Origin of the sequence: Bradyrhizobium sp. CCGUVB23 (assembly GCF_024199885.1) — a bacterium.
GTDB lineage: Bacteria > Pseudomonadota > Alphaproteobacteria > Rhizobiales > Xanthobacteraceae > Bradyrhizobium.
In genome coordinates, this window is the sequence record NZ_JANADQ010000001.1 from 2746421 (window position 1) to 2804091 (window position 57671).

45 protein-coding genes, 1 tRNA gene and 2 pseudogenes (2 of these 48 running past the window's edge) are annotated in these 57671 nt (G+C 61.4%); 20 read left to right on the plus strand and 28 right to left on the minus strand.

What is annotated here, in order from left to right; genetic code table 11:
* Together NLN62_RS12525 and NLN62_RS12530 are read right to left on the minus strand one after the other, a co-directional pair.
* Positions 1–64, minus strand: partial view of a site-specific integrase gene (locus tag NLN62_RS12525; RefSeq protein WP_254113471.1) — the 5' portion only. The gene continues 1358 nt to the left of window position 1, outside the view; only the first 64 of its 1422 coding nucleotides appear in the window; its start codon is at positions 62–64; its stop codon lies off the left edge, out of view.
* A 260-nt stretch (positions 65–324) separates the two neighbouring features.
* Positions 325–1062, minus strand: a pseudogene (locus NLN62_RS12530) (ArdC family protein); the annotation flags it as partial.
* A gap of 974 nt (positions 1063–2036) precedes the next feature.
* Here NLN62_RS12530 and NLN62_RS12535 point away from each other — a divergent pair.
* The 3 genes from NLN62_RS12535 (at position 2037) to NLN62_RS12545 (ending at position 7125) form a co-directional block, all read left to right on the plus strand.
* Entirely contained in the window at positions 2037–3899 is a 1863-nt protein-coding gene (locus NLN62_RS12535) for a reverse transcriptase domain-containing protein (RefSeq protein ID WP_254108997.1), read from the plus strand.
* 164 nt (positions 3900–4063) lie between these two features.
* A complete protein-coding gene (locus NLN62_RS12540) occupies positions 4064–4924 on the plus strand; it encodes a hypothetical protein (protein ID WP_254108998.1) in 861 nt (286 codons plus the stop codon).
* 272 nt (positions 4925–5196) lie between these two features.
* Positions 5197–7125, plus strand: coding sequence for a S41 family peptidase (locus NLN62_RS12545; RefSeq protein WP_254108999.1), 1929 nt, complete (start codon positions 5197–5199; stop codon positions 7123–7125).
* A 117-nt stretch (positions 7126–7242) separates the two neighbouring features.
* Here NLN62_RS12545 and NLN62_RS12550 read toward each other — a convergent pair whose 3' ends face one another.
* Positions 7243–11703, minus strand: coding sequence for a hypothetical protein (locus NLN62_RS12550; protein WP_254109000.1), 4461 nt, complete (start codon positions 11701–11703; stop codon positions 7243–7245).
* 457 nt (positions 11704–12160) lie between these two features.
* Here NLN62_RS12550 and NLN62_RS12555 point away from each other — a divergent pair, with 457 nt between their 5' ends.
* The gene (locus NLN62_RS12555; RefSeq protein WP_254109001.1) at positions 12161–12499 is read left to right on the plus strand and encodes a hypothetical protein; all 339 of its coding nucleotides are present in this window, start codon (positions 12161–12163) and stop codon (positions 12497–12499) included.
* A 231-nt stretch (positions 12500–12730) separates the two neighbouring features.
* Here the strand turns inward: NLN62_RS12555 and NLN62_RS12560 are convergent, their stop codons facing one another.
* From NLN62_RS12560 to NLN62_RS12580, 5 genes are all read right to left on the minus strand, one after another.
* Complete coding sequence (locus NLN62_RS12560; protein ID WP_254109002.1) at positions 12731–13546, minus strand: HNH endonuclease; 816 nt, start codon at positions 13544–13546, stop codon at positions 12731–12733.
* Between the two features lie 20 nt (positions 13547–13566).
* On the minus strand, positions 13567–15276 hold the full coding sequence (locus tag NLN62_RS12565; protein WP_254109003.1) for an AAA family ATPase: 1710 nt from the start codon (positions 15274–15276) through the stop codon (positions 13567–13569).
* A 149-nt stretch (positions 15277–15425) separates the two neighbouring features.
* The gene (locus NLN62_RS12570) at positions 15426–16349 is read right to left on the minus strand and encodes a hypothetical protein (protein ID WP_254109004.1); all 924 of its coding nucleotides are present in this window, start codon (positions 16347–16349) and stop codon (positions 15426–15428) included.
* A gap of 55 nt (positions 16350–16404) precedes the next feature.
* Complete coding sequence (locus NLN62_RS12575) at positions 16405–17064, minus strand: SOS response-associated peptidase (RefSeq protein WP_254109005.1); 660 nt, start codon at positions 17062–17064, stop codon at positions 16405–16407.
* A gap of 18 nt (positions 17065–17082) precedes the next feature.
* Positions 17083–17679, minus strand: coding sequence for a hypothetical protein (locus tag NLN62_RS12580; RefSeq protein ID WP_254109006.1), 597 nt, complete (start codon positions 17677–17679; stop codon positions 17083–17085).
* An 11-nt stretch (positions 17680–17690) separates the two neighbouring features.
* Here NLN62_RS12580 and NLN62_RS12585 point away from each other — a divergent pair, with 11 nt between their 5' ends.
* The 3 genes from NLN62_RS12585 to NLN62_RS12595 all read left to right on the plus strand — a co-directional run bounded on the left by NLN62_RS12585 (position 17691) and on the right by NLN62_RS12595 (position 20023).
* Positions 17691–17900, plus strand: a complete 210-nt coding sequence (locus NLN62_RS12585; RefSeq protein ID WP_254109007.1) for a hypothetical protein — start codon at positions 17691–17693, stop codon at positions 17898–17900.
* A gap of 74 nt (positions 17901–17974) precedes the next feature.
* On the plus strand, positions 17975–18757 hold the full coding sequence (locus NLN62_RS12590; RefSeq protein ID WP_254109008.1) for a phage Gp37/Gp68 family protein: 783 nt from the start codon (positions 17975–17977) through the stop codon (positions 18755–18757).
* A gap of 9 nt (positions 18758–18766) precedes the next feature.
* Complete coding sequence (locus NLN62_RS12595; protein ID WP_254109009.1) at positions 18767–20023, plus strand: three-Cys-motif partner protein TcmP; 1257 nt, start codon at positions 18767–18769, stop codon at positions 20021–20023.
* Positions 20024–20052: 29 nt separating this feature from the next.
* On the opposite strand, the gene NLN62_RS12600 is transcribed toward NLN62_RS12595, so the two are convergent.
* The 4 genes from NLN62_RS12600 to NLN62_RS12615 all read right to left on the minus strand — a co-directional run bounded on the left by NLN62_RS12600 (position 20053) and on the right by NLN62_RS12615 (position 25935).
* Positions 20053–21057, minus strand: coding sequence for a hypothetical protein (locus NLN62_RS12600; protein ID WP_254109010.1), 1005 nt, complete (start codon positions 21055–21057; stop codon positions 20053–20055).
* Between the two features lie 5 nt (positions 21058–21062).
* The gene (locus tag NLN62_RS12605; protein WP_254109011.1) at positions 21063–23174 is read right to left on the minus strand and encodes a hypothetical protein; all 2112 of its coding nucleotides are present in this window, start codon (positions 23172–23174) and stop codon (positions 21063–21065) included.
* Positions 23164–24693: a VPA1262 family N-terminal domain-containing protein gene (locus NLN62_RS12610; protein WP_254109012.1), complete on the minus strand. Its 1530-nt coding sequence runs from the start codon at positions 24691–24693 to the stop codon at positions 23164–23166. The genes NLN62_RS12605 and NLN62_RS12610 overlap by 11 nt, the downstream gene beginning before the upstream one ends.
* Before the next feature lie 228 nt (positions 24694–24921).
* Positions 24922–25935, minus strand: coding sequence for a hypothetical protein (locus NLN62_RS12615; RefSeq protein WP_254109013.1), 1014 nt, complete (start codon positions 25933–25935; stop codon positions 24922–24924).
* 243 nt (positions 25936–26178) lie between these two features.
* Between NLN62_RS12615 and NLN62_RS12620 the strand changes: the two genes are divergently transcribed.
* From NLN62_RS12620 to NLN62_RS12635, 4 genes are all read left to right on the plus strand, one after another.
* Positions 26179–26469 (plus strand): DUF1778 domain-containing protein, encoded by a 291-nt coding sequence (locus tag NLN62_RS12620; protein WP_254109014.1) that lies wholly within the window; start codon positions 26179–26181, stop codon positions 26467–26469.
* A complete protein-coding gene (locus NLN62_RS12625; protein ID WP_254109015.1) occupies positions 26466–26975 on the plus strand; it encodes a GNAT family N-acetyltransferase in 510 nt (169 codons plus the stop codon). The genes NLN62_RS12620 and NLN62_RS12625 overlap by 4 nt, the downstream gene beginning before the upstream one ends.
* Before the next feature lie 149 nt (positions 26976–27124).
* Positions 27125–27982 carry a hypothetical protein gene (locus tag NLN62_RS12630; protein WP_254109016.1) on the plus strand — a complete coding sequence of 286 codons (858 nt, stop codon included), beginning with the start codon at positions 27125–27127 and terminating at the stop codon, positions 27980–27982.
* A 111-nt stretch (positions 27983–28093) separates the two neighbouring features.
* The gene (locus tag NLN62_RS12635) at positions 28094–28795 is read left to right on the plus strand and encodes a hypothetical protein (RefSeq protein ID WP_254109017.1); all 702 of its coding nucleotides are present in this window, start codon (positions 28094–28096) and stop codon (positions 28793–28795) included.
* Positions 28796–29378: 583 nt separating this feature from the next.
* Here the strand turns inward: NLN62_RS12635 and NLN62_RS12640 are convergent.
* The 3 genes from NLN62_RS12640 to NLN62_RS12650 form a co-directional block, all read right to left on the minus strand.
* Positions 29379–29455, minus strand: a tRNA-His gene (locus NLN62_RS12640).
* A 197-nt stretch (positions 29456–29652) separates the two neighbouring features.
* Positions 29653–30087, minus strand: a complete 435-nt coding sequence (locus NLN62_RS12645; RefSeq protein WP_027525203.1) for a phasin — start codon at positions 30085–30087, stop codon at positions 29653–29655.
* A gap of 577 nt (positions 30088–30664) precedes the next feature.
* A complete protein-coding gene (locus tag NLN62_RS12650) occupies positions 30665–31048 on the minus strand; it encodes a phasin family protein (RefSeq protein ID WP_027525202.1) in 384 nt (127 codons plus the stop codon).
* A gap of 337 nt (positions 31049–31385) precedes the next feature.
* Here NLN62_RS12650 and NLN62_RS12655 point away from each other — a divergent pair, with 337 nt between their 5' ends.
* Positions 31386–34700, plus strand: coding sequence for a PAS domain-containing protein (locus NLN62_RS12655; RefSeq protein WP_254109018.1), 3315 nt, complete (start codon positions 31386–31388; stop codon positions 34698–34700).
* On the opposite strand, the gene NLN62_RS12660 is transcribed toward NLN62_RS12655, so the two are convergent.
* Positions 34697–35908, minus strand: coding sequence for an NnrS family protein (locus NLN62_RS12660; RefSeq protein WP_254109019.1), 1212 nt, complete (start codon positions 35906–35908; stop codon positions 34697–34699). The two genes, NLN62_RS12655 and NLN62_RS12660, sit on opposite strands and share 4 nt — an antisense overlap.
* A 136-nt stretch (positions 35909–36044) precedes the next feature.
* On the opposite strand from NLN62_RS12660, the gene NLN62_RS12665 reads away from it, so the two are divergent.
* Complete coding sequence (locus NLN62_RS12665) at positions 36045–36752, plus strand: Crp/Fnr family transcriptional regulator (protein ID WP_254109020.1); 708 nt, start codon at positions 36045–36047, stop codon at positions 36750–36752.
* Here the strand turns inward: NLN62_RS12665 and NLN62_RS12670 are convergent, their stop codons facing one another.
* Entirely contained in the window at positions 36753–36950 is a 198-nt protein-coding gene (locus NLN62_RS12670) for a DUF1858 domain-containing protein (protein ID WP_254109021.1), read from the minus strand.
* A 136-nt stretch (positions 36951–37086) separates the two neighbouring features.
* On the minus strand, positions 37087–38439 hold the full coding sequence (hemN, locus tag NLN62_RS12675) for an oxygen-independent coproporphyrinogen III oxidase (protein ID WP_254109022.1): 1353 nt from the start codon (positions 38437–38439) through the stop codon (positions 37087–37089).
* Between the two features lie 197 nt (positions 38440–38636).
* Between hemN and NLN62_RS12680 the strand changes: the two are divergent.
* From NLN62_RS12680 to NLN62_RS12690, 3 genes and pseudogenes are all read left to right on the plus strand, one after another.
* Positions 38637–39101, plus strand: a pseudogene (locus NLN62_RS12680) (copper chaperone PCu(A)C); the annotation flags it as partial.
* A 561-nt stretch (positions 39102–39662) separates the two neighbouring features.
* Entirely contained in the window at positions 39663–40757 is a 1095-nt protein-coding gene (gene nirK / locus NLN62_RS12685) for a copper-containing nitrite reductase (protein WP_027525196.1), read from the plus strand.
* A gap of 53 nt (positions 40758–40810) precedes the next feature.
* Positions 40811–41689, plus strand: a complete 879-nt coding sequence (locus tag NLN62_RS12690) for an SUMF1/EgtB/PvdO family nonheme iron enzyme (RefSeq protein WP_254109023.1) — start codon at positions 40811–40813, stop codon at positions 41687–41689.
* A 258-nt stretch (positions 41690–41947) separates the two neighbouring features.
* Here NLN62_RS12690 and NLN62_RS12695 read toward each other — a convergent pair whose 3' ends face one another.
* Positions 41948–42598: a CoA transferase subunit B gene (locus NLN62_RS12695; RefSeq protein ID WP_027525194.1), complete on the minus strand. Its 651-nt coding sequence runs from the start codon at positions 42596–42598 to the stop codon at positions 41948–41950.
* Between the two features lie 73 nt (positions 42599–42671).
* Entirely contained in the window at positions 42672–43379 is a 708-nt protein-coding gene (locus NLN62_RS12700; protein WP_254109024.1) for a CoA transferase subunit A, read from the minus strand.
* A gap of 282 nt (positions 43380–43661) precedes the next feature.
* On the opposite strand from NLN62_RS12700, the gene NLN62_RS12705 reads away from it, so the two are divergent.
* From NLN62_RS12705 to NLN62_RS12720, 4 genes are all read left to right on the plus strand, one after another.
* Complete coding sequence (locus NLN62_RS12705; protein WP_254113473.1) at positions 43662–45608, plus strand: AsmA family protein; 1947 nt, start codon at positions 43662–43664, stop codon at positions 45606–45608.
* 370 nt (positions 45609–45978) lie between these two features.
* The gene (locus NLN62_RS12710) at positions 45979–47364 is read left to right on the plus strand and encodes an ABC transporter substrate-binding protein (RefSeq protein WP_254109025.1); all 1386 of its coding nucleotides are present in this window, start codon (positions 45979–45981) and stop codon (positions 47362–47364) included.
* 106 nt (positions 47365–47470) lie between these two features.
* Positions 47471–48343, plus strand: a complete 873-nt coding sequence (locus NLN62_RS12715) for a carbohydrate ABC transporter permease (protein WP_027525190.1) — start codon at positions 47471–47473, stop codon at positions 48341–48343.
* Positions 48340–49191: a carbohydrate ABC transporter permease gene (locus tag NLN62_RS12720; protein WP_027525189.1), complete on the plus strand. Its 852-nt coding sequence runs from the start codon at positions 48340–48342 to the stop codon at positions 49189–49191. The genes NLN62_RS12715 and NLN62_RS12720 overlap by 4 nt, the downstream gene beginning before the upstream one ends.
* 142 nt (positions 49192–49333) lie before the next feature.
* Here the strand turns inward: NLN62_RS12720 and NLN62_RS12725 are convergent, their stop codons facing one another.
* The 8 genes from NLN62_RS12725 to NLN62_RS12760 form a co-directional block, all read right to left on the minus strand.
* Positions 49334–51361 (minus strand): methyl-accepting chemotaxis protein, encoded by a 2028-nt coding sequence (locus NLN62_RS12725; RefSeq protein WP_254109026.1) that lies wholly within the window; start codon positions 51359–51361, stop codon positions 49334–49336.
* A 16-nt stretch (positions 51362–51377) separates the two neighbouring features.
* Positions 51378–52361, minus strand: coding sequence for a TRAP transporter substrate-binding protein (locus NLN62_RS12730; protein WP_254109027.1), 984 nt, complete (start codon positions 52359–52361; stop codon positions 51378–51380).
* Between the two features lie 257 nt (positions 52362–52618).
* On the minus strand, positions 52619–53056 hold the full coding sequence (locus NLN62_RS12735) for a DUF6622 family protein (RefSeq protein ID WP_254109028.1): 438 nt from the start codon (positions 53054–53056) through the stop codon (positions 52619–52621).
* Positions 53057–53069: 13 nt separating this feature from the next.
* Positions 53070–53882 carry an ABC transporter permease gene (locus NLN62_RS12740; protein WP_027525185.1) on the minus strand — a complete coding sequence of 271 codons (813 nt, stop codon included), beginning with the start codon at positions 53880–53882 and terminating at the stop codon, positions 53070–53072.
* Position 53883: 1 nt separating this feature from the next.
* Positions 53884–54795, minus strand: coding sequence for an ABC transporter permease (locus tag NLN62_RS12745; RefSeq protein ID WP_027525184.1), 912 nt, complete (start codon positions 54793–54795; stop codon positions 53884–53886).
* The gene (locus NLN62_RS12750; RefSeq protein ID WP_027525183.1) at positions 54792–55961 is read right to left on the minus strand and encodes an ABC transporter ATP-binding protein; all 1170 of its coding nucleotides are present in this window, start codon (positions 55959–55961) and stop codon (positions 54792–54794) included. Before NLN62_RS12750 ends, NLN62_RS12745 begins: the two co-directional genes overlap by 4 nt.
* Positions 55962–56036: 75 nt before the next feature.
* On the minus strand, positions 56037–57500 hold the full coding sequence (locus NLN62_RS12755; RefSeq protein WP_254109029.1) for a glycerol-3-phosphate dehydrogenase: 1464 nt from the start codon (positions 57498–57500) through the stop codon (positions 56037–56039).
* Positions 57501–57648: 148 nt separating this feature from the next.
* Positions 57649–57671 carry the final stretch of an EAL domain-containing protein gene (locus NLN62_RS12760; protein WP_254109030.1) on the minus strand. 2662 nt of this gene lie beyond the right edge of the window, so 23 of the gene's 2685 nt are visible here — the last part of the coding sequence; its start codon lies beyond the right edge, outside the window — the gene reads right to left on this strand; it ends in the stop codon at positions 57649–57651.

Genomic DNA, 57671 nt, shown 5'->3' on the forward strand with positions numbered 1-57671 from the left:
GAATGGTGATGTTCGAAGCCGGCGTTACCTTGTCCACAAGTTCAACCTTCCCCCGGACCCCCATCCGGGGAACCAGCATCAACGAAGGCGTTCAGCTTGCCCGGCGCTATCCAGGCCGGCCGCGGCCAGCTATGTGGGAGCGCTGCGGCCGGCGGTGACCACCGCAAAGCCGTCCGCCCGCTACGGCGCTATTGGATGGCGCGCGTGCGGACGGCTTTGCTCTACCGAGCTACACACAAGTGGCGACACGACCTATCGCCTCCGTCGGTCCTGTTGCATCGACGTCAGCAAGACACTGAGAGTCGGTGCAGACTGTCAAGATAATGCGATGAGCTCCTCGAAGGCGTACTTCCTGGTACCGTAGCTGCCTGACAAGTCGCGGTTGAGACGTGACGGATGGCCGCTGGCATGCGCCAGCTCATGCAAGGCGGTTCGATGCCAGTTGATCGGCTCAAAATAGGCCTGTGGTGGAGGCACTTGCACATAGTCTTCTGCCGGCGCATAGAATGCACGGTCGCCGCCGATGCGGAAGTCGATGCCGGTCGCCTTGATGAGCTTTTCGACCTGCGGCTCGATCAGGCCTGGTGCCGGAGGTGGCGCCGTCGTCGCGATCTCCGAAGGCAGCTCGTCGCATTGATCAGTATTAAAGACAGTGAAGCGCTTGAGGAACGGGATCCCCTGCGCTTCGTCGCCCGTTTCGCTCGCACGCCGCTTTTCCTCAACCGGTACAAAGCGATCAGCATAGACCACGGTCGTCCCGCGCTCGCCCTTGCGGACGTGGCCACCGAGCGACAACGCCTGGCGGAAGGTAAGCCAGCTCTGACCCGTGAATGCATGTTCGGTGGCGGCCCCCCAGAGGATCAGAACGTTGATGCCACTGTATTGCCGGTTGGTCGACGTATTTTTCGGCATCGCCAGCGGCGCTTTCACCGCGGCCGTACCCCAGGGCTGAACCCAGGGGACGTGTCCGGCCTCGAGCTCGGCAATGATCTTGTCGGTGATTTCGTTATAGAGGTTCGCGCGGTCCTGGCCGGCGCGCGCGCGAGCAGTAGGATTTGACATCGCGGGTCTCCGCGACGGGCACCGCGAGCCTCTCTCGCAGCTTGTAACCCGTCACAGAAAAACCCAGCCTGCACTCTTACTCTCAGCCTCTTCGCAATCTGCTTCAGGGCCGCAGGCCTGATCAGGCGTGCGCCAGGGACGCATCGCCTCAACGGAAAATGGCACCCGGAGAGCGTGAGCATAGCGACCCGCAGGGGCACGCGGGTCCGAGTGCAGCGACGAGACCGGTTCAATAGCGGCACCCGGGAACGGGGCAGTGATAGCGATCGCCGCAGGCGAGCCCCTTTCCCGAGTGCCCCCGGCGAGGAGCACCAAAGCTCTGGCGCGAGGGATCGAAGCCGGAAGGCGTGCGCCGTTGAGGCGTGGAGAAGAAGGGAGTGTTCGAAAGAATGGAGCCTGCTGGTTATGGCTCTTACTTGCCCGGCTTACCGGTGTCGGAAACGACTGAGACTCCGAAAGGAGAACGGGACCAAAGCATGCCGGGAAACGTCTCGAAATCGGGCGCCGCAGCCCGGTGGAGAGCACAGAAGTAAGGTGTGCACGGTGAAAGCTATATTGCCTGAATCCCAGTTTCCAGTTGCCAAAGGGCTGGCCGTAGCGAACGCGGCTGACACGCTATGCCACGCGGGGCAGATCGCACCGGCCAGTGCGATCCGCCACCAGTCTGCGTGGGACGACCACCATCCGTGGGTCAAGGAGACGAATGGGGCACCTAAACACACCGCAACTTCCTACACACGCAACTACGGGATCGCCTGCAGCAGGCTCTTTCGAGGACCTGTATGGCGACGGAGCCGTCATAGTACCCAAATGCCCGGCGTAATGGCCGGGACAGCCGCCGCGAGGTGGACGATAAAGCGCATAAGGCCGGGTGACCGGACCGAAAGCGCCTCTGATCGGGGGAAGGACGATGCCGCTAAAAACGGCATTTGCAGTATGCGTAGAAGAGATTCTTCGACGGAGAGGTTCTGCTGATGCAGGCCGCTACCATCCAGAGAAGAATTGAATCACTGCCGACTTTGTCGCGGTCGGGTAAGCGCGTAAATGGCCTTCACCGCCTGATGAGATCTCCGCATCTCTTCGAGTGGGCCTACGAAAAGGTCTCCCGCAACAGGGGAGCCCTGACGCCCGGTGTAGATGGCAAGACCTTCGACGGCATGTCGCTGGCGAAGCTCGCTGACATCGCCAGGCGCGTAGCAGATGGCACTTATCGCTTCCGGCCAGTCCGGCGGGTCTATATCCCAAAGGACAACGGCAAAACACGACCGCTGGGTATCCCAACGGTGGAAGACCGGCTCGTTCAGGAGGCGGTCAGGATTCTGCTCGAAGCGATCTACGAACCCGTGTTCCTCGATGAGTCGCATGGGTTCCGTCCGAGACGATCCTGTCATACCGCACTCAAGTCCATCAAGAAGACCTGGACAGGCTGCAAGTGGCTAGTCGAAGTGGATGTGCGTGGGTTCTTCGACAACATCGACCATGACATTCTGCTTGGGCTTCTAAAGAAGCGGATCGATGACGATAGGTTCATCGCTCTGATCGAAGGAATGCTCAAAGCAGGTTACATGGAAGATTGGGTCTACGGACGCACTTACAGTGGCACGCCACAGGGCGGCGTTGTCTCGCCCCTGCTCGCCAACATCTATCTGCACGAGCTGGACCAGCACATGCAGACGATGAAGACGGGCTTCGACAAAGGCCGCGATCGACGTCCATTCCCGCGCTATGCGGCGCTGGAACGGCGCGTCCTCAGTCTCCGCCGCAAAATTGAACGGATCCGCGCCAGCGGCGCGGATCGGGCCGAGATCGACGCGGCACTCGCGGAGATCAAAGCCATCAATAAGGAGAGACGGAAAGTGCCCTCCGTCGATCCGATGGACCCGAACTTCAAAAGGCTCCGCTACTGCCGCTACGCCGATGACTTCCTCATCGGCATAATCGGGAGCAAGCGGGAAGCGTGTGAGATCATGGCTTGCGTCGAACAATTCCTGACGCAGACATTGAAGCTCACCGTGTCGCCCGAGAAAAGTGGGGTCTACGCCGCTTCAAAGGGAGTGACCTTCCTGAGCTATCGCATCTCGACATACACATCCTACGGGGCTGGACGCAAATCCAACCGCACGGGACCGGATGGACGGACATGGCGCGTGGTACGCCGGCCGACCACCGGCAATGTCAGTTTGCGAGTGCCGCGGAAGGAGGTTACCGCGTTCTGCAAGCGACACGGCTATGGCGATCTCGCCAGAAAAACTGGCCGTCCTCGCGAGCAGTTCTTGGTTACCAGCGACGTCGCAACCGTCCTCGCCTATAACTCAGAATTCCGTGGTTTTACGAACTACCACTCGTTTGCTGATGACTTCAAGAGCGCCTTGGGACTGCTGGAACTTGTTGTGTTCCGCAGCCTTGTGAAGACGCTGGCGATGCGACATCGGACGACGAGAGCGAGAACCATGGCACGTCTGTGGAATGGTACGGACTACGAGGTCAGCTCTGTGGTCCGTGGAAAGCTTCGCAGCATCAAGCTGTGGAGACTGAAGCATCTGACCCAAACCTACTGGACGAGTCCTGTTGTCGACAACGTCACGGCGGGTGCGTGGTGGGTCAAAAGCCCAAATGATCTGATCGATCGCCTCAACGCTCGCAGATGCGAAGCGTGCGGCGATACGACGGGACCATTTGAGATGCATCACCTCCGCCGCGTAGGAGACCTGCGAAGCGGATCGCTGACGGATTGGAAACGGTCCGGTTGGCGGCGCAAGACCATCGTCCTGTGTCCGTCATGCCGTTTAACCGTCTCCGGTCGAGAGCATGCGCGTATGGAAAGCCGTGTGCATTGAAAAGTGCCCGCACGGTTTGGGGGGAGGCGTAGGGATATCCTCGTCGAGGTATCCCGCGCCTACCCTACCGAGACGCAACGCGGCTCGGTTCACGAGAGCCCGATGCAGCGATAGCTGCACGCGCCCTCCGTGACGAACGCGCACAAAGGTGATAGGAAGCTTCCATGCTACCCTTTGTTGTTGCCCAAAAACTCGATCAAGGGGTCACGAACCCAATCGTCGCGCGGCTCACGTTGCAGAACTTCGAGCTATTGAAAAACTGCACGATCCCGAAGGAGACTGCCGAGAACATTCAGGCCATCTATTTGAACGAACTGACGCCAAAGCTGCTGCGGTGTTCCCAAATCCATGAAAAGCTCCGCACCGATGTTGAAGCGAAAGCCGCTTCCTACAAGCCGCCCGGCAAAGGCGCCACATCGGTCGTGCTGCCGCAGGTCATGCAGCTCGAGGAGGAATGCCGGAACTATCTCTATGAGGCAAAAAACTTCCTGCGGGATCTCCTCAAGATATTTAATCTCCTGTTCGGGACGAGTTTTGAGGACGGGAGCGAGTGGACGATTGCCAAAAAGCCAAGGCCTTCGGTCATCGCGTATGCGGAAGCCAACTTCCAGCGGCAACGGGATCATATCCGCTACCTGAAGCAGCTCCCGGCCTGCACGGAGCCGTTTGTGAAGATGCGGAATGCCGTCGAGCATCCGGGCGGCTACAACGGTGACCTCGTGATCCGCAATTTCCGGTTTGAGCCGGACGGCTCCCTCGCGGCGCCGGACTGGCGCCGCGACAGAGGCGGCCAAACGGAGTACGGCCCGGTTTCGGTCGTCGAGGACATGCGCATTGGCGTTCACAACCTGCTCACTCTGGCCGAGGATGTCCTCATCATGTGGGCGGTCGATCATGCGGCGATGCCGGGTTTGATGGAGGTGAGTGTTATCCCTGAGGACAAGCGCGATCCCGCTTGCCCGGTCAAATACAAGATGAATCTGCGACCCGGGCTCTTGGCTCAGTTGGGGACCTCGGCTCAATAAGCCATCGGCTTCGCCGCGGCATGTTTACCCTTCACAGCTACCAAAAGTTGTGAGAGGCTTCCGCCATATTGGGTCGGGCTTTTCTAAGCGATGTCTTTGGATCAAAGATTTGGCTTCGCGCGGCATCTCGCCGGCAGCTTTTGCAAATGCGGCGGCGCGTTGGTGCTTCTCCTGCCAGTCCCGGCCCATCGCCCCGAAACCGATCGTGCGTATGACCGCACGGGCTACTTCAAAATGAACGCTGTTTGTGCCCCGTGAACCGGAGGACTTCGATGGCCGACAACAACGGAGTACCTGTCGAGGCGGACAATCGCAAAGCTGCTGAGCAGCAAGCAGCAGAAATCATCCGATCGCCGGCTGGCCTTGAGATTGCGAAGACATTTGCCCTTGGGGTCGCGCCAGTCGATGCGGCCATGGTCTATTCGATTGAAGATCGACAGCGTGTCCTCGCTCAAGTGTCTTTTGCTCTCGACAACTTTTACGTCCACTTGCCTCGAAAAAAGTCCATCTATGGCTTTGATGCGGTGCGTGCGTTGGCGCTCCTTCGCCTCCGGGTCGAGACGCTTACCGATGGCGAGTTTCATGAATCTCTCGTCGAGATCCTGGCGCGCGTGAGAGATCGACACGTCATGTTCTTCGGCCGGGCGCCTTACGGGTTCTCAGCCGTCCTGCCGTTGACCATCGAGACCTGTTGGGACAATAGCAACAAACTCCATGTCGTGACCAAGATTGATGCCGGTGCAAACCTGAAAGCCCTTTCGGTAGGTGCACGCGTCAGCCATTGGAATGGTATCCCCATAGACCGCTATGTACGTTTAAACGCAAACTTGTTTGATGGCGGGAATGAGGCTGCGTCGGTTGCGCGGAGCCTTGCCTTTCTGACGCATCGTCCGCTCACGCAATTTGGTCCACCGCTCGAGGAATGGGTGGACTTGCGCTTCCTGGACAAGAACGGCGCGATCGCTGAAGAGCGATTTGCCTGGACGGGCTTCGACACGGCCACGCTTCCGAGCGCGCCAGCGCTCGGTCGTAACCTGACCGGATTTGGCGGCGACGTTCTCCTTATGGATCTTCAAAAGGCGCGCCGCGTGCGCTCGGCGCCTCAGACGTTTGACGCTTTACAACCCTTGCAACATGCGGCTCCACCGCTCGGTGTTCCCGTCATCCTAGGCCGCGGTGCAAATGGCGTGTTCGACTATGGCACGCTGACCACGCACGACGGTACGTTCGCCTATCTGCGTTTTTGGTCGTTTAGCGCCAACAACGTGGACGATCTCGTTGACGCCTTGGCTCCCGTGCTCGGCACGCTGCCGCAGAATGGGCTTGTATTTGATATGCGTGGGAATACGGGCGGTTACATCGCTGCGGGCGAGCGGCTACTTCAGCTCTTTACCGCCGGGCCGATCGTACCGGCGCGGTTTCAGTTTCGTATCACCGACGCGACCCGGGCAATGGCCGAGGCGAGCGACGAATTTGCACGATGGCGTCCCTCGTTCGTTGAAGCGTTCGGCACCGGCGAGGAATATACTCGGGGCATTCCAATCGAGGGAGACGACGCGGACTATAACAAAGTGGGACGCAAATACGCAGGTCCCGTAGTTCTCATCAGTGATGCGCTTGCGTTTAGCACCGCGGACATATTCGCGGGCGGCTTCATCGACAACGGCATCGGCAAGGTGATCTGTACTGACGCCAATATGGCCGCTGCCGGCGGCAACAACTGGGGCTGGGATGTCGTTCGGCTGTTCAATCCGGATTTCCGGGTGGATGGGAAGTTCAAGGGCGATTTCAACAGCGGCAAACTATCAAAGCAGGTAATGGACGCGTTCAACGCAGCCGGCATCTCTTTGTCGAATGAGGCGACGCTGTCCGCCGGCCGCCCGCAGTACGATGGCACCGTGTGGAGTATCCAGGACGGCGCATTGAGCCATTTGGTTCGCGACGTGCCGTGGATGAGTGCCGATCTGGAAGTTTATCTCGCAAAGAGTCCTGCCGGCCTGGCTGACCTCCCCACGGGCATCTACCTCAGTCTCACAATGCGTCGCGCGCTCCGCGTCAAAGCCAACGAAGGCCGCGTCCTAGAAGACGTCGGGATCGTTCCCGATATCGTCTATCACATGACATTGCGGGACGTGTTGGACAAGAATCAAGATTTGCTCGAGCGTGCAGGCAAGGAGCTCGTTGGAGCTGCGGTCGTCTAATTCGCGCTATCTTGCGACCCTTGCCGAGGCGCTCGGAGCGGACGACAACAGTGGACGTACGACGCAATCCTACTCCTCATGCGGCACACTTCCCGACCATCGGTCGGGCAATAAGTATCAGCTATCTGCCCACGGTTTTGCCCAACGATGGCCGATCTGGAATGAGAAGAGCCTCTCCTTCAGCCGACTTTCCGACTTCATAGACTTGTCATGAATTTTCTTGAAACGAAGCGCTATGAACTCTCTGTGCCTCGGAGAGCGCGTCTTCGGCTTGGCTCTAAGCCGCTGCGCAGTGACGGGAATGGCGCTCCTTTCGCACAAATGGGCGAATAGCTCCCAAGCCACGAAGAAGCGCTCGTCGTCCTTTGCAGCAAGCGCGACGTCCAGCCACGCCAGGCACCTCCAGGTCTTCTGGATATTCCGCTTGGCATCCTGATAAACGGCGCCGATCCACCCATCGATCGGCGCTGCGGCAAGGTCGTTCTTCCAGAGTAAACGCACGCTCGGGGAATCGTCGAGAAACCCCGCGAGTGTGATCGCTCGTGCGATATCCCCGGGCACACCCGAGGTACCAAGCAATTCCTTGATAAGCGCGATCGCCCATGCGGTTCGCTTGTGGCGGACGATGAAGGTAGCGAGCGTCAGGAGCTTCCAGTCGTTACTTGCGTCCATGATCTGCTGGCGGCGCAACGCGTTCACTTCCTCGCCATCGGAAGCCTCGAAAGGCGCCTGCTCAATATCTTCGCCGGGTTGGAACACGCTGTCGGAACGGCTCAGTTTCGTCCAGTATTGCGCGCCCTTGGCCGGCTGCAATTCCAAGAACGCTTGCATGAGATCCATTCTTGGAAATTCCCATCGTGCGAAGGCAGGATCGTCCCCAACTTCGAACAGACGGTCGGCCAGCATGGCTAGTTCACCCGGCTTTTGTTCCACCAGCTTCTTCGTCGCTCGCTCGTGTGTGATCCGGTAGCCGAGCAAGGTGCGGGTCCTGGGCGGATTAAGCTCCTGTTCGACCCTTGCCTTCAGAAAGGCCTCAAAAGCGTAGGCACAATCCGGCCGGTACTTGACCACGTGCCAAGGGATCATGCTCCATTCCGCGCCTGTCCGCTCGGCGATGGCCTTGAAGGAGCGGGGCGTAGCGAGCATCGCGAGAAGGGATGCGCCAGCCCAGTTTTCCTTGACTGGGCGCTCCGCGGAAGCGCGCCAAGGAGATTTCAAATGCCGTTGCGCCAGAAACTTATCGCGGGCGTCCAATGCGATTGAAAAGGCATACTCGCGGATGCTGGGCTCTTCATGATCAAACAGCCTGGCCAATACGTTCCAACGCGGCGGAAGCTCTCTTGCTGCGCTGAGCATAAGATAGGCCAGCCATCCGGCCAGTCGGTCAACGGGCTGATCCGGTGCCAGCCGCGCACCAAGGCCCTTCACCTGTGAAGGTGACGGGGCGCGTAACACATGCTTCAGTTCCAAGAGAGGGGACCGTGGGGCCCCGAGCTCGTGCCAGAGCGTCATCTGCTCGCGAGGCGCGTTGCCAAACAGCGCGGTTGTCACCAGCGCATGGTCAACCTGATCAAACTCGCTCTCGTGCCTATCTTTACGACGCGCCATAAGAACCTTGCATATCTTCTTCTGGATGGGCGGCGTCAGCAGGATCGCAAGTTTCTCGAGCGAGAACGTGTAGCCAAGGAGGCGCGTTTCATCGCGGTGGCCAATAGAAAGTAGGAAGCGCCGATAAAGCGCGACAAGCTCTTTCGGAGCCCAGCGCGCCAAGGCCGGCATCGTCCGCTCCAGATCGATACCTGCAGCCGTCTGACCGCGCCCATCACCAAGATCGGTGACGGGGAAAGAGCGGGCGTAGCGCTTGAGGCGTATCAGGTGTTTTGGCGCGACGCCTGCATCGGGATCGGCCGCAAATTCCGAGAGGATCGAGAGAGCGACTACTTCGTTTGGCGGCTCTTTCCCCGAAAATGTAACAAACCCGTCGACCAATGACGCCTGCGAGGCCGAAGAACTCGATTGGCGAATGTCCGGCTGCACCAATGCGATCTTGGCAAGAGCGGCAGCCCCGCCATGCGCTTCGAGCAGGCTAGTGGCCCTGGCCCTGATGTCGGTCGACGGCAAAGCCAGAAGGCCGTCGACGGTCTGGAGCAGTACTTCGGTTGCGGCCTCCGCGTCGACCGTATTCACGCGCAGCGACCAGGCAACGTCATCCAGGTGATTTTCACTGCCCATGACGGCACGACTTGCAACCCATCCGCGCCAGAGAGGTGCTTGCGCTGCTCGCGGGAGGTAGGTCGCGATCGAATTTGTGCGATAGAACACCCAGCTGGCACTGATGCCGTCCTCGGCGCGGATGAGATCGAGGCCTGCAAAGGATTCCGGGCCGATATCGCTGCGAATGCGATCGAGGCGCGCTTGCGTTGCTGCGAACGCCTCGGCTCTTTGCCCCGGGGAAGGATGATAATTGATAAATTGCCCCTCGCGCGGGGCGGGCCAATAGGTTCGCGCCCATTTCGCAAGGAAGGCGATGACGTCTGCTTCCTTGCCGCCATCGCGGCCGACATTCGCAATGCTTTTGATGAGGATCTCGTCAACCGACGTGCCCTCGGAGCGTTGTAGCCAGATGGCTTCGGCCACGTCGAGCAGCGGCGCCGGGTTGACGCTGCCAATGCGCCATAGTTGCTGGAAATGCGCCCCAGAAAAATTATGCGAGGTGATCCAGCGCCTCAACAGAACCCGGATAACGAGGGCGGGATAGTCCTTGTCGAGGAAGGTGAGCGCAATGACCGCAGCCAGGATATTTACGCCAAGCGACTGATCCTCCGTGGGGCCAAGGAAACGGTCCGCGCTACTGTCGATCTCCTCCTCGGTCGTGAGCGATTTCAGTTCGCTGTGCAACGCGAGGCCGATCGCTAAAGGCAGGACCGCTTTGTCGATTTCGAATTGGTGCGCTGCGGTCGGACGAAACCAGACACCCGATGTCACTTCGTCGATCGCTTGCAGGATGTCCTTTTCAGGTCCGCCCGTGAAGCCCGCCAGCTTCGCCTTCAGCGCAGCACGGGAGAAGATGCTGGACGTATTCCAGCTGCGCTGGATATCCCGGCCGAGGTCCGACAGGAATTGGCGGAATACCGCATCGTCCATTATCGGCGCGTTGACACGTGTGCTGACCCGATGCTGGACATAGCGGAGCATCAGTTGCTCGGCCGAGTGTGCCGTCCAGTCATATTCCTGGTCAAACATTTCCGCGGCCACGGCAAACCAGCTCGGCCATTTGATCAGGCTCAGCACTTGCGGAGAGAATGCCGCGCGGGTCTTCCCATGCCTGGCAAGCAGTGCATCGAGTTCAGTTTTGCGGAAATGGCTTACCGTGAGGGTTGCAGGACGCGGCTCCAAGAACTGGCCTGACCGGAAACCGGATTGCCAATGCAACGGCCGATCGGTGAGAACGATCCGCACTGCGCCCTTCCAATCGGAATCGGCTGCTTCGGTGAGCAGTTGAGTTACCAGCGCCTGCGCGGTGCCCTCGTTAGTCCCATCGAGCATCAGCCAGATGAAGGGACCCTCCCCGGGATGCGCCAATGCGTTTTGTCGCCAGCGTTGGACGCGCTTGCCCCAGAACGCGGCGGATCGACCAGGGCTTGGTGCCCATTTATCAAGCGCCGCAGCGAGGACGTCCGCGAGGGATCCGGACGTGACGTCGCGGGCGGCAAACCAGACACATAGGCGTGCCGGATCGCGCGCGGCCTCGCGTTGCCACCAATCGAACAGGAGCCAGGTTTTGCCAGCACCTTCTTCGCCCAGAACCGCACATATGGGTGGGGCGCCAGGGTCCCCTGCCCATCGTGAGACCGCGGCGCATTCGTCATCGCGCTGCGCCCAAATGCGGCCGGGGGCCCGAAGATCAACGCTATTTTGCAGTCTCGATTTGGAATCGCCGCGTGTTTGCAACGTCTGGCCAATTCTCGCCCTGACGGAATCGGCCGTAAAAATGCGTCCGAGGTCGGGATGCTGTACCTCTCGCAGGAAGCCGGTCTTTCTGGCTTCAAACTCCGGATGATCCGCGACTTGCCCAATGGCTTGCCCGAGTTTGTGCCCCAGCACGCGCTCGACGGTGTGGGGCGCAAGGCTCAAGAGAAGAGGCAAGCGCGCAAAGAAATCACCGCGTGAACCCCAGTCGAGCACAAGCACGCCGAGCCCTTGTTCCTCACCTATCTTCTTGAGCTCGCCAACATCGTCGGCGGAAACTTCCTTGCTGGCTGCCAGAATCCAGAGCTCGATCGGGCTTCCGGACCGGGTGGCTGCATCATGCACCTTTTTCTTGAGATCATCGAGCGCCAGACCAGTTGTTTCGCGATAGCGCTTGGCTTCAATGCCAACTGCAATCTGGCCGCTGGCCTCGTCGGCAATGGCATCGACCCCGCCTTGCGCCGATGACTTCTGAATCCGCCCGGAGATCCCCGTGGCCTCGATGAAGGCATCGCGGATGAACCCTTCGAAGCCGTCGGCGCCGCTTGCGCGCAGCTTCAGGAGCGCGCGCTGTAGGGACGAACACAGTTTAGTCGCATCGGACGGCACGACCGTACCTCGTACAGGAAGACCTGGCGATCGCGCCTGGCGGAGCCGGGGTCACTCGGGCAGCAGCTTGCGGCTTACGAAGCGGCGCCCTTGACCCGCAGCCAAGACACCCACTAACGAGCAAACATGCCGCTTTCTTCGCAAGGTGGACTGATTCTTGGTGAGCGCACAACTCACGTGCTGCCCGCAGAGCGCGCTGAAAGCCATCGCGATCAGCAGGAAGTGGGAAGGATCGGCCCTCGATCGGCGAACCTTTTCTTGTCCTGGCCCCCTGACACCGGGGATCGAGATTCAAAGAATGGATCGTAGCGTTCCTTTCCGGGAACAAGGGCGAATTTCAATGGTCGTCTCGCATGCGAATGTCGAAGTGAAAGTCCGGTGGAGTCGATGTAGCTAAAGAGGACTGGCGCAAGCCAGCAGTGGCAAAAGCACGAATAGGACTGAAGTGAAGAAGATCATGATAGCTGCAGCGCTTTTGACGGCGAACGTCGAGGCGCACGCAGCACCGAAGTCGATAGCAACCGAGGTGACCAACGCCGCTTACCTGCATGCGAGGTTCACCGATGTCTTCGTCGCGGTGGATCGCTGCCCGAAGCTAACGGTTGACATCAAGAGGTGGGACCAGGAAATGCCGACCAGCGCCATGATCATCGTGAAAGCCTTCAACGCCACGGAGCAAGGCGCCGCCTGGTACGGCAAGCGCGATGCCGATTTCGAGGCCGATCCTGCTAAGGAATGCGCCGACGCGGAGAAGTGGTATGGCGCGGAGGGCATGGGCCTTCTCAAGCGAAAGTAGACCATGCCGCCCTTCGAGAAGAAGCATACCGATCCGACCGCCAATCAGACCGCCGAGGATGTTGAAAGATATTACCGGAACGTCAAACCGGGTGACGCGGCCGTAGTTCGCTGCACCCAGGGAAACCTCCTCAGGCTTGTGGTGGATAGGATCGCCGAAGGCAGCCCGAAGAGGGGCCGCATGCCCCGGACAGTAAAGCCGGGTCGTGGGTCCGATAGGGTAAGACCCGCCTCACAGCGCAAGCGGCGTGGCCTTGAGCGGCCGCGCGGCGTGGGCCAAATACTTTCTCGCATCCTGGTTCTCCAAGAGACCCCTAAAGAACGACGCACTCCAACTGTTCTCTCCCGATGTCGAAATGCTCCTTCTTAGTGAACGGGCGATCTCTTTGCAGGCGCGAGCGGACGATACCGGGCCAGTGCCCTCAACCTCATCCCTTAGATGCTGGGGGTAAGTAGCCCAAAGGTTAGCCGCATTACGATGGAACTGCGGCCCGAGAACATGGCGCAGATGAAATTGCACGAGTTCGCGGTTGTTCGCGCTTAAGCCGGGTATCGGGGTCGGCTCAAATTGTGCGGCCTGATAGGGTGCAATGACACGTGTCAGCCACAAAGGCTCACCGGCCAGCGCATCGAAGTATGGATGGAGAAATCGCTCATTCGGGGTCGCACCTCGAAATGTTCGACCCTTCACACCCGAGTTACAGTGAGAGCAGGCTGGCACCAAATTGGCGGCCATCACCGAAAACTCTGGAAAGTCTTCTTTAGGAAGATAGTGATCGACGCTTCCGGTCACGGAGGAACCGCACATCGGACAGCTCTGTAACTGCATGTGGCGGATCTTTACGATCCACTGCGAGCTTGATCGCGACCCATAAAGATCCGTTTGCTGGCCGCTTACGTCAGGGATGAAGTTGGTTCGGGCGACATGCCAGGGGTTTCCTTTGTGATTGCGATAGTTCGCATAGGCTATCTGCCACAAAGCGTGGTGAGGCGACCACGGCTGCCGGTCGCAGAGTTTCTTGAGATAGGCATCGTCGTCTGCCGCCAACGGCGCGTCTATCTTTATCATTATGAACGGCTTCGAATGAGGCGCGCGACGTAGGAAAGCGTCTCACTGTTCATCTGATTGCCGAACTGCTCTATAATTGCGTCGATCGAGATGTTCGGGCCAAGCGAATCAAGCCAGGTTTGCAGGGTCTCCTGATATTGGTGCGATATGCTTGTGTCCGCGAAGACGAATTGAGAAATGCTGTCAATGCTCGCTCCAAACGTTTGGAGCCGTGGCTTGTCGATAGCAATCTTGCGATCTTCCAGTGAGAAGATACGGACCCTTTGGCTGGGTACCTCGCGAACCACGTAGGCAGAATGGGTTACGATAATCGCGACGGACTGTGTCGCGGCCACAACCGTGTTCAAAATCGCCATGAACTCCGAAACAAAATTCGGGTGCAGGTGGGTTTCCGGTTCATCAAACAGAAACAGGCACCCGCGTTCGGCCGAACCGGCAGCCTGTGCTGCAAAACGCAGCATTGCCAATTCGCCGCTGCTCAATTCACGGACTCCAGGCCCAATTCCAAAGAGCACCGGCTGCTGTTGAGGGTCGATAGCTTGCGCCAACAGTATGCGGCGCTTTTCGTTTAAGTTCTTCGCATCAGCGAGTCGATAATAGAGGCGATCTCCGCGTTGATGCGTAAAAAGGTCGTAGGGCTCGTTTGAGGATTTAAGAGGGAGGTAAACGGAGGGCGCAAACCCTAGAGAATTGAGCGCTTGGTCAAGCAAAGCCATTCGCCCGGTCTGCGCGAACATAGAACCGTCACCAGCGGTAAAGGCAATCTTGCCATCGTCCCGCAAGCAGTCGGTGATAGCCGACGTAAGTGAGTCCTCCTTGTCCTGCTGACCGACAATCATCGAGAAGTATTGATAGTCCACCCCCAGCCACGGTGAAATTGACCGCGGATACACATCCGATGCCACCGAGGAAAAGACAAAGACACGATTGAAGGAAGCTGGCGGACTAATGCTAACCGGATGGCTCTGGGGATCGGTTTCGTGACCAGCCTTCATCGCGGCGATGAAGTTTAGCAGCAGTTGCGTTTTTCCCGTCCCATTCCTTCCGATCAGGACCGTTATTCGATTGCGCAAAAGCGTATCGGGATCAAAATCAAAATCCACGACGTAGGGATTGTCTGCCGATGGCAGATGCGCCGTCACGGCGAAACTCGTTGCCGCATCCGCGACCTCGATCACCGGTTGCGGCCGCAAATACTTTGTTCCGCGACGATAGGCCACATATGTGGGTTCGGTGCGCAGCGCGCCGTAGGAAAACGTCTCCGATTCCAAAAGCGCGACCCTTGCGGGGTCAGTCCTTTCGAAGCGCAGCACCGCGGCGTCGCCCAAGTAGCGCAGTGCCGTAACCGCCCGCTCGAAACCGAGAAGACTAACGATCTCGCGATATAGATCTAGACTTCCCAGCACGGAGCAATAAGGAAAACGGGCTTCGGCAAGAGGTGCCCAGACCCTCTGACCGAGCAACTCAGCGATCGCATGTTCGGTTCGGTCTTTCCCCTCGAACATGAAGCGTATGTCGAGGGACTTAGCCTCTCTGGCGGAAGTCATCACCAGCAGCGTTGCGCCGAAGTGATTGCCAAAGTCATTCCAGTCCGTATGAACGGGCAGAATCGCTAGTGCCGGTCTATCATTAAAAGCGGTGATTGCGGCTTGCGCGTTTTGCGCCACCACGATCGGGATGGGGGCATTTGCAGGAAATTGTTCGGCCATGATCTATAAGGAAAACCGCGATGTTAAGCTGCGATTCATTGGTAGGGGAAAGTAGATTTCTGTTCAATAGCCCATACGCGCCGAGGTTGACGTGGATCGTAGTGACACCAGAAAAGCTTAACCCGCGAACAAGCGCGAGGGTGCGCATCTCATGCTGGAGAAGGCCGTGGCCGCACCGGCTGTACGAACTGGACTGTCAAGTGCTCGTGCGCCTTCCCGTCATCCCAGCTCATCGTGACCCAATTGGTTGAAGTGGGATACGAGACAACGATCCGCCCCGGTCGGTACTTCGCTTCGCGCAAAAAGGGATGTTTGCTTAGGTCCAGAGGCTCAAGCAACAGCACGAAGCCTAAGCCCAAGATATTGAACGCCAAGGCTTCGATATCTTCCTGGTCGTTCGTAAGGGGCTGGAGCTGAAAACGCGGGTGATTTACGGTCGTGTCGCCCGTGTTCATGACACAGTAGAGCCCCGTGCCGTCGGGCCACTGACGAGGGTCGTCGAGCATATTTAGTATCGCGTCGTCCTGCGAGAAAGCGCCCGACAGCCGCTCCCTTCCCCTCGCGAAATTCTTTGAGACAGCGGCAGCTTTGGCTGTTTTCAATAGCCATCGTTCAATGTCATGCCCCGAGACAAGCGCGTGTCTCGATGCTGCATCCGTCTCGAAGTATGATTTGAGCGAGGCGAAGAAATAGTGGGCAGCATCATCGAGCGGATGAAGCGCGCTGTTGTGTTTGACACAAAGACACTTTGCCGTTGGAGGCGCGATGATCTTTTCTTCGCCCGCTTCAAGCCAGGGAAGGCCTGAAATCGAGAAGTCGCCGTCAGCCATTAAGACCCGGCAGACCGACTCTGAAATGATGTGTTCGCCGGAGATGGGGCCGACACACGAACCCAGCTCCTTCATGTAGCACCGCTCGACCTTCGAAGCTGGCGGCAGGGATTTCAGCCCGAGAACGGCGGATACCTTGTGCCAGTCGCGGCCGTTGAAGCAGCAGATGCGCGCAACCTTCGCAGAACCGCATGGACACGGACCGTTTAGAACGGCGTCCTTTTTGCGCTTAGCCTCACCCACGGAGGATCTCGGTTGCGTGATTCGGATGTCGCATCATGGCAGCTTAGCCAAACTTTCACGCCGCAGCGCGATCTTCCTTGTCCACGCCGCGCGCGACAATTCTCAGAGCATCGTCCGGCAGGGGCCTCTGTAGCGCCCTCGCCTCGTCCCACGGCGCGCGCATCCACACATCGCGCTCTTCGTCGGTCGTCAGGATGACCGGCATTGCTTTCGGGTGGATCGGTTCCACAACCGCATTCGGCGCGGTGGTCAGGAAGCCGTAGACGAGATGTGGGCCGGGGATGGGTTTTGACTTGCTTCCACGGTCGCCTTTGAACTCAGTCCACAGACCGGCGAAAGCGAACAGGGGCCTCTCGTCGTTCAACGCGAACCACACCACATCCTTCTTGCCCGTCGCGGGATTGGGCTCGGGCGCATATTCGGCAAAGCTGTTGGCCGGAACGAGACAGCGGCTCTCGGGTTTCAGCCAACCGCGCCAATGTGGGGACGTAGTGTTGCGGATGTTGGTGACGGGGAAGCCCGCACGTGGTGGAGGTGGCATACCCCAGCGCATGAGAGTCATTTCGCGTTCCGCACCGGCGTTCCTGACGACGGGCGCGGGGTAGTCGGGAAACACGCCAGGCATCGGTGCGAGGTTGCCGACATAGCGGTTGACGACGCGAAAGAGCGCCCGAATGGCCTCCTGGTTGGTCGTGATCGAATAGAGATTGCACATGGTGGTCCTGCAAATCTGTCAGCGAGTATCCCTCGGATTGAACTTCGGCCAGTTCTCGAGCGGTTTCAAGGACGGCAGATTTGTTGGGCGCTCGGGATAGTGAAACTCCGTGCCGCGCAACCAGCGGCCCTCGAAGCGATCCCAGAACAGGATGGCGTCCATTTGCCAGGCAAACTCATAGACCTTCCACACCCCATCGCCCTGAATGGTCTCGCCGGTTGAGTTGAAGGGCAGACTGTTGAGGCGGCACAGCGCATTGATCTCACTCCAGTGCTCGCGGATATATTGATCCTGAAGAGCAACATGAAAGGGTCGGTCGGCGCGCCAGCGCGGTCCACTACCACGCGGATAGAAACCCTGACGTGGCATCAGGAATTCCGGAATGCGCACAATCGCCTTGCCGATCCGGCGCGCTTCCTCGGACGTAAGCTTGCTGGCGCCAAAGCTGTAACGCTGGGTGTCGTCGCGGCAATAAATCCACGCGAGCGTCACGCCGTTGGCGTCCCGCACCTCATAGCAGTCGGAATTCTCCCGGATCAGGCTCCAGGGCGGTTTGAAACGGCGGCTTGACTCCATAAGAACAAAATAAGAACATAGAGGCAAGCCGGTCAACATGGAACAGCGTCATGTCCTCTGCTTCAGAAGCGAACGCATGGGACGCGGGCGAGCTTGAGGTTGCCATCGATCAGGCGATTGCGGCGTGCGACGGCGACTTGCGGTCGACTATTCGCGCGCTGATTGTCGCGAATGAATATCTGGAATCGGAAGTGAGCGAACTGATGAAGGCCGTCTCCCACGCCTATGTACGCGGGAGATTTCATACCTATTCCGGCTAGGAGAGCATTATTGAGTTGGTGAGGACTTCTCTTTAGTTTGGTAGAATATTCCACCAGTAGCACCGAGTAGTCGCATGGCTGAGACACATATTGAATGGACCGACGCAACATGGAATCCCGTGGCGGGCTGCTCAATCGTCACGGCCGGTTGCACGAACTGCTATGCGATGCAAATGGCCAAGCGTCTTGAAGCAATGGGCGTCGAAAAATACGACGGACTGACGCGGCGTAGCGGCAAGCGAACCGTTTGGAACGGTGTCGTGAGAGAAGACAGAGCAGCGCTCGAAATACCTTACGGATGGAAGAAGCCGAAGAAGATATTCGTAAACTCGATGAGCGATCTCTTCCACGAACAGGTAACTGACAAATTTATTCTGGATGTTTGGCGGGTCATGCGAGAGACCCCGCAGCATAACTATCAGATTCTCACCAAGCGTCCGCAGCGAATGGCGCAGCTTGTTGCCGATCGGGTGGGTAACGTCCTTCCAAACGTTTGGCTCGGAACCAGCATTGAAAATGCAGAGGTACGTGATCGTGCCCATGATCTCCGCGCCGTGCCGGCTGCGATCCGGTTCGTTTCGTTCGAACCTTTGATCGGTGCCGTCGGGTCGATAGACCTGACTGGCATTCATTGGGCTATCGTCGGCGGCGAAAGCGGCAGCGCGGCCCGTCCAATTCGAGAAGAGTGGATTGACGAAATATATTCACAGTGCACGCGGCAAGGGACGGCATTCTTCTTCAAGCAATGGGGAACGTGGGGAAAAGATAATAAGCGCCGTTCAAAAAAGGCCAACGGAAGAGAATATCGCGGGCAGTATTGGGATCAGATGCCAGAACACGCCATGGGCGCCGGCTAGTGGGGGAGAATGGTTGAAAAGCCTTATCAGTGGCCAGACGGCGCGAAGCTTGAAGAGCATTCAAAGCGCAAACACAAAATACTTAGAGAATATTTCTCTCGCTATCTGACCGTCCGCTGCCAACTACCTCAACAGGAAAAGTTCCGACTGGCCATCGTCGAAGGATTCGCAGGTGCCGGAAAATATAGCTGTGGCGCCCCCGGCTCTCCGCTGATCTTTCTCGAAGAGCTAAAGGCCGCGGTGGACCGGTTCAACATCTACAGATCCGCAAATGGACTGAAGCCCCTTGAAATTGAATGCTTGCTCATTCTCAACGACGCCAATCCGCAGGCGATCGAGATTCTGAAGACACATGTCGCGCCGCTTCTTGCTGAAGTGAGGCAAAATCATCCCAAGCTGCATATCAGCATCGAATACAGAAGCGACGAATTCGAGACGGCTTACCCTGTCATCAAGCAGTCGCTACAGCAGGGTCGATTTCGCAACGTCGTATTCAATCTCGACCAATGCGGACACAGTCGTGTCAATCGCTCGACGTTGATTGACATCATGCGCTCTTATCCGTCAGCCGAAATCTTTTACACCTTTGCAATCGAGTCTCTGCTCGCGTTTTTGCGGGCGAAAGAGCCGACGGCATTAGCATCGCAACTGGCTGCCATCGACTTGAGCGAAACCGATTTGAAGAACCTCGAAGGCGGCATGAACAAAAAGACCTGGCTTGGCGTCGCCGAGAAACTGGTCTTCGGAGCATTTTGGAGCTGCGCGCCCTTCGTCAGTCCCTTCTCGATCAACAACCCGGATGGCTGGAGATATTGGCTGATCCATTTCGCGAACTCTTATAGGGCGCGACAATGGTACAACGACATACTCCATGCAAATAGCAGCTTTCAGGCGCACTACGGACGGTCAGGCCTGGATATGCTGTCTTATGATCCCACTCACGACAGTGGCGCTCTCTATCTTTTCGACATGTCTGGACGAGCCTCCGCCAAGGATCAGCTAACGGCAGACATTCCGCGTCTGGTATCGGAATTCGGTGACGCGATAGAGGTCGGCACGTTTTATGAGAGCATCTACAACGCCACGCCTGCCCATACCGACGACATCCATTCGGCAATTATCGATAACCCGGACCTCGAAGTCATCACCGAGGCCGGCGGCGAGCGTCGAAAGGCGAATACTATAGTCGCCAGCGATGTTATTCGAATCAAAACCCAGCGAAGCTTTTTCCCGATGTTTTCAATCCCGCCGAAGGCACGCTCGTAAATTCTCGGTTCGCGGCACGGTGGACCTACCTAGCTCCCGGAATGAACGAAATTAGGCGGTGTTGCGGCATGCGGCGCGAGGGGTGCCGCGAAGTCCGCCATTCTGCAAAGCTGGTTATAAAGGATTACAAAACGCGTCAACGCGTCGCACGATTCACCGACCCCAGGTCGGACATCAATCTCCATTTCGATGATCCGCACAGGGCCGAAAGCGGTCTCACGCTCGTGCAGGCACAACCATTTTGCCATCGATCCTATGTGATCACGATGCAGAAACAGATTTCGATATTCGGTGATGTCGGCAAGCCACGGGTCAGAGGCTTTTGCATCCGAGGCCGCGAGAAGCCGTACAATCAGATCGTCATTCAGCGCGGCTGCATTGGCCGATTTCTTGAGCCACCCCTCCAGTCTGCTTAAGGCATCGATATTATCCGGTGCCTTGACGCGGCGTGCCGCAACTTGGGCAAGGTAATCGCGAGCGCTCGCCATCTCGGCGGCAACCGAATGAAACGCGAGGTGCAAGTCAATCATCGGGACATTGCTAAATCGACGGCCGACTTGCTGTCCCGCGACAAGCCCCGATCGAAGCTGCTTATGATATTCGTCGGAAGCGTTACGCAATTGAAGACTCGCGGCCCGCAAGCTTACGGAAAGATTGCTGGCCAACCGCCCATATCCGAGGTCGTTCGCCATGCGGGCCGATGATGCAATCATGCCCCAGGTGTCGCTTGCTGCATGCTTGAGCAGCGGCGGGCCTAGGAGAGGTCGCCAAATTCGGATGGGCAAATTTTGATCGGTGCCGCTGATTTCGTCTGCACCAAACAGCAATGTGCCGGCAGACCGCCCGACACCTCCAATGTTCTCATCGCCGAACGTCCCGACAAACTGAAGATGGCCTTCGCGCAATACCGGGCCGATGGCCCATCCGCCTTCGACTCTCAGCGCACGCAAACCGCCGGTGAAGTGCAACTCGTCTCTCACTGCGGTCGTTCCGACTTTAAGGTTGGTGATCGGGATTGAAGGTGGCACCGGCATCCGCGCTATCTTTCGGTAGGTCGGTCAGTATCGATCAGCGGCTTTTCGTTTTGCTTCGCGTTCGCATCGATCAATCGACGGCAGTACGAGGTTGCGAATACCTCATCGGCAATGATTTCGGCTCGCTCCGTCCCGTCATGGTCGACAGCCAGAGCCAGTTTCTCGGCAGCTTTCTCCATACGATCGGTGATGGGCAGCCATTCGCGATAGCCCGACTTCCAAATCTCTTTGATACATACGAGCAGGTCACTATTGTTGGCCTGAAAGCTTGACGCGATAGCGGTATCGAGAAGCGTGAGCATGCGCGACATTTGAAGATTGTAGCTGCCGCGCGACAAGGGTGTGATGCAGACCCGCTCGAAGAGGCTGCATGCGAGCGCCTTATTTTTTTCGACCAATGCGGGTGATGCCCAAAGCGCGAGGGCTCCCGCAAAATCGGGCAGGTCTTTTGTTGTTCCCCATTTCTCTCGAACCTCGTCCGGGTTGGTGGTCAACTCCATGTGCCGCACGGCCTGGATCGAGAGCCTGTGAAATGTATTCCAAGACTCCGTCGGAAAATTGCCGGCCGAGAGAAGTTTGAACGCATGGTCAAGCGCCAGCTCGTTCAACCGCTCCACCGAAGGCCGCTGAGCCTCGGACGTGCTGGCGACGACTGCAAAAGCAAAACGCCCCGCGCTCGCTGCGCGCGTCATGATCGATTGCCACGGCCCCGGTTGGCGGCCGGAAATGAACGGTTGAGCCATGAGTCGTTCCGCAGCAAGCGCCGTGCTTGACACAAGATCGCTCGTTCGACGTCCGACGCCCCGATTATCTTTTTCGTAGAGAAGAATAAGAGACGGCGCGGTCCAGTCGGCGATGGCCGCGAAACGAGGCTCGTCGGGAAGGAAGTATTCTTTCGAAACGGCTTCAGGCGTCTTCGCAAGCCCGATGAAATCCCGCAATCGATCGATGTTACGCTTCAGCAGCCAGTCCCTGTTACCCTGATGGGTCAGTTTCGCGGCCAGCCGATGCCGGATTTCGGCGGTATCAACGAAGATGGGGTCGAGCGAGCGCATTTGCTCTTCGGATAGCCCTTCAGAGGGCCACTCCGTCGCCATATCGCCGAGCATGTCTTCGAGGGCTGGCAACAGCTCGGCGTAGGTTTTCTCAGCGTGGCCGAGTTGGTTCCGCAGCATATTGCTTTCTGCTTCGGCATTGCGAAGTCCACCCATCGCCTGCTCTGGATGCTCCTCGACGTACCTCAATCGCGCGCTGGTCTGCTGGCGCGCATGTTCGTTCCAGTAGCGTGCGTGGATGGCATTCTTGATGCGCATACCGGTCATCCACGTTGCGTCCGACGACGCGAACCCGGCGGCCACGAGCGACTTGTGGCAATCGCTAAGGCTATTGAGAGAATCCTGGCTGATCGGACAGACAAGAGAAGCGGCCCCGAGACATTTGATGGCAACGTTCTTGCTCTCGAGAAGCGCAGAGGTGGCGGCTTTGCCGTCAAACGGAAAGACCATATGGAGCGCCGCGCTTCCAATGATGGCGACGGTGAGGTTATCCGGATGGGCTCCAATCCAATCGTCAATAATGCTGGGGTCGACACGGAAAAGGATGCGAACGACGAAACCCAGGCCGAAATGGCCGAACACGCGATCGGGATGTCCGATGCGGTGCACGGCTGCACTGAACGTATTCCAGTCTAGCGTTGCGCGCGAAAGCCATTGGGCTAGGGCAACGTCGTCGACCCCAGTCTCTTGCGGGATGGCGCGATCACAAGCGACCGCGGCGTCAAAAAGCTTTTGCAGCGATAGTAGCGCCCGTTGTGCCTTCAGACGTGTCACCAGCAGATCCGCCAACGATGGCACATGAGACCGCGCGGCTATTTCGCCGAGGCCGTGCACAATTTCGCCCAAGTGGTCGGGATCGCCCGGCAATCGCTCCAGATTTTCCTCGGCTAGGCGCATGACCATGTCGCCATCCGCTTTCCACTGGGGCCCATCGTCGGCCAATATCATCCCTGCCGCTTGCGCAGCCTGCGGGATACCACTCTCCGCGTGGTGTTGAAGAAGCCATGCGAGCGCCGCGTGTACGCTCGGCATGTCCTGTAGTTTTGGCAAGTTAAGCCGCATTCGACGGCCACCTGAAGTTGACCGAGAGCGATTTGTTTTTCGCAATGTCGCTGCCGTCGGCAAGGGCTTCGATATAGCGTTGAACCTGCCGGCTGATGTCGGGCGCCAGAAGGCTCATGGCGAACGGCCAATTGCCGGCCATCTTGTTGATGCTGTTCGACAGGAGAAAAACCTTGGCCGGAGATTCATGCGGATAAAGGAGCAGGTAACGGTCGTGAAAGGCGCGGTCCTTGCCGTCCACGAGGTTGAACATGGTTAGGCGCGGCGTCAAAAATGGCTGAAGCTTTCCAAGGGCGGCCTCAAGCTTTGCGGTCGGGCTCTCGCTAGGCGGCAGTTCTTCGTTCGTGTCGGGATCGATATCGGTCCAGCTGGTGAGTATGGTTAGACGGACATTCTGGCTGCTAAGTCTCAATACGAATTGATGAAGAGCGTCGGCTCCGAACCAGGGATCGACGAGGACGGCCTTCGAAATCTGACCTCCGTCGATGAGGTGATTGAGGTGCGCAATGGCGCCGATTTCTCCCTCGATGCCGCGCGGAAACCATTTGTCCTCGCTGGGCGATGGCAGATGGGTTGCGACTGTTTGCTCCATATCCTCCGCAAACTTGCGCCAACTGCCCGGAGGGGGAGCGCCGATCATCGAACGGTGCGAGGAATGAACGATAACGGTGGAGGCCTGCGAGCCTAAACTTTTGTCTTTGCTTTTTGCGCGGTTGCTGAGGTCGTCCTCGATCGTCATCTGACGGCCGACCGGCGCCAAATTGAACCCGATACGATTGATAAAGCGGGGCTGCTCGGAATGCAGCAGCGTTTCGCCATCTTCGCTGAACACGCGAAAATCGAATTCATCGAGCGTTTCCGGTGCAGTCACCGGAACTCGGCGTTCGCCCCGAGGCAGCTTGACGAGGCGGTCGAGAACAACCTCGCCGTTGACCCGGCCGACGATATGCGCGATGTGGGCCGCCGCCGCGAACGCCGGTAGCCGGCAGAATTCCAGTGTTTGGGGACGGCTGCGGTCAAGGTCAGGATTGGGGATGGCCTCTATAAGAAGGGGTAGCGGCGCGTCGAGCCACGGGCGCAATTCGAACAGCTCGAAATTGCCGAGATGCGCGGCATAAGCGCCATTGAATGGCAGGCCGAGTTGCTCCTGCAAAGCGGACAGGACGCTTTCAAGGGCGCCGTCCCCGATACCGACGAGGTTTTTAACGTTCGGCAAAGTGTAATGCAGCACGGTTCGGACGCCCGACTGGCCAAGCCCCGTCTGGAGAATGGCGCGCGTTGCGGCTATGCGGACCTGACCTTTCTTTGAGGGCAGCACGAAACTTGCGTCAATCTGCCCTGCGTTAAGGGCATCGCGGAAGTGAACAAAATTTTCGTCGGCGACGGTAGCTTGATGGACGACCAGCTTGCCGCCGGGAATCTCGATAGCGGCTTCGTCGCTCCAGCCCGGCAAACGGGAATTCCGCGCCGCGCAACCATAGACAAAGCCGCCGCCATCCGGACGCTCGATCCAAGCCATCCATAGCCACCACGAGCGCGAGGCGGTCTCGCACTCAATGGGATCATAGCTGGCTTGTGGCCCATCCGGTTCGTGCACGTCTGCGGCCCTTATAAGTTTTGCGCGTGGCTACCCACGATCCTCGCGCGATCCCATTCCCTCAGTTCCCGAAGGTCGCCGCGCTCCATCAATCGACAAGCGAGTCGTTGAATGGTCGCGTAGAGCTGTCTCGGAAGACGAACAGCCATGTTAGAGTGTCCAACGAGCCTCAGCATCTGAACCCTCAATCTTCGTGTAGACCGGTTGTTCACCCGCCTCAACGAGAGGGCTGAAGGGGTCTCGTTGTCGAGCATATTGCCCAACAAAAAGCTGGATCGTCGAATTGGGCAAATCAAGGAAACAGTTGCACATATCGATGCCGGCATCTGTACGTCGATAGGTGGATTCCGAATTATTCGGCCAATGCACCTTAAAGCCGTTCATCAAACCGTCCTTGTCCGCCAGGACTTCCATTAGACCTTTGTAGATAGGGTCATACGGGATGACTTGACCGGCACGTTCACCCCAGAACCGTCGAGCTTCACGTTCCAACCCAAAGAATGCCCCAATAAAGGCTTTGGCTTTCGTAATCAGATCGTCGAGTTCCTCGTATGAGATCTTAAAGGCACCGGTCCAATTGCCGTTCCTGCATCTGAAGCCATCATCGGTTAGAATGAAATCGGAATGGCTGATGGCGTTGCGCAGATCGCCTCGGTAAAATTCCTCAATGATACCGCCAACTGGAATGCCGGCTTCCGTCCCCAATTTTTTGACGATGTTAATTTTTTGCCGTGGGAAAAGACCTCTCTTTTTGAATTGCTTCTGCTCTTTCTCACTGAGAAATTGATAGAAGGGATTGGGGCTATATCCGCGCTGTAGAGCAAATCGCAGCAGGTTCGTCAGCACCTCGTACGGTGCATCCATCTCAACGATATGATTGTAGAAAACGAGACCAAGCCTAAAAATCGTTCGGTCTGGCGCTGGAAACCGATCAGGTGGCAGATCGATTTGCATTAGCGAATTTAGATCGTCGAGTATGGCGCGTGATTCTGCATACGGATCCCAGCCGTTATCTTCCATGCCCACCACGCGCAGCAAAGACGCAAAGTAACGGATAATGTCATGACCGATGGGATCCTTCGGAAAGAACAAAGGCGTCATCACATCGACATAGCGGTCGCGGATTGCGTCTAGCTTCTGCTCTCCTGTTAGTTCTTCAGTCATGTCACAGTCTTCTCGCTCGCAATGCGAGCATTCCGCTTCGATGGAGCCTAGATCGACCATTTGGGAAGGCCCCATTTGCAGACTAGAACAATTACCGAACATTCTCAATGATTACAATTCGTCTCACTCCAAAATACAAGATATACTCAAGTAATTTCAGATGCTTATTGATATCTGTACCCCATCTATTTTGTCATGACATTGTCTGGCGCAGTATGGTATGGTGCTGCCAAGGAGTGAAGAATGGGTCAGCGTATCAACCGAACAGAAAAGCTCGATTTGCGGCTCAGTAAAGCGGCAAAGCAGACGTTGCAGGCCGCAGCTACTGCCGAACACAGATCGGTCAGCGAGTTCGTGCTCGATTCCGCACTCAGCGTTGCCGAGGAGCGGCTTGCTGATCGGCGTGCCTTCACGCTTGGCGCCAAGAGCTGGGACGCGTTTATTGCCGCGCTTGATGCGCCTCCCCGCCGGCATGCTCGCCTTGAACGTCTCTTTCGCGAACCGTCTGTCTTCGATGTCAAAAGTGAATCGTGACCGGTTCGCTTCGCATCGAAAAGCTGGATCGCAATCACGCGATCGAACCCTTCACCTGCGGGCAACCTGAACTCGATCGCTTTCTGATCCGGCATGCCCTTCAGGCCCAACAGTCAAACTCATCGCAGACCTATGTTGCCGTAGCAGACCAAGAGGTCATCGGCTTCTATACAATTGTAGCCGGGGAAGTTCATCACGCGAACGCACCAGAACGAGTCGTGAAAGGGATGCCGCGCCATCCGATCCCACTTCTGGTCCTGGCGCGGCTTGCCGTTCATACTTCAATGCAAGGGCGCCGCATCGGATCTGGACTGCTGCTCGATGCGCTGGGGCGAACGCTGCAAGTAGCCGATGTCGTCGGAATACGAGCGCTTGCCGTTCATGCGAAGGACGATGAAGCTGCGGCGTTCTATCGGCATTTCGGCTTCGTGCCGTCGCCAACCGATCCACGCCATCTCTTCATGATTATCAAGGATATTCGTCTGGCAGCGGGCCAGGAGCCTTAGTCGCTCTTTGACTGCCGCACGCATTGCTGTCGAATTTGGCGGTCGTGGAGCGAATAGAGCCCGACCGGCGTAGCCGGGCGCGCCATTTCTTGACGGAATAGGTTGTCCGGCCTAGCGTCCACTAATCTCAAACATAGCAGCCGTGCGTCATGAACTACCGCTATCAATGGCAGATCATTGCCAGCCGCGTGCGCGGCTTGATGCAGGCCGCTGAGCTTCACGCGCGGTTCCTGTCCGTTCGGTCTAGCGACTCGTATGGCAGAACAGCGCGCCTTCGCGAAGAAGGTGAGCGCATCATCGCGGAAGTTTCGGACTTCGGCGATCGCTTTCAGAAAGCGCTGCCGCGAGAGGTCACCGCTCGCATTGAGGAGTTTGAGAAAAAGGCGATCCCGTTATTCCAAAAAAAGACGGACGGTACGCCCGACAGTCGCGAGGAGTTGGTTTGGGCGGGACTGGTCACCCTCAGCGCGTTCGAACCGGAAATCTCGTTCCTGCTCGCCGATGTGCAGCAGGCCATCCGGTCAAGATCAGAATTGGCATTTGCGCATTTGCAGAGGTCGATTGTTGTTGACGAAGAATTTCGAAAAAAATGGCAGGCCGCATTCTCTTCCGGCGAAGTGCAGTGCGAAGCGCTCGGCGCCGTTCATCTGCTCTCGCACGGGATTTGGGCCTTCAAAGTCAGCGCGGAGGGAGAGCGCACCGATCTTGTCTATCAGGAAGCGGCTGCACGATTTGAACGTGAGCAAAGCAATGCCGAAGGTCTTGTCCTGACCGAATGGAAGAAAGCTACGTCGAAAAGCCAAGCCGAGGCGAAGTTCAAAGAGGCGCGCGATCAAGCGCATCGATACGGACGCGGCGTTCTCGCGGGCAATGAGCTGACCAGCTATCGCTTCGCCATCGTCGTGTCGGAAGAGCAAGTCCCAATTCCGGACGATATCACTCTCGAAGGTATTGTGTATCGTCATATCAACATTGCCGTGAAACCCAAGCCGCCGTCGAAGAGCTAATCCCGGTGATGGATGGGGAACTATAGCGCCGCTCAATCTCTCCTATGGCTGTCGGCGGCCTTGGTTATCGTCGCACTCGTTGCCGCCTATAGGATGTTGCGGAGGAAGAATATGTATCGGCGCGAACTTCCCCGGGTCTTCGAACTGCATGACCTGGTCATGCCGTCATCTTCGCCGGATGCATATTTTCGTAACTTCGAGCAATCGCTGTCCGAAATTCGTCAAAAGCTGAAGCAGTTCCGCGACATCGAAGCGGATTTGCGGGGGCTGGACGCGGAAGCGTGGGCATTCTTGAAGAGTGAAATAGCGCCATTGCTTAAAGTAAGACATCCGACACGCGGATGGCAGTTTCTGTTCGACAAACTCAACCAGGCGAAAGCGTACAATTATCTGAAGGGCGCAGGATATCCAAATGTACGTTTCATTCCGCCGTCTGCCGTCCCTGGCCAACAAACGCCGGACCTTGAGGCCGATGGCGTGCTCTGCGAGGTCAAGACAATCAATGCTTCCGATGCTGAGGCCAAGCGCAGGCACAGCGGTGGCGTCGGGAGCGTCACCGACCAGTTGGACGAAGGCTTCTTCAGAAAACTGTCGTCCGATCTGAAAAAGGCCAAAGCGCAGATGGTGTCGTATGACGGCGGCGTGAGCAGCAAGCACATCGTCTACATCATCGCCAATTTTGACGACAGCCTGCACGAATATGCAGACCGTTATCAGCCTCAGATCGACAGCTATGTCGCGGCCGATCCGGTGCCGGGGCTTCAACTGGTCGTCTTCGACGTCAAGCCGCCGTTCTACACAGCGATGGCCTGACGCGTCGCAATGCGCTTAGGAGCCATCGCGGCCCAGGCGCGTCACGCGCAAGGTCTCTTCCGCTCGCTGTCGCGGGTGCGGTCTTCTTCTGGACCGGGTCCGAACTCGGTTGCACCACCGAAGATGCGGAAGCCTTCACTTGGAGGCGGATTGCACATCGTTGCGGATAGTACTGCCGCTCGAATTGCCAACAGAGCTGTCGGATCTATGCGCGCGAACTTGCGCGTGGTCGGATCCTAAAATCGTGTGTTAGGGTTCGCCAACGTTCGCCGACGCTTATTCAACGGATCTAAGTCGTTGAAAATCCCCGGCGCTCCCTAGGGGAATCGAACCCCTGTTTCAGCCTTGAGAGAGCATCGTTCGAATCGACCGGGCGATCAAAGACGATGCGGTGGGATCTGTGCCCCTCCTTCCTCAATCCGGACTGCAACTTGAACTTAGAAAGTCAGACTGAATGCATCGGAAGACGCAGCAATTCGGTCGGCCGCCTAGCGAGCACCATAACCAGCTCTACGGTGGTAGCTACTTGGTAGCTACAAAGGACCAGCAGATCTCCGAACTTCCTGTAAGCAGCTGATTTATTTGGTACAGTTGGGTGGGCTCGAACCACCGACCTCCTGTTCCACAGACAGGCGCTCTAACCAACTGAGCTACAACTGCATTTTCGCGCGAGCCGCCCTTGAGGCTGCCTGAAAGGCTTGAAGCACCGAGGGGGCTGGACGGGCCGGAAACTAGGTGCAACGGCCCTGTTTGGCAAGGCCGCAGCTAAGCTAAAATCCGGCCTAAATCACCTTATTCCAAAACAAAACCCGGGCCGCGGGGCCCGGGTTTCTTAACTTATAAGGAGGCCGATCGGATCAGGCGGCGGGCTTGTAGAACTTCGAGGCGCTGGCCTTGATGGGCTCGACGGTCTCGGTAGCAACGCGCTGGCCGAGCTCGGCGAGCTCCTTGGCCTGGGCCTGGAAGGTCTCGAGCTGCTTCCTGGTGTGGGTGTTCCACAGCTCCATCGCTTCCGACGGCGACTTCAGGCCGAGCAGCTCCTGGGCGAAGTCCAGATGCGCGCTGGTGTTGGCCTTCGTGAATTCCATCAGCTTGGCGGTGTACTCGCCAAAGCCCTTGTTGGCGGAGGCGAACACCGCCTCGATGGTGCCGTTCTGGCTCTCGGCAGCATCCTTGAACTTGGCGTAGTTTTCGCGGGCCTGCGACACGCCCTTTTCAGCGAACGCACGCATCTGCTCGGGGACCTCGAACGGAATGATCGAGGCGGAGAATGGATCAGTCGCACCTGTCATGGTTATCCCTCACAATGGTCAAAGAATGAGTGAGCCGTCTGGCGCCCGCCCTCCCAAGATGGCGGGTACGATAGAGGTGGAAACGCTAAAAACGAGATGGCTCGCCCAGCGCCTCCGTTTATCTACGGATATCATGTCAACATTGTGCGTCGCAATGCGACATGAGGTGCAACGCCGCAATTTAATCCCGGCCAGGACGTAGTTCCTGACCAGGGAACCCTGGGGTTGCGCGGTAAATTCTTCCGTCATTCCGGGGCTCGCGAAGCGAGGGCGCGGAATCCATTGGGCCGCAGTGCATCATTGCCACGAAGGAAATGCGCTCTCTCTCCCGCTTGCGGGAGAGGGTTTGGGTGAGGGTGTCTCCGCGTCGGGATTGTCTGAGAACTGCGGAGAAAATCCCTTGGGTGGGGAAAGCCCCCACCCGCCGCGCTTCGCGCGTCGACCTCCCCCGCAAGCGGGAGAGGTGCAGCGAGCCCGCGGCCCGAGCGCGGAATCCATCGGGCCGCAGGACATGCGGGTCGATGGATTCCGGGCTCGATGCTTCGCATCGCCGCGGAATGACATCTCCCAAGCGGCCTCAGTGCTTCGGCTTGGTCGCGTCGATGGCAGCGCGGCTGACGGCCTGGCCCATTTCGCTGGCCTGCTCGGCCAGCGCCTTCATCTGCGCCTGCACATATTCGCTGTGCAGCCGCATGATCTCGGACAGGTCCTTGGCGTGGATCAGCGACTGGGCGTAGTCGAGCGAGGCCTGCACGTTCCTCTCGGCAAAGCCCAGCGCGCGGGCGTTGAGGTCCTTGGCGCCGGCGCGCATGGTTTCGCCGCGCTCCTCGATCGAGCCGGCCGCGGCCTGGGCGCCGCTGAGGAATTTCTCGAAGGCATCACGCGCCTGCTTGAAGCTCGTCTCCGCCATGGATCGCATCTCCTGGGGAATCTCGAAATGTTCACGGGCTGGTTCGCTCATGCTGCCACTCCTGTTGTTTTGGTCTCGGCCTTGTCCGCCCTTCTGGGCTGGCCGTTGTTTTGGAAGCTCCACCAGCTTAGCGGCGTATGGCCTGGCCGGTATGACACCGCGCGATGGCCGGCTTCCGTAGAACCCACAGCCCTTACCCACATCCAACGCGCTGGCGGGCTTGCGGGTTCAGCTAGATTAAGGTTATCGCGGCTTATGGTCGCTTTCCGGGGCCAGCGGCCGTGGACCTGCCCGCGGGCGCAGGCGATACTAACCCTTTCTTAAGGCTGCCATTCCTGCGACGGCCTTGCGATCAAGAGTTGCATGACCACCAAGACAAGCCGGTTGGATGAATAGCTCGGATTTCCAGTTGCGAGGCGTGGACGATCCGCGGCTGGCCGTGCATGCGACCTCCCCCCTGCCGGCTTGGCTGTGGTCGATCGACGGCGCGCGGGTGGTCTGGGCCAATCCGGTCGGCGCAAAGCTGTTCGGCGCGGCCAATGCCACCGAGCTCGCCAAAAAGACCTTCGGGCCGGCCGATCCGCACCGCCGCCAGGTCGCGCAGCTCGGCCGGCGCCTGGCGGCCGGCGGCGCGGTGCGGCTCGAGCGGCTGCGCGGTTTCGGCGCCTCTCTCGGCACGCTGATGACCTGCGCCTGCGCGCGGCTCGAATTTCCCGACGGCAGCAGCAGTGTGCTGGTCGCCGCGATGTCGTCGAGCGGCCGCGTCATGCCGCTGGTGGAACGGCTGCAGCGCCTCGTCGAAGGCGCTGACGTGCCGATGGCGGCCTTCGCACCGGACGGCCTGTTCATCGGCGCGAGCGAGACCGCGCGCACCCTGCTCGGCTTTCCCGATCTCAACGCGGCAGGTCTCGCGCAGGCGCGCTGCGATGCACTCGCGCAAGGGCGGGCCAGGACGCCGCTCGGCATCGGCCACCTGGTGCTGCAACGGGTTGGCTTCGGTGCCGATACCGGCCTCGTCGCGCTGTACGAGCGAGGCGCATTTGAGGCCGCCCAGATGCCGCGCGATGTCGCGCCAGAGACGAATTCCGAGCCGCCGGCCGCCGCGCCCGTTCAATCCGGGCTGCCGGCAACGCCCGCGTTGCCCGACTACGAGCAGCCGGCGCTGGCGAACGAGGCCCCGGCCGAGTTCGCGCTGTTCGACGCTTTCGCCGAGCCGCTCGAAGCGGAGGCAAGGGGCGAAGCGGCGCCAGAGCCGCCCGCAGCCGCAACTGCTGCGAGCGAACAAGCGGTTGATAACCCGGCCGAAGACATTGTCTCGCCCAAAGCCGAGCCGATCAGTGCGGCGATGGACCAGCCGCCCCCAGCTGCGGACGCGCCTGCCACGCCACGCAATCAGCCCATGCGCTTCGTGTGGCAGATGGATGCTGTGGGGCGCTTCGTGCTCGGGTCGGACGACTTCATCCGCCTGATGGGCGCGCGCACCGCCGCCGGCTTCGGCCGGCTGTGGTCGGAGATCTCAGAGGAGTTTGCGCTCGACCCCGAGGGGCGCGTCGCCAGGGCTCTCGCCACCCGCGACACCTGGGCCGGCATCACCGTGAACTGGCCGGTCGATGGCGGCGAGCGGCTACTGGTCGAGCTCGCCGGCCTGCCGATCTATGACCGGCTGCGCAACTTCGCGGGCTTCAAGGGCTTTGGCGTCTGCCGCGATCTCGACGGCCTCAACCGGCTCGATGCGCTGAGGCGCTTCGAGCTGTTCACCGATCCGCCTTCGCCGCTGCGCGTATCGGCCGACACCATCGAGCCGGCCACGGAGCCGGAGCCCGAACCGCCGGTCGTATCAGAGATACCAGAGCCCATTGCCGAACTGCCTGAACCCTTCATCGACGCGAATTCACAACAAGCCGATTTGGATAAGCAAGTGGAAACGCCCCCCAACGTCGTGCCATTCCGCCCGCTCGGCGACAACAAATCGCCGATGCTGACACCGGTCGAAAACTCCGCCTTCAACGAGCTCGCCCGGCAATTGTCCGAGCGGCTCGAGCGCGAAAGGGACGCGGCCGCCGCAATCGTCGAGCCGCAAGAGACGACGCAGGCGATCGTCGAGGAGCCGCCTGCCCCACCCGCAGAGGAGAGGCCGCGCGAACTGGCCGAGTGGCTGGTGACCGAGCCCGAGCCGCCGCCGCGCGGCGAGTCCTTGCGCGACCGCACGCTGCTCGATCTCGTGCCGACCGGCATCCTGATCTACCGGCTCGACCGCCTGCTCTACGCCAACCCCGCGTTCCTTGCGCGCGTCGGCCATCCCAACCTGGGTGCGCTGGAGGAAGCCGGCGGTCTGGATGCGCTCTACGTCGCGCCGGGCGTGTCATCCGAAAGCAGCACGTCGGAGGCCGGCACGCCGGTGACGATCAGCGCGACCGACGGGTCTGACGCGACCGAGGCCCATCTGCACACCATCGACTGGGACGGCGACACCGCGCATGCGCTGATCTGCGCGCTGCCGCCAGCCGCGCCCGTCGTTGCCCAAGCCGTCACTGCTGCGGAAGAGCCCGAGCCTGAGCCCGAGTACGAACCCGAGCCGGAGCTCGAACCCGGCCAAGCCAATGCGGAAGATCTCGCCGCGATTCTCGACACCACGGCCGAGGGCATCATCATGTTCGATGCCGAAGGCAATATCCATGCCTGCAACCGCAGCGCCGAGGCGCTGTTCGGCTATGACGGCGAGACGCTGCTGCAGCAGAACCTCACGACGCTGTTCGCGCCGGAAAGCCAGCGCCTCGTCATCGACTATCTCGAGAGCATCAGGAGCGGCAATATCGCGAGCCTGCTCGACCATGGCCGCGAGGTGCTGGGCCGCGAGTGCAAGGGCGGCGTCATTCCGCTCGCCATGATCATGGGCCGCACCCAGCCGGACGGCCCGAACTTCTTCGCCGTGTTCCGCGATCTCTCCCAGAGCAAGAAGGGCGAGAGCGAATTGAAGCAGGCGCAGCGCCTCGCCGACGGCGCAGCGAACGCCAAGGCCGACATGCTGGCGCGCATCAGCCACGAGATCCGCACGCCGCTCAACGCCATCATCGGGTTTGCCGAGGTGATGATCTCCGAGCGTTTCGGCGCGCTCGGCAACGAGCGCTACGGCGACTATATGAAGGACATCCGCGCCTCCGGCGAGCGCGTGATCGCCATCATCGACGATCTCTCGGAGCTTTCGCGGATCGAGACCGGCAAGCTCGATCTCACCTTCGGCAATCTCAACCTCAACGATCTCGTCGAGGCCTGTGTCGTGGTGATGCAGCCGCAGGCCAACCGCGAGCGCATCATCATCCGCACCTCGCTCGCGCATGCGCTGCCGCAGGTTTCGGCCGATGCCCGCGCGCTGCGGCAGATCACCATGAACCTGGTCGGCAATTCGATCCGGCTCGCCAGCGCCGGCGGCCAGGTCATCGTCTCGACGGCACTCACCGACCGCGGCGAAGTCGCACTTCGCATCCGCGACACCGGCCATGGCCTTTCCGAGAAGGAAGTCGCCGCCGCGATGGAGCCGTTCCGAACCCCGCCTCCGCTGGATGCCTCGGAAAGCGCCGGCCTCAGCCTGTCCCTGATCAGGGCGCTGGTCGAAGCCAACCGCGCCCGGTTCAACATCAAGAGCGCGGCGAATACCGGCACGTTGATCGAGGTGGTGTTCGCTCCGTCGCTGGCGAGGGCTTAGCGCGCGGGCACCGCGGCGCGCGGAATCGCCAGCGCGCGGCGTTTGCTGCCGACGAGCAGCGGGCCGAAGGCGATCGCAAAGCCCGCGAACGCCGCGGCCCAGCCGAATGCTGCGACATGCAGCAGCACCTCGCTATGCGCAGGCTGGACCACCGCGCAGACCCGCGCCAGCGCCGCCACGACGATCGCGGCATAGATCGCTTGCGTCGCGACGGAGGCCGTCAGCGCCTGACCGGTATGGCCGAGGGTTGCACGCGTCATCACCGCAAGCGTCATGGTGCCGGCCGCCCCCGCCATCCAGGCGTGAATGCCCGCGCTTGGCGGCAGCGCGCCGAAGGCGGCCGCCGCGTGCAGCAGGAAGCCGAGCGGCACGAAGGCGTAGCCGATATGCAGGACCAGCAGCAGCCGCTCGCCCGTGGTGCGATCGCCGGCCCAACGCGCAAGACGCACGATGTGCAGCACGCCGGCCAGCGCCATTGCAACGCCCGTGAGCGCACTCAGCGGGCTCGCGATCCAGCACACGAGCGCCAGCGCGCTCAAGGCGATCACGCCGCCGTCGAAGCGGCCGAACGGCACCGGCAGGCGGCCCGGATTCATCTTGACCAGCCAGTTCCGCGTAAAGCTCGGGATGATGCGGCCGCCGATCAGCTGTAACAGCAGCACGACCACACTGATGCCGATGCGGATGCTATAGTCCGCGGCGCCCGCGATATGCGCCTCCAGATGGAACGCGACGTTGCCGGCGAGCAGCAACGCCACCAGCAGCACCACCGGCAAGTTGCGCCAGTTTTTTCCAGCGGCGATCTCGCGCAGGGCGGCGGCGACGACCAGCGCAAGGAACGCAGCATCGACCGCGAGCGCAACGGCCCAGCCGAGCCCGGCCGAGCACGTCACCGCGATGCGGCCCGCAAGCCATACGATAACCAGGGCCGCGAGCGGCGTGCCCTGGATCGGCAGCCGCCCGGTCCAGTTCGGGATCGCCGTGAACAGGAATCCCGTGATCACGGCCGGCAGGAAGCCATAGAGCATCTCGTGCACATGCCAGTCGCGCGGCGAGAACGCGGAACTCAGCGACAGCTCGCCGTAGAACAGCGGCAGCCAGACCAGGATCGAAACTGCCGCCTGGATCGCGGCCAGCAGGAAGAACGGGCGAAAGCTGTGCGCCAGCAGCGGCCAGCCTTGGTGGTTGCGGGTACGGGCGCCAGCCATATCGGTAAACTCCGGCTCAATCGGGCTTTGCACACAAAAATACCGGCGCTGGACCGGCCAGTTTTGCGCTAACGCAAATTGCCGGCCGAATGGCGTGCAATCACAAAGTCCTGAACGCCCGCGCCATGGAGGCAGAATGGCCAAGGTCGACCCGTCACTGGTTGCGCATTTGCCGCTGTTTGCCGGCTTCACGAACGATGAGCTCGAGGAGATCCTGCGCGAGGCGCGCTCGTCACGTCATCCGAAGAACAGTGCGGTCTTCGCGCAAGGCGAGGACGCGCATTCCTTCTTCCTGTTGCTGCACGGCCATGTCCGCGCCGCCAAGACCACGCCGACCGGCGAGCAGATCGTGGTGCGCTATGTGGCGCCCGGCGAGACCTTCGGGCTCGCAATGGCGATCGGGCTCACGCAATATCCGGCAACCGCGACCGCGGTGGACGACAGCGTCGTGCTGGCCTGGCCGACCGGCGCCTGGCCGCGGCTGGTCGAGAGGTTCCCTCCGCTCGCGACCAACACGCTTCAGACCGTCGGCACGCGCTTGCAGGAGAGCCACACCCGCGTGCTGGAGATGTCGACCCAGCAGGTCGAGCAGCGCGTCGCGCATGCGCTGCTGCGGCTTGCCAAGCAATCCGGCAAGAAGCTCGACCACGGCATCGAGATCGATTTTCCGATCAGCCGCCAGGACATCGCGCAGATGACCGGCACCACGCTGCACACCGTGAGCCGCATCCTCAGCGGCTGGGAGAGCCAGGGCCTAGTCGAAAGCGGCCGCCAGCGCATCATCCTGCGCGAGCCGCACAAAATCGTCGTGCTGGCCGAGCAGAGCGCCAACGGCGGACGCTGACTACGCCGGCACGCTCTCGCAGAGCGCGGACAGGAACTTTGCGCGATCGATGCCATGCTCGCGGCAGGCGTCGTCGACGGTGTGGAAGCAGGCGATCGGACAGCCGACGCACGCCATCCGGAATTCCAGGAACACGCGGATCGTGTGCGGCGCCGAGCGCATGATGTCGTCGACGAGATCGTCAGATCGGAAGGGCATGGGCAACTCCGTTCCGATGGGACGATAGCGGCCCTCCCAGCAACCTCTTTGTTGAAGCGCAAGCTGGCGCCAGTTCCTCCGCCCGTCATTCCGGGCTCGCGCTGTCGCGCGCCCTGGAATGACAGTGGGAGGGAACCTACACCGCCCGGCTGTGCAGCTGCTTGGCGGCGTCCAGATGCGCGTCGAAGGCGGCGGCGACGCTGCGGACGAGGAAGCGGGAATCCCTGGCGACCGCGAGCTGGTTGCCGTCGAGCCTGACCACGCCGTCGGAGATCAGCGTCTTCAGCCGCGGCGTGGATTGCAGCATCGCGTCGGCCCTCGCGCCATGCCGGGCGCAGATCGCGCCGAGATCGGCGCCGTAGTCGCACATGATGCGCTCGATGATGTCGGCGCGCAGCCTGTCGTCGCCGGTCAGCGCGTAGCCCTTGACGGTTGCGAGACGGCCGGCCTCGATGGCCTTCGCATAGGCGACGATCGACACCTCGTTCTGGACATAGCCCTGTGGCAAATGGCCGATCGCGCTGGCGCCGAAGCCGAGCAGCACGTCGCTCACATCGGTCGTGTAGCCCTGGAAATTGCGGCGCAGGGTCTTGCTCTCGAAGGCCAGCGCCATGGCGTCGTCGGGCCGCGCGAAATGGTCGAGCCCGATCTGCACATAGCCGGCCTCCTTCAGCGCGCTGGCGATCGCGCAGGCCTGGTCGTGGCGTGCCGGGCCGTCGGGCAGGACCGCTTCGTCGATCTTGCGCTGGTGCTTCTTGAAGGTCGGCACATGGGCATAGCCGAACACCGAGAAGCGGTCGGGCTTAAGCTCGAGGCTGCGCCGCACGGTCTCGAGACAGGAGGCGATGGTCTGAAGCGGCAGCCCGTAGATCAGGTCGAAATTGACGCCCTTGATGCCGGCGCGTCGCAAGGTCTGCGTGACGGCAGCGGTCTGCTCGAAGCTCTGCACGCGGTTGATCGCAAGCTGCACGCGCGGATCGAAGCTCTGTACGCCGAGGCTGGCGCGGTTGACGCCGGCAAGCGCCAGCGCGTCGGTCATCTCTTGCGTCAGCGTCCGCGGATCGATCTCGATCGCGATCTCGGCCGACGGCAGCACGAAGTACACCTGCCGGATCGCCGCCATCAATTCGGTGAAGGCCTCCGGCGCCATGATCGTCGGCGTACCGCCGCCGAAATGGATGTGTGCGACCTTGATGCGGCGGCCGATGGTGTCGGCCACCAGGTCGACCTCGCGACGCAGCGTCCGCTGATAGGCGGCGATCAGATCGTCGCGGCGGGCGATCTGGGTATGACAGCCGCAGTACCAGCACATCTTGCGGCAGAACGGCACGTGCAGATAGAGCGAGGCGCTGACATTGGTGGGAAGCTCGGCGAGCCATTGGCCGTAGGCCTCGGCCTTGACCGCGGGCGAGAAATGCGGAGCGGTCGGGTAGCTCGTATAGCGCGGCAGACGTTCGTCGCCATAGCTCGCCGCCAGATCCGCTCTCATGTCCTGATCCATTCCTGATGTTGAGGTCTTAATGGGACGCGCCCCGCAAGTGCTTCTGCTACCCCGGATTTGGCCGTTCCACCTTGCGCTCGCTCAAAGTGCCGCGGAATTGGAACGTCGGAACTTTGCGCTCGCGCAAAGCGCGTACGGCGGTTTCGGCGCTAGCTGCGCGTCTCCAACCAAGGGAAACATCCGTCATGAAACATTCCAAGCGCGCATTCGCCTGCGCGGCCGCGCTGTCGTGCCTTTGGTCGCAACCGGCGCTGGCCGGTGATGCGAGGCATGGCGATCTCGTCATCAGCAAAGCCTGGAGCCGCGCAACGCCCGGCGGCGCCAAGGTCGCCGGCGGCTATCTCACCATCGAGAACAAGGGAGCTGCGCCGGAGCGGCTGAAGGCGGCATCGACGACGCTCGCCGCCAAGACAGAAATCCACGAGATGGCGATCAACAACGGCGTCATGACCATGCGGCCGCTCCACTCCGGCCTTGCGATCGCGCCGGGACAATCCGTCCAGCTCGCGCCGGGCGGCGGACATCTGATGTTCGAGGGCCTCAAGGCGCCGCTGCACCAGGGCGATCAGGTGCCGGTCACGCTGTCATTCGAGCACGCCGGCGAGGTGAAGGTGACGCTCGACGTGCAGGCCATCGGCGCGCAAGCGCCAGAGCAGTCAAACGCCGCGCAAGCGCCGGAGCAGACAAACAACGCGCAAGCGGCGGCGTCTGCAAATCGCACGGAAGCCATAACGGCTGCGCCCGCGCCAGCCGCCAGCGAAGCGGACGAAAGCTTCTTCACCCATCTGCATGCCGAGAAGGCGATGGCCAACGTCACGGTCTCGCCGGGTCGCGCCGGTCCGGTCGAGATCGCGATTCAGCTTGAAGATGCGAATGAGTTGCCGCTCGCAGCGAGCTCCGTCTCGGTCACACTCGGCAATATCGAGCATGGCGTTGCGCCTGTCACTGCGAATGCAGAACGCGTCGGTCACGATCAATGGCGCGTAACGATGTCGGCGCCACTGTCCGGACGCTGGTCGCTCGGCCTCGACATCCACATCACGCCGTCGGATGCGGTTAACGTCGTCTCACCGATCCTGCTTCGGTGAACGACCTAAGTAGTGCTCCGGAGGCAAATCAGGCGAAAGGTTGTTGCAGCGCAAACTCTCTTGCACCAGGAAGCGCAGAGTGGGTCCCGTCATCAAAACCTTTTCAGATGAAGGATGCTTCCGATGCTAACCCGCAGAGCCGCATTGATCAGCGCCGCCGCGACCGCCCTGATGCTGGCGACCCCCGCTCTTGCCGCCGACGATCTCAAATTGCCGCGGCAGAGGGTCGAGCTGGTCGCACCGCCCTTCGTGCATGCGCACGAGCAGGCCACCAAGCAGGCGCCTAAGATCATGGAGTTCACGCTCACGATCCAGGAGAAGAAGGTCGTCATCGACGAGAAGGGCACCACCTTCCAGGCGATGACCTTCAACGGCTCGATGCCGGGCCCGCTGATGGTGGTGCATGAAGGCGACTATGTCGAAGTGACGCTGGTCAACCCCGCCACCAACACCATGCCGCACAACATCGACTTCCACTCCGCGACCGGTGCGCTCGGCGGCGGCGCCCTCACGCTGATCAATCCCGGCGAGCAGGTCGTGCTGCGCTGGAAGGCCACCAAGACCGGCGTGTTCGTCTATCACTGCGCGCCGGGCGGCGCGATGATCCCCTGGCACGTCGTCTCCGGCATGAACGGCGCCGTGATGGTGCTGCCGCGTGACGGGCTGAACGACGGCAAGGGCCACGCGCTGAAATACGACAAGGTCTACTACATCGGCGAGCAGGACATGTATGTGCCGCGCGACGAGAAGGGCAACTTCAAGTCCTACGACTCGCCCGGCGAGGCCTACACCGACACCGAGGAGGTGATGAAGAAGCTCGTTCCCTCCCACGTCGTATTCAACGGCAAGGTCGGCGCACTCACCGGCAAGAACGCCCTGACCGCCAATGTCGGCGAGAACGTGCTGATCGTGCACTCGCAGGCCAATCGCGACAGTCGCCCGCATCTGATCGGCGGCCACGGCGATTATGTCTGGGAGACCGGCAAGTTCAGTAACGCGCCGGAGACCGGGCTCGAGACCTGGTTCATCCGTGGCGGCTCGGCGGGCGCAGCGCTGTACAAGTTCCTGCAGCCCGGCATCTACGCCTATGTCACGCATAATTTGATCGAGGCCGCCGACCTCGGTGCCACCGCGCACTTCAAGATCGAAGGCAAGTGGAACGACGATCTGATGACCCAGGTGAAGGCGCCTGCGGACATTTCGGCCCCGACCAACTAGCGCGTACGAGGGGCCGGTGATGAACCGGCCCCTTCTTCTTTCGGGGGACTCCCATGCTGATCGCATTCAAGCTCAAGCTGGCGCTCGCCTGCGTCGCCGGATTTGCAACGCCGCTTGCCGTTGCGCCTTTGATGACCGATGTCACAACGCGCGGCGCGGCAAGCGAGCCGGCGATGGTCGAGATCGCCGCCGGCAGTTTCGCCTATCGTGCCGCAGGCGATTTCACCCGTGCGGGCCAACAGGCGGAAGCGCCGCTGCGCAAGTTACGCTTTGCAAAGCCGCTTGCGATCATGCAGCAGCAGGTGTCCTCCGCCGATTATCAGCTCTGCGTGCACGACGGCGCGTGCCGCGCGCTCGACCGCGACGTCGTGGTCGCATCCGATCGCCCCGCGGTGCAGGTGAGCTGGCACGATGCGCAGGCCTATGCCGGCTGGCTGTCGCGCAAGACCGGCAAGAGCTGGCGCCTGCCGAGCGATGAGGAATGGGCATTCGCTGCCGGCAGCAAGTTCAGGGATGACAGCTCCCCAGTCGACGCCGCCGATCCCTCAAAACGATGGATCAGCCGCTACGAGCGCGAATCCGAACGCGACCGGTCGGACGCCGCAACCTATCCGTTCGGCAAGTTCGGCCCGAACGAGCATGGGATCTTGGATTTCGCCGGCAATGTCTGGGAATGGACCTCGACCTGCTTCGTGCGCGACCGGGTGGACGAGAACGGCAATGCGGGCCGTCAGACCATCAATTGCGGCGTACGCGTCGCCGAGGGCGCGCACCGTGCTTACGTCACCGACTTCATCCGCGACGCCCGCGCCGGCGGCTGCGCCCAAGGCGTCCCGCCCGCCAATCTCGGCTTCCGCCTGGTTCGCGAGGAGACGTCGTGGGTGGCGAGCGTGTCGCAGCGGTGGGGCAGGGTTTGGGCCGTGAGGTCGTAGCGGCACTCCGTTGTTGCAAGCGCATGCGTGCCCCACCCTCGGTGTCATCGCCCGACTTGATCGGGCGATCCAGTACTCCGAGACGGTCATGCTAGAATCGATAGGCCGCGGCGTACTGGATGCCCCGCCTTCGCGGGGCATGGCAGCGTCAAATGCGGAAGGCGCGCGGCGTCAACAACGCGCCGTCGAGGGAACTACCCCGCAAACGAAAATGGCCGGGACGAGCCCGGCCACATCGGCAACGATCAAATTCGCAGCTTACGTGTTCTTCAGCGCGACACGAAACTCGGCTTCGGTCTTGGACTTGACCTCGTCGAGCGTGACGCCGTCTGCGAGCTCGATCAGGGCCATGCCGCCGTCGCCGTGCTTGTCGATGGTGAAGACAGCGAGATCAGTGACGACCATGTCGACGACGCGCTCGCCGGTCAGCGGCAGGGTGCAGCTCTTCAGGAGCTTCGCGCCGTCCTTGGCGGAATGCTCCATCACCACCACGACACGCTTGACGCCGGCGACGAGGTCCATTGCGCCGCCCATGCCCTTGACCATCTTGCCGGGGATCATCCAGTTGGCGAGGTCGCCGTTCTGGGCCACCTGCATGGCGCCGAGGATCGACAGGTCCATGTGGCCGCCGCGGATCATGCCGAAGGAATCCGCGCTCGAGAAATAGCTGGTCGACGGCAGCTCGCTCACGGTCTGCTTGCCGGCGTTGATGAGGTCGGCGTCTTCCTCGCCCTCATACGGGAAAGGTCCCATGCCGAGCATGCCGTTCTCGCTCTGCAGGCTGACGTCCATGCCGTCGGGGATGTAGTTCGACACCAGCGTCGGGATGCCGATGCCGAGGTTGACGTAGTAGCCGTCACGCAATTCCTTCGCGGCGCGCGCGGCCATCTGTTCACGGGTCCAGGCCATCTTATTCTCCTGTAGTCCTTAGTTGCGCGTGATCTTGCCGGAAAACCGGTCTCCACTTTTCCGGATCATGCGCTCAAGCTGCCGGGCGCGGGCGGGTGTTGCGGAATTCGATGCGCTTCTTGGCCGTGCCGACCTCGACGATGCGCTTCACGAAAAGACCAGGCGTATGGATGTGGTCGGGATTGAGTTCACCGGCCGGAACCAGATGCTCGACCTCGGCCACCGTGATCTTCGCGGCGGTCGCCATCATCGGGTTAAAGTTGCGCGCGGTCTTGCGGTAGATGAGGTTGCCGGCAGTGTCGCCTTTCCAGGCGTGGATGATGGCGAGGTCGGCGAACAGGCCGCGCTCCATCAGGTACTTCTGGCCGTCGAACTCCTTCACTTCCTTGCCCTCGGCGATCAGCGTGCCGACGCCGGTCTTGGTGTAGAAGGCCGGGATGCCCGCACCGCCGGCGCGGATGCGCTCGGCCAGCGTGCCTTGCGGGTTGAATTCGAGTTCCAGCTCGCCCGCGAGGTACTGCTGGGCGAACAGCTTGTTCTCGCCGACATAGGACGAGATCATCTTCTTGATCTGCCGGGTTTCCAGCAGGCGGCTGAGCCCGATGCCGTCGACGCCGGCATTATTGGAGACCACCGTCAGGCCCTTGACGCCGGAGTCGCGGATCGCGTCCGAGAGCGCCTCGGCGATACCGCAGAGGCCGAAACCGCCCGACATGATCATCATGCCGTCCTTGAGAATGCCATCGAGAGCCGACTTGGCGTCGGGATAGACCTTGTTCATGCCGGGAAACCTTGGGTGTGAGGCGTTAAGCCCGTTGTTGGCCGGGATTATTAGGCGAAATGATCTTGAGCCGTCAATGATACGGGGTTTTACGCGCCCGGCTGCGGTGGTAGAGGCTGCCCACGCCGTGGGCATAACCGCCTCCGCGGCCTTGAAAGCGACAAGAAAACCCATCAAGTTACGGGACTTGACGTTAAGGACTTGCGCGCGGAGCGTGTTGGGCTCCCGACTCGGCCAGTTGAGCACCCGACAACACGACCCGATCAGGACATGCCATTGACGATGGCCCAAGGAATGAAGCGCCTGGGGACGCCGATTGCGGCGCTGCTCGGCATCGTGCTGATCGCCCTGGTCGCGACCTCCTGGCTTATCAACCGCGACGCGCTGCGCAAGGCGGTGGAGGGCCAGATCCGCGCCGTCACCGGGCTCGAGCTCAATGTCGCTGGCGCCATCGACATCTCAGTGCTGCCGGCGAGCTACGTCTCCTTCCATGACGTCAGCCTGAAGGGCCCCGGCGGGCACAGCGATCCGGCTCTGCATGTCGACGTGCTCACCGCGAATTTGCGCCTGCTGCCGCTCCTCCTCCAGCGCTTCGAGATCGCCGACCTGATGCTGCTGCGGCCGCATATCCACGTCAGCCTCGAGGCCAATGGCGACAGCAACTGGACCCCCTTCATCCAGACCATCGCGCGCACCATGACGCCGGGCGCCGACAACCAGGTGTCGTTCTCCGAGATCCGGGTCCAGGACGGCGTGCTCGACTACGAGGACGTCGCCAGCCACAGCACCGAAAAGCTCGAGGACATCGACCTTTCGCTGGCCTGGCCCTCGATCTCGCGCTCCTTTGCCGCGACCGGGCAGTTCGACTGGCGCGGCGAGCGCGTCGACGGCTCGATCAGCTTCTCCGATTTCGTCGCAGCGCTCTCCGGCGACCGCTCGGGCCTGAAGGCGCGGATCACCAGCCCGCCGCTCAAGCTCGCCTTCGACGGCAGCGTCGCCAACCGCACCAGCGCGATGATGGAAGGCACGCTCACCATCGACAGTCCGTCCCTGCGCAACGCGCTGCGCTGGACCGGCCAGCCGCAGCCGGGCAGCGGCGGATTCGGCCGCTTCGCGCTCAAGGCGCGCGCCAACGTGGTGGGCGCCTCGATCGCGCTCACCAACGTCAATGTCGAGCTCGACGGCAACGTCGCCGAGGGCGTCATGACCTACGCCAACAACGGCCGGCAGACGCTCCAGGCAACGCTCGCAGCCGACGCGCTCGACTTCACGCCCTACATCTCCACCTTCCGCCTGCTGGCAAGCGGCGCGCGCGACTGGAACAGGCAGCTGTTCGACCTCAACGGCCTGTCGACCACAGATCTCGACATGCGCCTGTCGGCGGCGCGGCTGACGGTCGGACCGTCGAAACTCGGCCGCACCGCGATCGGCGCGAATTTGCGCAACGGCACGCTGGCGCTCTCGGTTGGCGAGGCGCAGGTCTATGGCGGCATCGCCAGGGGCTCGTTCGGGATCGCGCGCTCCGACACGGTCGCCGACGTCAAGGCGCAATTCCAGTTCACCGACGTCGATCTGCAGGCCTGCACCTCCGAGCTGTTCGGCATCAACAAGCTGTCCGGCCGCGGCAACATCAACGTGTCCCTGGTCGCTTCCGGCTCGAGCCCGTTCGGCCTCGTGCAATCGCTCGACGGTACTGCCTCGGTGACCGGGCACGACGGCGCGATCTCCGGCTTCAACGCCGAGCAGCTGCTGAAGCGGCTGGAGCGGCGGCCGCTGTCGGGCGGCGGCAATTTCCGCAGCGGCTCGACGCCCTACAACAACATGACGTTGTCGGTGAAATTCGCCGACGGCATCGCCACCGCCGACGACATCCACATCGAGGGACCGACGGCAAAGATCACGCTGACCGGCACCGCCTCGGTGCCGACGCGCGAATACGACATGAAGGGCGTGGCGAGCCTGAACGGCGCGTCCGGCTTCGAGCTGCCCTTCGTCGTGCAGGGGCCCTGGGACGATCCGCTGATCTTCCCCGATCCGGAAAGCCTGATCCGCCGCTCGCCGGCGTCCGCGCCGTTGCTCGAATCCGTGCGCAATCCCAAGACGCGCGACGCCGTGCGCTCGGTGCTCGAGCGCTTCACCGGCGCCAAGCCCGCCGCCCCCGATGCCGCGGCGGCACCGACCGCGGAGAACGCGAAGGAAAGCGTCAAGGACGGCGCGAAATCCAACTAGCGCTACTACGTCACAAGCATTCCCTTCCTCATCCTGAGGAGCGCGCAACGCGCGTCCCGAAGGATGGCCGCGCGTAAGATCCGGGCCTTCATGGTTCGCCCGGCGATGCGGCGCATCGTCCGGAGACGCGCTCCGGCTCCTCACCATCAGGGTCTTGTGACGCAGCAGGACTAGCGGCGCGCAACCAACGCAGCGCGAATTGATTGCCGTGAATTGATGCGTCGATTGGATCGATGGCGCGACATTAAGACTGTTCGCGACCGAATCCACCTCGACCTAGGTCTGACAAGATGCCGCTAGATCGGCTCCCGCCCATGCGCTAGTGTTTTTCCCGACCGGTTAAAACATCGGCGACTTGAGGGAGAAAAACGTGAAATCTAAGGTTATTGGCGCATTTTCACTCGCGGTAGCTGCGGCCGGGCTGTTCGCCGTCACTGCACCCGCGTTTGCCCAGCAGAAGACCATCACGGTCTGGTGGGGCAAGGGATTTTATAAATCTGAAGACGACGCGCTGCTCGACACCATCAAGAAATTCGAGGCGAAGACCGGCATCAAGGTCGAATTGTCGCAGTACGCGATCCAGGACATGATTCCGAAGACGGTGGCCGCGCTCGATGCCGGCACCGTGCCGGATGTCGCCTATTCCGATTCCTATGACGTGCAGGCGCAGGGCAAGTGGGCCTATGAGGGCAAGCTCGAGGATCTGTCCGACGTCATGGAGCCGATCAAGGACCGGTTCGTACCGAACACGCTGGAAGCGTCGATCCTCTACAACGACGTCGCCAAGAAGAAGGCCTATTACGGCTTCCCGCTGAAGCAGCAGAGCATGCACGTCCAGATCTGGGGCGACATGCTGGAGAAGGCCGGCTTCAAGCAGAGCGACATCCCGAACGACTGGGTAGGCTACTGGTCGTTCTGGTGCGACAAGGTGCAGCCGGCGATCCGCAAGGCGACCGGCCAGCGCATCTATGCCGTGGGCCAGCCGATGGGCGTGGAATCCACCGATAGCTTCCAGTCGTTCTACACCTTCATGGACGCCTACCACGTCAAGCTCGTCGACGACGACGGCAAGCTCCTGGTCGACGACCCCAAGGTCCGCGACGGTCTGATCAAGGCGATGAAGGACTACACCGACACCTACATCAAGGGCTGCACGCCGCCCTCCTCCACGACCTGGAAGGATCCGGACAACAACGTCGCCTTCCACAACAAGACCATCGTGATGACCCACAACTTCACGATCTCGATCGCAGCGAAGTGGTTCGAGGACTCCACCAACCAGAACCTGACGCCGGAGCAGCGCGAAGCCGGCAAGAAGGCCTATGAGCAGGATATCATCACCGCGTCCTTCCCGAAGGCGCCCGATGGTTCGACCATCCGCTACCGTTCCGACGTCAAGACCGGGCTGATCTTCACCGCGGCCAAGAACAAGGCCGAGGCCAAGCAGTTCATCAGCTTCCTGCTCCAGGAAGAGAACGTCCGTCCTTACATCGAGGGCGCGCTCGGCCGCTGGTTCCCGGTGACGAAGGAAAGCCAGGCGAGCCCGTTCTGGCAGGCTGACCGGCATCGCAAGGCGGTCTACAACCAGTTCACCGGCGGCACCGCGCCGTTCGACTTCACCAAGAACTGGAAGTTCACCATCCTGAACAACGAGAACGTCTGGGCCAAGGCGATGAACCGGGTGGTGAGCGAGAAGGTCCCGGTCGACAAGGCCGTCGACGAACTCATCGCCCGCATCAAGCAGGTCGTGGGTTAAGTCATCCTGCCTCTCCCCGCTTTGCGGGGAGAGGTGTAAAACAACACCGGCCGCATTTTGCGGCCGACAGCTCGTTTGAAGAGTTCGAAAAGAGAGTTCGAAAAGAATGGCGATCACGCTCTCTGGCGATCAAGCGGTAGCATCGCCGCCCCTGTCGGCGCGGCTGACCCCGGCGCAGGTCTGGGGCATCGTGTTGCTTGCACCCTATTTCCTGGTCTTCCTGGCCTTCGTCGTCTACCCCGTCTGTTACGGCTTGTGGCTGGCGCGCCATCCCGAGAGCTATGTCGCCCTCTACAACGACCCGATCTTCGCGCGCGCCGCGGTCAACACCCTGATCTTCCTGGTCATCGGCATCAACATCAAGATGCTGATCGCGCTGTTCCTGTCCGGCTTCTTCGCGCAGCAGCGCACCTGGATCAAATGGCTTTCGGTGATCTTCATCCTGCCCTGGGCGGTGCCGTCGATCCCGACCATCCTGTCGGTGCGCTTCATGCTCAATCCCGAATGGGGCATGGTCAACCACTTCATCTTCAGCCTCACCGGCGATGACGGCCCGAACTGGCTGAACGATCCGACTGTCGCGCTGACCATGGCGATCGGCGTGCACATCTGGAAATCGCTGCCGTTCTGGACGCTGATCCTGATCACCGGACGCCTTGCGATTTCGCACGATCTGTTCGAGGCCGCCGAGGTCGACGGCGCGAGCTGGTGGCAGAAATTCCGCTACATCACCTGGCCGTCGATGCAGACGCTCTACGTGACCTGCACGCTGCTCTCGATGATCTGGACGCTCGGCGACTTCAACAGCGTCTACCTCCTGACCGGCGGCGGCCCGGCCGACCTCACGCATGTGCTGTCGACGCTCGGCATCCGCTATCTCCGGCTCGACCAGCTCTCGCTCGCGATGGCCTCCATCGTCTGCGCGATGCCGTTCGTCCTGCCGCTCGTGTATTTCATGATGAAACGGTTGTCGCGATGAAGCTCCCCACCCTGCGCGAAGTCGCGACCGAAGCGAAGTTGCTGCTGATCGGAATCCCGGTATTCATCTGGACGATGGTGCCGATCTATCACATGTTCCTGTTCGCGATCTCCCCGAAGGAAGACGCGTTCTCCGGAAAACTGTGGCCGGACCATCCGACGCTGCACAACTTCTCGATCGTGTTCAACCAGCAGCACTATTTCCTGCGCGACTTCTACGTCCAGTTCTGGAATTCCGTGGTGATCGCGGCGTCTGTCGGCGCGCTGACGCTGTTCATCGCGACCGCGGCGGCGTTCTCGATCTCTCGGCTGCGCGTGCCCGGCGGGCGCGTGGTGATGAATCTCGCGCTCTTCACCTATTTCATCCCGGCGGCGTTCCTCGCCGTGCCGATGTACCGGACCATGGGCAATTACGGCCTCCTCAACAATCACTGGTCGCTGATCCTTGCGATGGTGACGATCGCCTCGCCCTACGCGATCTGGGTGTTGAAGCAGGCCTCCGACAAGCTGCCGGTCGAGCTCGATGAAGCCGCGGTGATGGACGGCGCCACCACGCTGCAGATCTTCCGCCTGGTCTATCTGCCCCTGATGATGCCCTCGCTGGTCGCGATCGGCACCTATGCGGTGCTACTGGCCTGGAACGAATATCTCTACGCGTTCCTGCTGCTGTCGAACGACCGCGAGATCACCCTCCCCGTCGCGCTCGGCAACTTCCTCGCCGCCGACGACTCGCCCTGGGAGCTGTTGATGACGACCGGCTTCATCTACGCGCTGCCGCCGGCCGCGATCTACTACGCCTTCCGCCGCTACATGGTGGGCGGCCTCACCGCGGGTGCGGTGAAGTCCTAACTATCAGCAGTGCGCTTCCTGCGATAGGCGACCAGCAGCGCGATGGTCGTGCCGATGAAATGACCCGCGGTCGCGCCCGAGATGGCGCGGCCAGCCAGATCGCCACGATACGCCGAAGAAGGACGGCGCCGCGCAGATGCCCTCACCCCGCCTTGCGCATAGTCTGTAAGAATTCTGCGACGTCTTTCTTGAGCGCCCGTGCTTGATCTTGCAATGCCGAAGCCGCCGTGAGTGCAGCTTCGGCGCCGGCGTCGGTTTCTCCAGCCACGGTGCGGACTGCGCCGACCTGGTCGGTCACGGCCGCCGTGCCGTTTGCGGCCTGCTCGACATTGCGGGCGATCTCGCTGGTTGCTGCACCCTGCTCCTCGACGGCGGAGGCAATCGTAGTCGCGATCTCCGTCATCTCAGCGATGGTTTTGCCGATCTGGCCGATCGCGGCGACGGACTGTCCGGTCGAGCCCTGGATCTCCGCGACGAGCCCTGCGATCTCCCCGGTGGCGCGCGCGGTCTGAGTTGCAAGGCTCTTCACTTCGTTTGCGACCACGGCAAAGCCCTTGCCTGCATCACCGGCTCGCGCCGACTCAATCGTGGCATTGAGGGCCAGGAGATTGGTCTGGCTCGCGATCGCCTGGATGAGTTGGACCACCGTACCAATCCGCTCGGCGGAATCCGACAGCGCGCGCATCAGCGCCTCGGTACGGGACGCCTCAACCTTGGCCTGGTCCGACACCGATACGGAGCGTGCGACCTGGCTCGAGATCTCCTTGATCGAGGCGGCAAGTTGATGCGTTGCGGCCGCAACGGTCTGCACATTCGAGGAAGCTTGGGCCGACGTCGCGGCGACCTGCTCGGCGAGCGAGCGACCGCGCTCGGCGACGCGGGCGAGACTTTCGGCGCTCTGTCCCATCTCCTCGGCGCGGCTTGAGACGCCGCCAATGACGCCCTCCATGCCGCTATCGAAGCGATCGGCAAGCTGAGCCATCATCGACGCACGTTCTGTCTCGGCTGCGGCACGCTGCGCTGCGGCCTCCTGCTCCATGCGCCGGACGGTCTGCGCATTCTGGCGGAACACTTCGACCGCTCCAGCCATATGACCAATCTCGTCGCCGCGCCCGCCACCCGGGATCGCCTCATCGAGCTCGCCCGCTGCAAGGCTCTGCATGCGCAAGGTCATCTGGCCGATTGGACGCGACACGCTGCGTCCGATCAGCCAGGCCAGCAGTGCACCCAAGACGAGCGCGGACGCGGCGACCGTGAACACGAGATTGCGCGTATGATCGACCGACTCTGCCGTCAGCCGGCTCTGCTCGGTGCGCGTAGCGCCGAGGGCCCGGTTGATCTCGGCTGTCTTGGCGTCGATCGTGCTGCTGGATTTGACGAGATCGGCTTGCGCCTTGCGCAGCTCGCCTATCGCGGCAGAAAGCTCGGTCAGTGTCGCCGATTGATCGGCAAGAGCCTTCTTCAGAGCTGCGATCAGGCTCTTCAGTCGTGGCGCCTCGATATCGGCGATTTCTGCCTCGCTATCGGCAACCGCGGTCAGTGCATAGCCGATCGTCAGCGAAGCATCATCGGCGTCGACCTGAGCCTGGGTGATGGTGAAACGCAGCACTGCCACGCGCATCGCATCCACCGTGCCGGCCAGACGCAGCGGCTGGAGCAGACGGTCGGGCTGGTTGGCGAGCGTCACATTGATCGCGCTGACGTCGAGGCCTGCTGAGGCGCCGAGCGCCTCGCCCCTGGTGCTCGCGTTGCGCAGACGATCGACGGCGCCAGCTACCGCCGTGAAGGAATTTCGATAAGCGCCAAGCGCACCCACCAACGCGCTTCGGCCCGCGGCAATCGCCGGCAGGCGAGCGAATTGCTGGTCGACCTGATCAAACGTCTGGCCAAAGCCGTCGATCGCCTTCATGGCGCTATCGCGGTCGCCGATATTGCGCGTACGGATGAATTTCTCGACGGTGACGTTCGCCGAGAGCAGCGCGGCATGCACCCTCGCCATGCCGGCATCACCATCAGCGCTGGTGACGAGATCTCCGACAGTGCCGCCGATCTCGGACAGCCGCAAGACGGCGAGCAGCGCCAACACGCAGAGGAAACCCAGCACCAGTGCGAAGCCGCCGAAGATGCGTGGGCGGATGCCGATGCGCGACAGGAGCAATGAAAGTTTCATAACATTTCCCGGGGAATTACGGCGTAGCCCGGATCCGGGCGAGCAGATCCTTGCCGAAGCGCTTCTCGAATTCGGGCTCCAGGGGCTTCACGGCATCGATGAACGGCTGGCGATCGACCTTTTCGATGATCTCCATGCCAGCTTTGCGCAGCTCCTCGAGCTTCTTCGTCTCCTCCGCGACGCCGCTCTGCCAGGTCGCCTCCGCACCGGCCTTGGCAGCGGCAATGATCGCGGCCTGGTCGGCCGGCTTCAGGGCCTGGAACACATCGCGATTGGCGACGAAGGCGATGGGCGCGAAGAAATGCCCTGTCAGGCTGGCATATTTTTGCACTTCCTCGAGATGGCTGGTCGCAATCGTCATGACCGGGTTCTCCTGCCCATCGATGCGGCCGTCCTTCAATGCGGAGTACACCTGCGTGAACTCCATCGGCACGACCTCGGCGCCCAGCGCTTTGAAGGTCATCTGATAGACCTCGTTCGGCAGAACGCGAATCTTCAGCCCTTGGAGGTCTGCGGGAGAATGAATCGGCCGCTTCGAATTGGTGACGTTGCGAAAGCCCTGCTTGCCGATCGCGAGCAGCACCAATCCCTTGTCGGCGAAATGCTTGGCGAATAGAGCGCCGACCGGCCCCTCCGCGACCGCCTTGGCTTGCGCAGCATCGCGGAACAGGAACGGCACGTCGAATACGCCGAATTCAGGGACGGCGGAACTGACGACGGAGCCAGACAGGGTCGCCATATCGACCACACCACTGCGCATTGCGGCAAGGATCGCGGTCTCGCTGCCCAACGTGATGCCACCACGTTCGTCGAGGATGATACGGCCTTGCGCGATCTCGACGAGCTTGCGGCGAAATTCGTCCGAGCCAATCTGCTGCGGCGACTGCGGCGAGCCATTGTACAGTAGCGACACCATCTGCGTCGCGCCGGCCGACGGCCGAACAGCGAGACAGAATAAGGCCAGAGCTGCGCTGACCACGCCAATATGGAGCTGCTTCATCGCCCACCCTTCCCCAAGCGACGCGACGATAACCAGACAAGCTATACGAACGGTTAACCTAGATACCAAGCGGGCCCAAGGATCGGTCTCGGTCGAGATAGGTTCGCATCGACCTGCTGCCATCGACCGCGGCTTTTCGCGACTCGGTCGCATTCTACGGGCAGGGAAGCCTCAAACGGGCGCCGCGGTCGAGCCGATCACTCCACGACGCGCTTCCTGCGATAGGCGACCAGCAGCGCAATGGTCGAGCCGATGAACTAGCCGGCGGTCGCGCCCGAGACGGCGCGGCCGACGATGATCGCGAGCGCGCGGTCGCTCGCATCGATCGCCGAGATCACGCCCACGCTATATTGCAGGCCGAACACGATGAGGTTGCGGATCAGCGGAAACGCGCTGCCGGGACGGATGATCTCGCCGCTCTTGTGATCCATCTCGAACGGGCGCGGCGTCAGGATACCGAGCGGCAGCAGCGCCAGAGCCGCCGCGATCCAGGCAACGAACGGCCACGCGCTATCCTGATGGCCGAAGCCGATCCGCGAGACGCCCCAGACGATGAACACGACCGGCACGATCAGAGCGCGCCAGATCGGCGTCGTGCGCGGCTGCATGGCCTTGATGCCCTGCCACACCAGAAAGGCGAGCAGCGCGAACACCCAGACCGGGGTGTGGATCAGGATCTGATAGGCAAAGGTCATGATTGCTCCCTGCTCAAAGCGGCGCCGCGCTCTCGCCCTGCGAGCTCGACAGTTTCGAGGCGAGCGAGGCAATGACGATGACGATGGCAATCAGGCCGATCACCAGCGTGCAGATGGCGTTGATCTCGGGCTTCACCCCGAGCCGCACCTCGGAATAGATCCGGATCGGCAGCGTCGCCGAGCCGGGGCCGGTGGTGAAGCTCGCGATCACGAGATCGTCGAGCGACAGCGTGAAGGCCAGCATCCAGCCGGCCACGATCGCCGGCGCGATCAGCGGCAGCGTGACCAAAAGGAAGGCACGGACGGGGGCGCAGCCGAGATCCATGGCGGCCTCCTCGAGCGAGCGGTCGAGCGAGCCGAGGCGCGACTGCACCACGACGGCGACGAAGCACATCGTCAGCGTGGTGTGCGCGATCGTCACCGTCCAGAAGCCGCGCTCGGCGTTCAAGGCGACGAACAGCAGCAAGAGCGACAGGCCGGTGATCACCTCCGGCATCACCAGCGGCGCATAGAGCATCCCCGAGAACAGCGTGCGGCCGCGAAATCCCTCGCCGCGCGACAGCGCCATCGCGGCCAGCGTTCCGAGCACTGTCGCCATGCTGGCCGAAGCGACCGCGACGCGCAGGCTCATCCAGGCCGCCTCGATCATGGCGCGGTCGTTGAAGAACTCGCGATACCAGCGCAGCGACCAGCCGCCCCACACCGTCACCAGCCGCGAGGCATTGAAGGAATAGATGACGAGGATGAGGATCGGCAGATAAAGGAACGCCAGCCCCAGCGCGAGCGAGGCGACGTTGAAGCGGGAGAGGCGGGAGACCTTGCCCATCTCACCGCTCCTCCAATTGCCGCCGCTGGACCCGTTCGTAGAGCAGCAGCGGTGCGAGCAGCACGATCAGCAGAATGATGGCTGCTGCGGATGCGACTGGCCAGTCCTTGTTGGTGAAGAATTCCAGCCACAGCGTCTGGCCAATCATCAGCGAGTTGGAGCCAGCAAGCAGATCCGGGATCACGAACTCGCCGACGATCGGAATGAAGCAGAGCAACACGCCGGCGCCGACGCCGGGCAGCGACAGCGGAAAGGTGACCAGCCAGAACACCGCCCCCGGCGGCGCGCCGAGATCGGCGGCGGCCTCCTCCAGCGCCGGCTCCATCTTGGCGAGCGTCGCATAGAGCGGCAGGATCATGAACGGCAGGTAGGAATAGACGATGCCGAGATACATCGCGCTGTCGGTGGAGAGCCACACCACCGGCTGGCTGACGAGATGCAAGGCGAGCAGGATCTGGTTGAGCAGGCCGTCATGCTGCAGGATGTTGATCCAGGCGTAGATGCGGATCAGGAACGAGGTCCAGAACGGCACGATGACCAGCACCATCGCCACCGCCTGCCAGCGCGCCGGCAGCCGCGCCATGCCATAGGCGATGGGATAGCCGATCAGGAGCAGGATCGCGGTGGCCGTGATCGCGACGGTGAGGCTTCTGACATAGGCAAACACGTACAGGTCGTCGGAGACGAGCAGCTTGAAGTTCTCGATCGACAGCGCGCCGAACGCGGCCTTGATCGCCGCCCATCCCGCGGTGAAGTCGAACACCGGCTCGTAAGGCGGCTGCGCGATCGCCGTCTGCGACAGGCTGATCTTCAGCACGAAGCCGAACGGCACCAGGAAGAACAGCGCCATCCAGAGGTAAGGCGCGATCGCGGCAAAGCGCGCGGGCCTGGCAAAGATGCGGCGCGCGCTCATTGCTCCAGCACCACGCAATCATTTGACGTGAACCAAACCACCACGCGTTGGTTCACGCTGTACGCATCGCTGTCGCGGCGCGCGGTATTCGCGATCGCGGACCGCACCGTGCCACCTGCATCGAGCTTCACCTTGTAGGCGGTGCTGCCGCCAAGATAGCAGACGTCGCTGACGGTGCCTTCTAGCCGATTGATCGCAGGCCCCTGGTCCGCATCACCATCGAGCGCACGGCGCGAAAGCTTGACCTTCTCGGGGCGGATCGCCACCGACACTGTCGTCTTGCCGACCGGCGCGCGCGGCTCGGCCACGACGAGCGTTCCGGCATCGCGGGTGGCAATGGTCACGCGATGGGCTTCACGCGATTGCAGCTCGCCCTCGAACAGGTTGATGTCGCCAACGAACTGCGCGATCCATCGCGAGCGCGGCGCCTCATAGAGCTCGCGCGGCGATGCGACCTGCACGAGCTTGCCGGCGTCCATCACGCCGATTCTCGTCGCCATCGTCATCGCCTCCTCCTGATCGTGGGTGACGATGATGAAGGTCATGCCGAGCCGGCGCTGCAGCTCCATCAGCTCTCCTTGCGTACTTTCACGCAGTTTCTTGTCGAGCGCCGCCAGCGGCTCGTCGAGCAGCAGCAGTTGCGGGCGGCGCGCCAACGCACGCGCCAGCGCGACGCGCTGCCGCTGACCGCCGGAGAGCTGGTCCGGCTTGCGCTTCTCCATCCCGTCCAGCTTCACCAGCGCAACCATCTCGGCCACGCGCGTGGCGATATCGGCGCGCGCCATGCCGGCGCGCTTCAGGCCGAAAGCGATGTTGTCGCGCACCGACAGATGCGGAAACAGCGCGTAGCTCTGGAACATCATGTTGACGGGCCGCTCGTGCGGCAGCGCCTGCGCGATGTCGCTGCCGCCGAGCAGGATGCGCCCCGCGTCCGGCGCCTCGAAACCGGCCAGCATGCGCAATAGCGTGGTCTTGCCGCAGCCGGAGGGACCGAGCAGCGCAAAGAACTCGCCGGCCCCGATGTCGAGCGACACGCCGTCGACCGCGCGGAACGCGCCGAAATTCTTCACCACGCCGTCAATGCGCAGCAGCGGCCGACCCGTCGCTGGATGCGCGCCCGGCCTGGCCGCGTCGGCCGCCTTGATCCCCTCGAGTTCGTCAGCCATGTTCCCTGCGGGCCCCAATGCAGCCGCACGCTAGCGGCGGAAGGCCCCCGGCTCAACCGGTTCGATGCCGATCATTCACACCGCATTCGCCATGAACGCAGCCAGTGCGTCGTGATCGGCGGGCGGCATGGTCAGTCCGAGCTTGGAGCGGCGCCACAGGACGTCGTCGGGGAAGCGGGCCCATTCGGTTTGCATGAGGTAGCGCACCTCGGCTCCCGTCAGTTCGGGACCGAAAGCCGGCCCCAGCTCGGCACGACTCGTCGCCTCCCCCAGCACGGCCGACAGCCGCGAACCATAGGCACCCACCAGGCGTTGCGCCTGCGCCTCGGAGAGAAAGCGCCAGCGGTCGCGCGCGGCGTCGACTTCCGCCTCGAAGCTCTGCCAGGGAAAGTCCCCGCCCGGAAGCGCCACCGCCGCCGTCCAGGGCCGCGACATCGGATAGAACGGCGTCAGCCTGGTCACGGCCCGCTCGGCGCGCCACCGCGCGGTCGTGACGTCGCCGCCGAACATCGTGATCAGCGGCGCCTTGCGCCGCCGCGCATCGAATGCGAGCGCACCATCACGCCGGCGCCCGGGGGCAGGCGCCAGATTGACGCCCGACATCGTCCGCACCACATCGACCGGCACGACAGGCTCGCGAAAATAGCGACTGGCGGCCTCGCAGAGATAGCTCACATCAGCGGCCGGCATGGCGACGATCGCCGGATCGCCCCTGAAGTCATGCGTCACGGTGCCGATCAGGGTGAAATCACGCTCGAACGGGCTTGCGAAGATCAGGCGGCCATCGCTGTTCTGGAAGACGTAGACATTGTCGGGTTCGAACAGCCGCGGCACGACGATCTGGCTGATCTGCACGACTGCGCCCGCGCGCGGTGGCGGCTGTCGGAGCACGGTCTCGGCGACGCTCACGCTCCATCCGCCGCTGGTGTTCGCGAGCGCGCGGGTCGTGATGACCCTGCGGTGGCCGCGATCGACGACGGCGAGCCGCCAGATATCGGCGCGATCGGCCCGCACGCAGCGCGCGCCGGTGCGGATCACTGCGCCGCGCTCCGCCGCGTCCAGCGCGGTCAAGACAACGAGCCTGGAATCATCGACGACGCAATCCGAATATTCAAAGGCGGTGCCGAACGGCCGCCTCAACGCGTTGCCGACCGGATGATGCGTGATGTCGATGGTCGAGGACGGCGGCAGGCCGCCGCGCCCTGCAAGGCGGTCGTAGAGCAGGAGACCGGTGCGCAGCAACCAGGGTGGACGTTCCTCGGAATGCGCAGGGATGACGAAGCGCATCGGACGAACCAGATGCGGGGCGATCGCGAGCCACACCTTGCGCTCGGCCAGCGCCCGGCGCACGCGACGGAAGCCGCGACGCTCCAGCACCGAGAGATCGCCGTGGATCAAATGCGGCGTCGCCGACGAGGCCGCGCCACCGAGATCGCCCTGCTCCAACAGAATGACGCGAAGGCCGCGCCCGGCGGCGTCGCGCGCGATGCTGACGCCGTTCAGGCCACCGCCGATGATCGCGAGGTCGTAATCCGCCATGAAGCCGTCGTGAACGAACGAAGCGAGGACTTCGCCATCACTAGCGCATGATCCGGAAAAGTGTGTAGCAGTTTTTCCTCGCGACAAACGCGGAACGCGTTTGCGCGGAGATCATGCACAAACAGATGGCCAGAGCGCGACCCGCGCACTAGCCGGTCTTGAGCGCAAGCT

Excerpts from the sequence above, each read along its gene's own strand:
- NLN62_RS12535 (WP_254108997.1), top strand. The coding sequence starts at position 2,037 with ATGCAGGCCGCTACCATCCAGAGAAGAATTGAATCACTGCCGACTTTG.
- NLN62_RS12540 (WP_254108998.1), top strand. The coding sequence starts at position 4,064 with ATGCTACCCTTTGTTGTTGCCCAAAAACTCGATCAAGGGGTCACGAAC.
- NLN62_RS12545 (WP_254108999.1), top strand. The coding sequence starts at position 5,197 with ATGGCCGACAACAACGGAGTACCTGTCGAGGCGGACAATCGCAAAGCT.
- NLN62_RS12555 (WP_254109001.1), top strand. The coding sequence starts at position 12,161 with ATGATAGCTGCAGCGCTTTTGACGGCGAACGTCGAGGCGCACGCAGCA.
- NLN62_RS12565 (WP_254109003.1), bottom strand. The coding sequence starts at position 15,276 with ATGGCCGAACAATTTCCTGCAAATGCCCCCATCCCGATCGTGGTGGCG.
- NLN62_RS12575 (WP_254109005.1), bottom strand. The coding sequence starts at position 17,064 with ATGTGCAATCTCTATTCGATCACGACCAACCAGGAGGCCATTCGGGCG.
- NLN62_RS12580 (WP_254109006.1), bottom strand. The coding sequence starts at position 17,679 with ATGTTGACCGGCTTGCCTCTATGTTCTTATTTTGTTCTTATGGAGTCA.
- NLN62_RS12585 (WP_254109007.1), top strand. The coding sequence starts at position 17,691 with ATGTCCTCTGCTTCAGAAGCGAACGCATGGGACGCGGGCGAGCTTGAG.
- NLN62_RS12590 (WP_254109008.1), top strand. The coding sequence starts at position 17,975 with ATGGCTGAGACACATATTGAATGGACCGACGCAACATGGAATCCCGTG.
- NLN62_RS12595 (WP_254109009.1), top strand. The coding sequence starts at position 18,767 with ATGGTTGAAAAGCCTTATCAGTGGCCAGACGGCGCGAAGCTTGAAGAG.
- NLN62_RS12600 (WP_254109010.1), bottom strand. The coding sequence starts at position 21,057 with ATGCCGGTGCCACCTTCAATCCCGATCACCAACCTTAAAGTCGGAACG.
- NLN62_RS12605 (WP_254109011.1), bottom strand. The coding sequence starts at position 23,174 with ATGCGGCTTAACTTGCCAAAACTACAGGACATGCCGAGCGTACACGCG.
- NLN62_RS12610 (WP_254109012.1), bottom strand. The coding sequence starts at position 24,693 with ATGGCTTGGATCGAGCGTCCGGATGGCGGCGGCTTTGTCTATGGTTGC.
- NLN62_RS12615 (WP_254109013.1), bottom strand. The coding sequence starts at position 25,935 with ATGACTGAAGAACTAACAGGAGAGCAGAAGCTAGACGCAATCCGCGAC.
- NLN62_RS12620 (WP_254109014.1), top strand. The coding sequence starts at position 26,179 with ATGGGTCAGCGTATCAACCGAACAGAAAAGCTCGATTTGCGGCTCAGT.
- NLN62_RS12630 (WP_254109016.1), top strand. The coding sequence starts at position 27,125 with ATGAACTACCGCTATCAATGGCAGATCATTGCCAGCCGCGTGCGCGGC.
- NLN62_RS12635 (WP_254109017.1), top strand. The coding sequence starts at position 28,094 with ATGTATCGGCGCGAACTTCCCCGGGTCTTCGAACTGCATGACCTGGTC.
- NLN62_RS12645 (WP_027525203.1), bottom strand. The coding sequence starts at position 30,087 with ATGACAGGTGCGACTGATCCATTCTCCGCCTCGATCATTCCGTTCGAG.
- NLN62_RS12650 (WP_027525202.1), bottom strand. The coding sequence starts at position 31,048 with ATGAGCGAACCAGCCCGTGAACATTTCGAGATTCCCCAGGAGATGCGA.
- NLN62_RS12655 (WP_254109018.1), top strand. The coding sequence starts at position 31,386 with ATGAATAGCTCGGATTTCCAGTTGCGAGGCGTGGACGATCCGCGGCTG.
- NLN62_RS12660 (WP_254109019.1), bottom strand. The coding sequence starts at position 35,908 with ATGGCTGGCGCCCGTACCCGCAACCACCAAGGCTGGCCGCTGCTGGCG.
- NLN62_RS12665 (WP_254109020.1), top strand. The coding sequence starts at position 36,045 with ATGGCCAAGGTCGACCCGTCACTGGTTGCGCATTTGCCGCTGTTTGCC.
- NLN62_RS12670 (WP_254109021.1), bottom strand. The coding sequence starts at position 36,950 with ATGCCCTTCCGATCTGACGATCTCGTCGACGACATCATGCGCTCGGCG.
- hemN (WP_254109022.1), bottom strand. The coding sequence starts at position 38,439 with ATGAGAGCGGATCTGGCGGCGAGCTATGGCGACGAACGTCTGCCGCGC.
- nirK (WP_027525196.1), top strand. The coding sequence starts at position 39,663 with ATGCTAACCCGCAGAGCCGCATTGATCAGCGCCGCCGCGACCGCCCTG.
- NLN62_RS12690 (WP_254109023.1), top strand. The coding sequence starts at position 40,811 with ATGCTGATCGCATTCAAGCTCAAGCTGGCGCTCGCCTGCGTCGCCGGA.
- NLN62_RS12695 (WP_027525194.1), bottom strand. The coding sequence starts at position 42,598 with ATGGCCTGGACCCGTGAACAGATGGCCGCGCGCGCCGCGAAGGAATTG.
- NLN62_RS12700 (WP_254109024.1), bottom strand. The coding sequence starts at position 43,379 with ATGAACAAGGTCTATCCCGACGCCAAGTCGGCTCTCGATGGCATTCTC.
- NLN62_RS12705 (WP_254113473.1), top strand. The coding sequence starts at position 43,662 with ATGGCCCAAGGAATGAAGCGCCTGGGGACGCCGATTGCGGCGCTGCTC.
- NLN62_RS12715 (WP_027525190.1), top strand. The coding sequence starts at position 47,471 with ATGGCGATCACGCTCTCTGGCGATCAAGCGGTAGCATCGCCGCCCCTG.
- NLN62_RS12720 (WP_027525189.1), top strand. The coding sequence starts at position 48,340 with ATGAAGCTCCCCACCCTGCGCGAAGTCGCGACCGAAGCGAAGTTGCTG.
- NLN62_RS12725 (WP_254109026.1), bottom strand. The coding sequence starts at position 51,361 with ATGAAACTTTCATTGCTCCTGTCGCGCATCGGCATCCGCCCACGCATC.
- NLN62_RS12730 (WP_254109027.1), bottom strand. The coding sequence starts at position 52,361 with ATGAAGCAGCTCCATATTGGCGTGGTCAGCGCAGCTCTGGCCTTATTC.
- NLN62_RS12735 (WP_254109028.1), bottom strand. The coding sequence starts at position 53,056 with ATGACCTTTGCCTATCAGATCCTGATCCACACCCCGGTCTGGGTGTTC.
- NLN62_RS12740 (WP_027525185.1), bottom strand. The coding sequence starts at position 53,882 with ATGGGCAAGGTCTCCCGCCTCTCCCGCTTCAACGTCGCCTCGCTCGCG.
- NLN62_RS12745 (WP_027525184.1), bottom strand. The coding sequence starts at position 54,795 with ATGAGCGCGCGCCGCATCTTTGCCAGGCCCGCGCGCTTTGCCGCGATC.
- NLN62_RS12750 (WP_027525183.1), bottom strand. The coding sequence starts at position 55,961 with ATGGCTGACGAACTCGAGGGGATCAAGGCGGCCGACGCGGCCAGGCCG.
- NLN62_RS12755 (WP_254109029.1), bottom strand. The coding sequence starts at position 57,500 with ATGGCGGATTACGACCTCGCGATCATCGGCGGTGGCCTGAACGGCGTC.